We start from the raw sequence: 57,671 nt of genomic DNA on the forward strand, positions 1-57,671 counted from the left end.
AGAAACGGGATGCTGTCGCCCGTCGACTTTGAAGACAGACAGCGAAATAACAACCAAGAAGGTGTCTAGGAAACTAGGGGCTATTCAGTTTGCCTTGCCGCTACACCGCGGGGCAGGAAACGCGAGGCGTAATACTCATTGAAAAGCTAGGTGGCGGTAAAACAACCGCGGTGCGAACCATGCTTCAGGAAGCACAATTTTTGGCACATAATCCTGATACGGGTGCGCCACGATACCTTGAAATTCAGGTGCCGAGCCCCGCGACATTGAAAAGCGTTGGCTTGGCGATCCTCGCCGCTTTGGGCGTGGACACTGTTACGCAAAACGCGAATTATGGTTCATCTGGAAGACGGTTAGTCAGCGACTGAGTGTTGCCGGGATTCGTGTCCTTTGGTTAGATGAAGCACAGGATCTCATCATGGCGCGTTCTGCCAATGATACTGAAACCTCTTTGCGGATGATCAAATCCCTTATGCAGGGCGAACATGCGGTCATTCCCATTTTGAGTGGGACAGAACGCTTGGCAGAAGTAGCCGCATTAGATCCCCAGGTTTCGCGACGATTTACAAAGATAGTGCCTTCTAACCTTCAGCATGGCGTTGACGAAGTTGGTTTGATCTCTCTGGTTGAGTACTACTGCGAAGAGGTCTCAATCAAGGCTCGCGTCAATGCCGATGTTATGGCGCGCTTGATTACCGCAAGCCGTCAGAAACGCAAATCTTGAGATGTGGTACCCAGAAAGCTGGCGAACGACTATTGACCTACAACGGTGAAATCTTCGGTTCCACATTCATTACCCGCGGCTTCACAACTTATTGCCCTGCGTGCTTACTTGATGATGCTACAGAGGAGGCACATGGCGACAGGGTAGGGCGCCTTTCTTGGATGTTGGATCCTGTCCGCATGTGTCCACGCCATGGTATTTACCTCACCGGCGCAAGAACCTTGGGTACTTTGAGAGATTCCAGAACATGGATAAGGTCGCGCCATCAGATCAGGAACTTTCTGATCAAGTTGCCGTCGCGGAGGCCGCAAGCGTTTCGCCGCTTCAGACGTATGTGGTGGGCAGATTGTCTGGCGCAGAAGGTCCCGTATGGATGGACGCGCAACCTATAGATCAAGCGGCGCATGTTTGCAAAACGATTGGAATTTGCCGCATCCACGGTGCACATTCGGGTATCAAAGGTTTGACGGTCAAGCAACTACATGAAGCAGGCGCCGTTGGTATGGAAGCCGCATCCCTGGGGCGTGAGGGCATATTCGCCATCTTGGAAGAAATCGCGCAGAAGGAGAGCATCAAGCGGCATTCGGGGCGCGCACCCTCAGCTTTGGGGCGCATTTATGATTGGCTTCAGTTCGATAACGACCAAGACGATGCGGGGCCCATCAAAGATGTCGTGCGGGATTTCATCATCGATCACATGCCAGTCGAGCCAGGTATGGTTCTGTTTGGGAGCTCTGTGCTAAAACGGAAACGGCATACGGTGGCTACGTTATCCAAGGTGAGCGGGGTTCACCGGAAGACACTCATAGAGCTTTGGTTCTTACGGGGCTGCTTGCGGGAGGGAACCCTGATGAGTTCGAAAGCAGACGAACTATCAACGCTGATGACGGCGAGGCGCTTGCGCGTAAGATTAAAAATTCAACTCCCATCAAACAGATACCAGATTACCTGAACTGCAACCGCACGCAGGCACAAATGATGGTCAGAAACGGAATACTTAACAAAGTCGGGAACGACCCGTCGATAACAGGCGGCTTATTGTCGAATGTCGCGAATGATGATCTTGACGATTTTCTTGCTCGGTTCAGGCGCGCGGGGCAACCTGTGGCCTCAGCAGGCGATGGTATGGCTGACGTTATTGCTGCGTCTGAAATCGCCCGTGTGCCTGTCGCGGATATCGTTGCTCTTGTGCTCGCAGGGCGACTGCATCGGGTCGAGACCGGAGCGGAAGAACTGCGGTTTAAGTCAGTCTTTGTTGATCCTGAAAATGTGCGGAGGGTGTCTGAAGCAGAAGTGGCTGGACATGGGCTGTCGCCAAAAAACGTGTCTGATCTAATTGGCCTGAAGCTTCTGGCAATTGATCTCCTTCGTGTAAACCGTGACACGGACGGGGAGCTGTTCCTCAATGCTTCCACCATTACCAACGCGCGTGGCACGGTCCGGCATTGTTACGCCAAAGAAGAGGTGGAACGGTTTCGCGAGAAATACGTCAAGCTTCAGGATCTCGCTGCCGAACATGGCATTGTTACGAGAACAATGGGCCTGAAGTTGAGCAAGGCGGGTATTGAACCGTTCATGGAGTTTAAGTCGCTCCAAGCAAAAGTCTTCCGACGAAAAGATCTTTAAGCCAAGCCAATATCGAAAAACTCAGGCCGCCCTTCGGGGCGGTCTTTTTTTGTGCTCATTATGGCAAAACTTACCCCGATTTCCGGCGCAAAACTATACCCGCACCCTTTGCAAAAGTGGCTGTGCATTTGACACGTTCTTATTTGGGGGTGTCTTCAACTTATTGATTTTGAACGTATGTTTTTGATTTCGAAAATCTGTTTGGCATAACTATACCCGCGTCGACACACTTTTCGCAACCGCCCACCAGTTCACAAATGACACGTTTCAATGGCCACTTCGCAAGTGCGGGGTGGCCATTGGTTTGTGTGGGTTGGGCCTGTTGGAATGACATGATCCTTCCTTGCGGCGGGCTGGTTACTTTTTCGTGCGAAAGGCTTTGTGGCAGGTGCCGCAGGTTTGGCCGATCAGGGTGAACACGGCGTTAGGGGGCATTTGGGCGAGTTCTTTCAGGCTCCGTTTTTTTTGTGTTTTGAGGGCTGTGCCTGAAAGCGGGTTTCCTGCGGCCAGTGCCAACCCTTGGGCTTGCAGGTCAAGGCGGTTTGCAAGGGCGGTGAAGCGGTCCCAGTCTTGCCATATTTCGGCGCGGGCCTCGGTCGGGGGGGACAGTGATCCTTCGGGGAAGTCCTTGGTCAGATTGCCCGCTGCATGTGCGCGCAGTGCTGTTGCGGCGGCTTGGATCGCTGCTGGATCGGGGGAAGGGGATTTTAATTGCCCCGCGATGGATTTCATTGAATCTGCCAGAACCCCCATGGCATCCATCCGCTGTTTTACCACGCCTGTGGCCTTGTCATGGGCCTGCGCCCCAAGTGTGGCTGACAATAACAGCAGTGTTGCCAGTCGAAAAATTGCCATCTCTTTTCCCCCTTTTTACCCTTGACAAGGTGGCGTAGCGCCAGATTGGTCAAGGGAAAATGCAGCAGGGCAACACAGCTGCAAAAAAACGGCCATTCCTGTTTTGCGGCTACTACAGGGCTGTAAATCCTTTTAGGGTCGGAAAAAACAAAAGAGCAGAGACGATATTATGCGGGTGGCAATTCTTGCAGCACTGGGTGTTATGCACGCCGGTCTGGCGCAGGCCGAAGGGTTTGCTTGGCCAAAACTAGATACAATTGTGGGCGTGTCACGCCTGTTTAACAATGACTTTCTGGGCGATGGAAATGACCGTTGGCGCACTGGATCGTATGAAGTGTCGGTCACTTTTGGCGAGCAGGTTCTTGACGGCCTGCCCACAACGGCTTTTGAGCTGATGCAATACCGTCTGCGCAGTGAAATTCTGGCCCCTGCCGATCTGTCACTGGCCACCGCTTTTCCGGATCGACCCTATGCGGGTGTGATCGGGCTTGGTGCGTTTACCCATTTTGCAAAAGGCGCATATAACGTGTCTTACGGTGGCGAGTTGGTCTTTGTTGGCCCCTCGACCGGTCTCGGGCGGTTCCAGAAATGGGCCCATAAACAGATTGGCGCGCAGGCACCGATGATGCTGGCGGATCAGTTGCCGGATCATATCTATCCCACCGTGCAGGGTGAAATTTCCCGTAATATGCGGGCGGGCGATACACTGTTCCGTCCTTTTGCAGAGGCGCAGGTCGGCGTGGAAAGCTATGCGCGGGTGGGGATTGATGCGATTTTCGGTAAGAACCTGTCGCGCAACTTTTTTGTGCGCGAACCGATTACGGGTCATCTGGTGTCAAACGTGCGCAGCAGTGATGATCGCAGCTTCGGTTTTATGATGGGCGGCGATGTGGCCTATGTGGGCGACAGCAAACTGCTGCCCGAAAGCCGTGGCTATACGGTTGAAACCATGCGGCCAAGGGCGCGGGCGGGTTTTGTCTATGAAGGCGAAAACGCGGGTTTGTTTTACGGGCTGACATGGCTTGGAAAAGAATTTGAAGGCCAAAAAGAAAGCCAGGTCACTGGGTCTTTGAACGTGAAGTTCAATTTCTAGGGATTTGATCCCGTGCGGCTGTTGACTCCCCCCGTACAAGGCTTATAAGCCGCCCATCCGCGTCAGCGGGAATTGGTGTTGGTGGACCCCGCAAGGGGAACCCTGTCGGGCTTCGGGAAACCGTTTCAGACCAAAGGACAACGCCCTTCGAAACATATATGAAGGAGAACAGCCGTGACCAAACGTACAGCTGCCAAATACAAACTTGATCGTCGCATGGGCGAAAACATCTGGGGTCGTCCTAAGTCCCCTGTAAATCGTCGTGAATATGGACCCGGTGTCCACGGTCAACGCCGCAAACAAAAACTGTCCGATTTCGGTATCCAGCTGCGCGCCAAGCAAAAGCTTAAAGGGTATTACGGCGATCTGACAGAAAAACAGTTCCGTCGCATCTATGCCGAAGCTGTTCGTGTAAACGGCGACACAGGTGAAAACCTGATCGGTCTGCTGGAGCGTCGTCTGGACGCTGTTGTATACCGTGCGAAATTCGTTCCGACTGTCTTTGCTGCCCGTCAATTCGTGAACCACGGTCACGTGACTGTAAACGGCAAGAAGGTTAATATCCCGTCTTACCGCGTTCAAGAAGGCGACGTTATCGAAGTGCGCGAAAGCTCCAAGCAAATGGCGCTGGTGATGGAAGCCCTGTCCAGTGCAGAGCGTGACTTTGCCGACTACCTGACTGTAGACGCTGGCAAAATGCGTGCCGAGTTTGTTCGCACACCAAGCCTGGCCGACGTGCCATACCCGGTGATGATGGAACCAAACCTGGTGGTGGAATTCTACGCGAAGAACTAATCTTCGCCGACACCTACAAGATTTCAAGGCCGTTCCAGTGGAGCGGCCTTTTTCTTTGCGCGGTGTCTGTGTGCCATGTTCTGGATTACGCGCGTTTTTTCAACCGCGTTATGTGTGCGGTGTTTGGGGTGTTCGGACGGTTCGGGGCAGGGGGCCTAAAGGCCGAGTGGTTCAGTCGTCGCCACAAATGGATTGCAGGGCAATCCAGTCCGCATCGGTCAGTTGGGGCTGGTAGCCTTCTTTGAACGGATCAAGTGCGATCAGGGCAGCAGTGGATTTTCCCGTTGTATCAAGCGCATAGGCAAAAGGGGCAGAGGTCAGTTTGGCCTCTTTAAAGGCGTCGAGCAGGTTCGCGTCGTCAGGGCGGACCATCGGCGCGGTCAGCACAGTGCGGGCATATCCCGCCAAGGCCTCGTCGGGCAGGACCCCATTGGCAATAAAGGTCAGGGTGCGCAGACTGCCGATTTCGCGGAACATGCGGGTCATCGGTTTTTCCTGTTCCCCGTTGGCCCGTTCCATCAACACAAAACCGGCGGCTATTTCGGGGCCTGCGTTTTCTTCGACCAGCACACGGTTCAACAGGATATTGCCAGCGGGCAAATGGGCTGCAAACCGCGCGCCCATATCGACGATGTGGATTTCCCCGCCATCTGGCAGCAGCCAGTCTTCGAATTTTTCAAGCGCGGCCACGCCTGCCGGATCGTTACAGGCGGTGCCCGTCATCAAATCGGTTTGCTTCAGGATTTTCTGGCCGATTTGAATGGCCTTGGCATTGGGCAAAATCCGCGTGGCATAATCTGCCGAAATAGAGGGCAGCCAGAACAGGCCAAACCCTAGGGCAACCGCAAGGAACAGTGCGGTCAGCACCCAGCGCAACCGCCCCGGATGGGGGCCGGTGCGCCGAATAGCCTTGCGCACCACCTGGATCGCGTCAACCATAGTCGGGTCGTCGATTTCCAAGGTCTCGGATGTGCTGCGATCAGGGCTATACAGGGTCGGTGTCTCGCCCTCGTTCAGGGTGCGAATTGCGGCCATGGACCAATGGGTCAGCGGTTTGCCATTGGCGTCAGACAACACCAGAGTGGATGCCCCAAAAGACACGATAACCTCGCGTCTTTGATCCGCATCGGACTCCCTCCAAAGCCCGATTGCCTCGAGCCGGTCATATTTTTTAAGCGCTGTCACTGCGTGCCCATATCGGCCTTAGGCCTGTTTTCCTATCAGCATACACGCTCTGGTCGTCCCTGTGTAGACGATTTTGCACCCTTCAGAGCATTCCGTAAAAGAAGCCATACTAAGGGGATGATTTCACTGGGATCAGGCCAGTGTAAATTTTTTGCATGACCAGTGTAAAACTATTACCATAGGGTAATTGCATTGATGGTCCAACAGGCGTAGGGGCTGTAGCAATCCCAATTTATGACCATTGAACGCTCGGAAGTCGTTATGCGTTACTCAGAGTATTTTCCACCTTTAGACTGGTATACCCGCGTCAACCGCAAGACGGTGACAGCGGACGCTTATGCAGGTTTGATTAATGCCGCCATGGTGTTGCCCCAAGGGGTTGCCTTTGCCACCATTGCAGGGCTGCCGCCGGAATATGGGCTGTATACGGCGATGATCACGGCTGTGATTGCGGCGATGTTTGGGACCTCGATGATCATGATCTCGGGGCCAGCTACGGCGATTTCGGCGGTGTTGTTCACCACATTGTCGGATTTTGCCGAACCAGGCACAATACATTACATCGAAATGGCGCTGACGCTGACGATTATGGTGGGGCTGTTCCAGATCGCGGGGGGATTCGCGCGCCTTGGGGGGCTTGTGTCCTTTGTGTCCCATTCGGTGATGACTGCCTTTACGATGGCGGCGGCTTTGTTGATTGCGGTCAGCCAGTTAGCGGGGGTGACAGGCATTGTGGTCGAACGGGGCGGCAATATCGCTGAACGCCTGATGCGGCTGTCCCAGCACCTGCCCGAGGTGAACCCCTACGCTTTGCTGATTTCCGGTTTCACGCTGGCTTTGGCATTCTTGATGCAAAAATTCACCCCGCGTTTGCCGGGGTTCCTGATTGCCTTGCTTGCGGGATCTGCATTGGCATGGGGCATAGATGCGGCCAGTTACGGGGTGGAAATGGTCGGGGCTTTGCCCAATATGCTGCCACAACTGGCGCCACCGTCCCCGTCGATCCGCGATGTGGCCGAATTGGCGCCGGGCGCTGCCGCGATTGCGGTTGTTGGCGCGCTAGAGGCGATTTCCATTGGCCGCGCCTTTGCGGTGCGCCGCAAGGAAGCCTTTGATTCCAGTCAGGAAATGGTGGCCCAAGGCCTGTCCAACGTGGTTGGCGGGTTCTTCCAGTGTTATGTGGGGTCAGGGTCTTTTACCCGCAGTGGCGTGAATGCAACCGCAGGGGCAGAAACGCCGTTGTCGGGGATTTTCGCCAGTATCTTCCTGCTGCTGATCCTGTTCTTTATCGCCCCTTGGGTGGCCTATATTCCCAAACCTGCCATGGCGGGTTTGATCCTGTTGGTGGCCTATCGCTTGATCGAATTTTCCGAACTGCGCCACATCATCAAAAGCAGCGGCCCTGAAACCGTGATCCTTGTGATGACGCTGGCAGCGGGTCTGTTTATCGAGCTGGATTTCGCGATTTATGTGGGCGTGATCGCGTCGCTGTGTGTGTTCATCTACGAAAGCTCGCACCCTGAATTGCCTGTCACAGCGCCTGTGTTGCAAACCGATGGCACCCGAAAATTCCGCAATGTGGAACATAAAGGTGTGACGGAATGCCCGCAGTTGCTGATCTTTCGCCTTGATGGGCCGCTATATTTTGGCAGCGTGGAAAACGTGGCCAAAACCTATAAAAAAATCTGCGCCCGAGATCCGCGCCAGATTCATAAGATCATGTATATGAAAGGGGTCGGCAAGACCGATCTGGCGGGGGCGGATTTCCTGATTCAAGCCATTCGTGATGCCAAAGCCGAGGGCGGTTCCTTTCGCATCGTTGCCCTGTTCCCGCCATTGGTGAACAGTTTGCACCGCTTCCATGTGATCGACGAATTGGGCGAGGAAAACCTGCACACCAATAAAAACGACGCGGTCAGCGACGCCATGAACGACCTTAGCCGCAACATCTGTGAAGGCTGCCTGCGCGATGTGTTCTGGGAATGTGACAACGTGATGCGCAAAGAAGACTAAGCCCGTCCGCGCCCGCTAAAGCGCCTTGGCCACCACGCGCAGTTCGAATTTTTGAATTTTGCCCGTGCTGGTCTTGGGCAGTTCCTGAAACAACACCGTTTTGGGGCATTTGAACCCAGACAGATGGGCGCGGGTGTGGGCGATGATTTCTTCGGGCGTGGGTTGGTCCACGCCGTCTTTCAGTTCGATAAAGGCGCAAGGGGTTTCGCCCCATTGTTCATCCGGTCGCGCCACAACCGCACATAAAGACACGGCAGGGTGGGACATCAGGGTGTTTTCCACCTCGACCGATGAAATGTTTTCTCCGCCTGAAATGATGATGTCCTTCATGCGGTCGGTAATCTGGATATAGCCGTCAGGATGGCGCACGGCGATATCGCCAGATCGAAATGCGCCGCCTGCAAATGCTTCGGCTGTGGCGGTGGGGTTCTTGTAATAGCCTTTCATCACCGCATTGCCGCGAATGACGATTTCACCGATGGTTTTGCCGTCACGGGGCACGGGTTTGCGGCTGTCCTGATCCACCACGTCGATGTCTTCCATCATCGGGTATTGCACGCCGACGCGGGCCATTTTGGCGTAGCGTTCTTCGGCGGGCAGGGCGGCCCAATCGTCGGGTTCCACACATTCGGTGACATGGCCATAGGTTTCGGTCAGCCCGTAAACCTGCATGATCTTGAACCCCAGCGTTTCCGCACCTTTGATCGTGGCAGGCGAAGGCGGCGCGCCTGCGGTCAGCACATTGACGGTGTGATCAAAGGCGGCACGGTCTTCGGGTTTGGCGTTGATCAGCGTATTTAGAATGATCGGTGCGCCACCGAAATGGGTGATCCGCTCGGCCGCAATGGCCCCGAAGATGGCTTTTGCGGTCATGTCGCGGCAAAAGGTGATTTGCCCGCCAAGCGAGGGCATCATCCATGTGTGGTTCCAGCCGTTGCAGTGGAACAGGGGCACGATGGTCAGGTATTTCGGGTAGAGCCCGATTTCCCAGCTAAGCGCCGTGCCCATGGTCATCAAATACGCGCCGCGGTGATGGCAGACCACGCCTTTGGGGCGGCCTGTAGTGCCTGATGTGTAATTCAGCGAAATTGCGTCCCATTCATCATCAGGCAGATGCCAGTCGAAGGCGGGATCGCCAGCGGCGATGAAGTCTTCATATTCGGTGAAATCCCCAGTGGCGGGAAACCCTGCAAGCGGGTCGGCGACCTCAATTATTTCAGGGGCTTTGCTGTCCATAAGGGCGATAGCTTGTAGGGCTACGGGCAGGAACTGGCTGTCTGCAAGGACGATTTTGGATTCGGAATGGGCAAAGATGTAAGCGATGGTGTCTGGGTCTAGCCGCGTGTTGATAGTGTTCAGTACTGCGCCGCACAGGGGCACGCCGAAATGAGCCTCGGCAATGGCGGGGATGTTGGGGCAGAGTGTGGAAACCACATCGCCGGGCTTGATACCTTTGGCCGCCAGTGCCGCGCCCAATCGGGTGCAGCGGTCATGGAGTTGCGCATAGGAGTGGCGGCGGTCATGATAGACCATGGCCGTGCGGGTCGCAAACACGTCCCGCGCGCGTTTCAGATGGCTGAGCGGGGTCAGCGGCACGTAATTAGCTGGTGTTTTGCCCAAGCCTGTTTCATCTGCCATTTGTGCCATATTCAGGCCTCCCGCTGTGCATAACTGACGCATACGATGCCCCGTGTTTTTCGGTTTTTCAATCGGCTTTTGTGTTTCAAGGCGCAAACTTAACTGACGATCCAGCCAGGGCCGATAGGCGTTGCCCATGTCTTGGCGCTGTGCCTAAGTACGCTAAGAGATTTTGACAGGCGCATCCCGATGACACCCACAGTTTCCAACACCACTAAAGGGGCCGCGATGATGGTGGCCTGTATGGCGATTATCGGGTTGGTGGATAATTACGTGGTGCTGATCGCCAAAGAGGCGGGGCTTTGGCAGTTTCATCTGTGTCGCTCGGCACTGGTTTGCGGGGCTTTGGCGCTGATGGCTTGGGGGATGGGCTGGCGGATAAAACCGCGGCGCTGGCAGGGGGTTGCAATCCGCGCCTGCTGCGGTGCCGTGTCCATGGCGGTCTATTTCGGGGCTTTGGCCGTGCTGCCTGTGGCGCAGGTAGGCGCGGGGCTGTTCACCGCGCCGATTTTTGTGCTGCTGTTCTCGGTTCTGGTGTTTCGCACCCCGATTGGTCTGTGGCGTGTTTTGGCGGCGGTGGTCGGTTTTGCGGGCGTCCTGCTGATGCTGCGCCCTGATTTCACGGCGCTGAACCTTATCACAATCCTGCCCATGCTGGCGGGTGTGACATGGGCACTGACCGCCCTAAGCACGCGCTATCTGTGCGAGGGCGAGGATACAGTGACCCTGCTATTCTGGTTTTTCGCGGCCCTAGGTGCTATCGGCGCTGCGGGTTTGCTGGTGATGCAGGTCAGTGATCTGGGAGATGGCACCAGCTTTTTCGGGCGCGGTTGGGTGACACCGACGCCCGTTTTTTGGGGCTGGACGCTGGTGCAGGCGGTGGGGTCTGTGTTGGCGGTGGGCATGCTGACGCGGGCCTATCAGATCGGCGAGACCAGCTATATCGCGGTGTTTGAATATGCCTTCCTGATCTTTGCCAGCTTCTGGGGCTGGGTGCTGTGGGGGGATCAACTTGATCTGCTGGGGGGCGTAGGTATGGCGATGATTATTCTATCGGGCGGGGTGATTGCCTTGCGCACTGCAGATGCGTAGCCTGTTGCCATGATTATTTCCCATGGGCGGCGTTATATTTTTGTGCATATCCCGAAAACGGGCGGCACCTCGCTGGCTTTGGCACTGGAAGCCAAGGCGATGAAAGATGACATTCTGATCGGTGACACCCCCAAGGCGCAGCGGCGGCGCAAGCGGGTGAAGGATTTGCAGACCAGCGGGCGGCTGTGGAAACATTCAAAGCTGGTGGATATTTACGGCGCGGTGGATCAGACGCAGATCGAGCAGTATTTCGTCTTTACCTTGGTGCGCAATCCTTGGGATCGGATGGTCAGCTATTACCACTGGCTGCGCGGGCAGGGGTTTGACCACCCCGCTGTGCATATGGCCAAAGCCAGCGATTTCACCACGTTTCTGAACGATGCGTCCACCCGCGCCACCCTGCGCCATGACGGGGCGGCACGTTATGTCAGTGACAGGGACGGGGTGGATCGCTGCAATCTATACCTGCGCTTGGAGCATCTGAACGCGGATATGGCGCGGCTGGAAGACGGGATAGGGGTGCGGTTTCCGGTGCCGCCCCATGAAAACAAATCCACGCGCGGGGCCTATCAGGGATATTATTCCGCTGCGGATCAAGCGCTGGTCGGGGAGTTGTTTGCCGAAGATGTGGAGCGCTTCGGCTATCACTTCGACGGCTAGGTCTGGTGCGTGGTCCCCACGCACCAACAGGATCAATCGCCGAGTTTGGCGTGGATTTCATCCAGATCAGGTTCTGACAGCGGTTCCTTGCGGCTGGGGTCGGTGGCGTCATATTTGAACAGTACAAAATCCCGTTTGTAGATTTCATAAACCAGATGCATGGACAGATCGTCGAAGTAGTCTTCAACCGGATGGGCGCGTTTCGGGCCGTGGCCTTCGCTTTCGTTGAAACGAGGCATGGAGTCGATATCAAGGGTGTGTTTCACCTCGATATTCTTCATTACGTCTTTCATGCCCTCTTTGAAATTCTCGGTGGTGATCACCTTGTCGTAGCGCCCGCCGTTTACAATCAGCGTCGAGGCATGGCCCGCGACGGCAGACCAGTGGATGTCCGGGTCCATCGGGCGGCGGTATTTGATGGTGTCCCGTGCAAATAGCAAAAAACGGCGGAAGGACTTGATTTGATCGAAGTCGCCTTCAACCTCGACCCCGTATTTGCGGATGATATTGGGCACCAGATTGCCGCGATAGCGTTTGCCATTGCGCTGAATACCGCAAATTTTATCGAAATAGGCCGACAGGATGCGGGTGTAAGGATTGCGCACACAGGTAAAGGTATAGGTTTTCTGTTCGGTCACCCGATCGGTGATCGGTTGCTGGGAAAATTCCTGGCTCCATTTGTGCAGCCCTTCGGTGCTGTCGTGGATATCCCCTTCAAAAAACCGGCCATGATCAGAGTAATACATGATCTGCCCGATGGTCGAACAGGCGCATTTGGGGATAACGCGATAGACCAAATTTTCGCTTTCGGTCATCCAGGTTCCTGGAAAGCCCATATCAATTCATCTCCTGCTCTTGCACTTATTGTGCAGGCCTTTACGGTTTATTCGTTGTGTCTGATCTACCTTTTAGGCGGAAGGTTGCCAAGAAAAAGTGTTTATTGAGGCGATTTTTAAAGATAAACCAGCGAGTGAGGTAGCATGACAACAAACGGGCGACGTATCTGATGGCGAAAATTGCCTATATTCTTCTATGCCATAAAGACCCAGAGGCGATCATCCAACAGGCAGAGGGGTTGACCTCGGCGGGGGATTGCATTGCGATCCATTTTGACGCCAGCGCCAGCGCGACCGACTACAAAACCATCACAGAGAGTCTGGCGGACAATCCTAATGTGGCTTTTGCCAAACGGGTGAAATGCGGCTGGGGGGAATGGTCTTTGGTGCAAGGTTCGCTAAATGCGATGATTGCAGCGGATGCGGCTTTTCCGGATGCGACGCATTTTTATATGGTGTCGGGGGATTGCATGGCGATCAAACCCGCCACCTATGCACGGCGTTTTTTAGATGAAAACGATGTGGATTTTATCGAAAACAACGACTTTTTCGAAAGCGACTGGATCAAAACAGGCATGAAAGAGGACCGGTTGTATTACCGTCACTTTTTCAACGAACGGGCGCATAAGACGCTTTTTTACAACGCCTATCGGTTGCAAAAAAGGCTGGGGTTGAAGCGGGATATACCCAAAGGCATCGAAATTAAAATCGGCTCACAGTGGTGGTGTTTGCGCCGCCGCACGGTCGAGTCTGTGTTGCGCTTTGTGCAGGATCGCAAAGACGTTGTGCGGTTTTTCAAAACCACGTGGATTCCGGATGAAACCTTCTTCCAGACCCTCGTTTTACATCTGGTTCCCAAGGATGAAGTGGTTAATCGTACGCTGACCTTCCTGATGTTTTCCGACTATGGGATGCCTGTAACATTCTTTAACGACCAATACGAATTTCTGCTGTCCCAAGATTCGCTGTTCGCCCGCAAAATCTCGCCCGATGCGAGCCAGCTTAAGGAAAAGCTGGGGTTATTGTATTCGGGCGGCGATGTGCCTTTGAACATCACCAATGAGGGGCGCTCCCTGTATAAATTCCTGACCACACGCGGGCGCGAAGGGCGGCGCTTTGCCCCCCGATTCTGGGAAAGGGAAAGCACCATCGGACGCGAGAGGGAGTTGCTGGTGGTGGTGTGCAAGAAATGGCATGTGGCCAAACGTCTGCTGGCTGCGGCGCAAACGGTGGCTGGCGTGCGCGGGTTTGCCTATTTGTTTGATGAACAGGATACGGCGCTGCCTGAATTGGGTGGCATTGAACGGACGCTAGATAAGCGGGCACGCCATCGTCGCGCGGTCATGCGCCTGTTGTTTGAACAGACCCATACCGATCGCCTGATGATCTGTGCCGATCCTGTGAATATCGACCTTTTGGATGATTTTTATTCAGACCGCTGCACCACGCGGGTTCTGGAAATCGCCTGCAACTTCGACGAGGAATATCTGCGCGGTCATGCCATTCGAACCGGACTGGCCGCCCCCAGCAGTTCAGAAGATACGCTTAGGCGGATCATCCCCACCATCCGCATGGATTTTTCCCATGAAAGCAATGCGGTGCGGGATCGGAATTTTCCAAACTTCTATTCCATTTCGGATCGCAATGACCCCGAAGAAAACATCATGCAAATCTCTGCGTTTATGGATATCACCGAAGACAAAGCGCGTGAAATCGCGCATACGCCCTATTTGTTTGCAGACTAAGGAACACCCTGATGGCCTATACCTATGACGACCAGAATATTTTTGCCAAAATCCTGCGCGGCGAAATCCCCAATACAACTGTGCTGGAAACCGACCATAGTCTTGCGTTCCGCGATATTCAGGCACAAGCGCCTGAACATGTTCTGGTGATCCCGAAGGGGCCGTATGTGACCTATGATCATTTCGCCAACACCGCCAGCGATGCAGAGATTGTGGATTATACCCGCGCCATTGGTAAAATCTGCGATATGTTGGGCGTCAGTGCCGATGACGGGGCGGGATACCGGATGATTTCCAACGCAGGGGAACACGGTGTGCAAGAAGTGCCCCATCTGCACGTACACATTCTGGCGGGGCGCAACATCGGCCGTATGATCGCGCGCGCCGCAGATTAAGCCGCCTTTCGGCCCGTTTCTGCGTCAAACAAGGCGCGGGGGCGGGCTAAAATCCGCTTTTCCTTCGGGCGGATTGACAGTATTTGAGGGGAAACGCCAATTTGCAGGGACCACAGACATGACCACTGATGCACCGGAAGTGAAAGAAGTAGACAGCTACCGCGTGGCCTGTGATGGCGGCGAGGGGGGGCATCCTCGGGTTTGGTTGCAGATACCCCATGACACGGGTTTTGTGGAATGTCCCTATTGCGATTGCAAATATGTGGTCAAAGACGGCGCAGATACAGGCCACTAATCCGAACATTACAGGGTTTCAAGCGCAGCGCGGGCGATTGTTCGCGCCCTGAGTGGATGGTTATTCCGCGGCAGGGGTTGCGGCGCCTGCTTGAGGTCTTTGGGTGGCAATCGCGTGATCGGGTAACTCGATCCAGCGTGCGCCACATTGAAAGCCCGGGTGTTTGCCATCCGGAAACTTTACCTTCAGATAGCCCGCAAGGTCTTCACCCGCCCAAGTGATCATGTGGCGGCCTTTGTCTGATATGGCGACCCCTGAAATCACGTTGAAATCCTTGCCACGCGGGAAATATTTAAACGTTGCCTGTTCCGGCCCGCAGGTGATTGTCCCTTCGCCGCGGCTTTTGTTGGCTTCGTTTTGCCATGTACCAAAGCAGCTTTCGCCCTCGCTGGTGCGCCCTGTGACTGTGCCGGATTGCAAACCAACAGAGGTGCCGTAGAAATATTCGCCTTCGCCATCAATACATCCCACCAGATGAACACAGCTTTGCGGCGACTCCGGATCAAAAATGCATGCATCTGATGTGGCTTGGGCAAAGGCAGAAGGTGCCGCGAGAAGCAAAATCGCTATCGCTTTGACGGGGAGGTTCATCTAATCTGGTCACTGACTGTTTGGTTCATAAAAAGGTAGGGTCGTGGGTAGCATCGGTAAAGGGCATCATCTTCATTTAATTGACGGGTCTGGGTTTATTTTCAGGGCCTATCACGCGCTTCCGCCCCTTACACGTAAGTCGGACGGACTTCCCGTCGGCGCGGTGAGCGGGTTTTGTAATATGTTGTTCAAATTTGTCGAGGATAATAAGGGCCATGATGCGCCCACTCACTGTGCTGTGATCTTTGATGCCAAAGGCAAGACATTCCGCAGTGATATTTACCCCGCTTATAAAGCAAACCGCCCCCCCGCACCCGAAGATCTGGTGCCCCAATTCCCGCTGACCCGCGATGCAACCCGCGCGTTCAATCTGGCCTGTATCGAGGCCGAAGGCTTTGAGGCCGACGACATTATCGCCACTTTGGCGGTACAGGCGCGCGATGCAGGGGCACGGGTGACGATTATTTCGTCTGATAAGGATTTGATGCAGCTGGTGGGCGGCGGCGTTGAAATGCTTGACGCGATGAAAAACAAGCGGATCGGCATTGAACAGGTTGAAGAAAAATTCGGCGTTGGGCCAGACCGGGTGATTGATGTGCAATCCCTTGCGGGGGATTCGGTGGATAACGTGCCGGGCGCGCCGGGGATCGGGATCAAGACAGCGGCGCTGTTGATCAATGAATATGGCGATCTGGATACGCTTTTGGATCGGGCGGGTGAGATTAAACAGCCCAAACGCCGCCAGACGCTAATTGATTTCGCCGATCAAATTCGCATCAGCCGCGATTTGGTGACGTTAAAACAAGACATGGATATGGATTTCGATTTTGCGGAAATGGAAGTCCGCGATCCTGAGCCTGAAACCTGTCTTGGGTTTTTGACCTTGATGGAATTTCGCACATTGGCTGCGCGGATTGCGGGCAAGCTGGGCGTTGAACCGCCAGTCGTGGCCGCGCCCGAGGTTTTGGGCGCAGCCCCTGTGCCAGCTTCGGCGGCGAAGGGCTTTGATGCGGATAAGTACGAATGTGTGCGCGATATGGCGGCGTTGCAGGTCTGGATTGACCGGATCAAGGATCGGGGCTGGGTTGCGGTGGATACCGAAACCACGGGTCTGAATGAAATGGTGGTCGATCTGGTGGGCATTTGTCTGTGTGTGGATGCAGGCGAGGCTTGTTACATTCCGCTTACCCATAAAGACGGCGAAGGTGATCTGTTCGGCGGAGCGGCCTTGGCCGAAGGCCAGATGGATGCTGCCGAAGTTCTGGCCGCGTTGAAGCCTGTTCTGGAAGACCCAGCGATTCTGAAGATCGGCCAGAACATGAAGTATGATCTGAAAATCCTGCGCCGTCAGGGAATTGAAATCGCACCGATAGATGACACCATGTTGCTGTCTTATGCACTGCATGGGGGCTTGCACAATCACGGCATGGATGCCCTGTCAGAACGCTATCTGGATCATAAACCTATCAGTATTAAAACATTATTGGGCACTGGCAAATCCGCCAAGACCTTTGACATGGTCCCCATAGACGAGGCGGTGAAATACGCCGCCGAAGACGCCGATGTGACCCTGCGTCTGTGGCAGATGTTCAAACCCCAGTTGCACGCCAGCAAAGTGACCACGGTTTATGAAACGCTGGAGCGTCCTTTGGTGCCGGTTCTTGCAGCGATGGAAATGAACGGGATCAAGGTGGACCGTGATCATCTGAGCCGCATGTCCAACAATTTTGCCCAGAAAATGGCCGCGCTAGAGGATGAAATTCACGGGCTGGCGGGGCGGTCTTTTAATGTCGGTTCCCCCAAACAGCTGGGTGAAATCCTGTTTGATGAAATGGGACTGACGGGCGGTAAAAAGGGGAAGACCGGGGCTTATGCCACGGGTGTGGACGTGCTCGAAGATCTCGCTGCCGAAGGGCATGACCTGCCTGCACGGGTGCTGGATTGGCGGCAGATGTCCAAGCTGAAATCCACCTACACCGATGCGTTACAGACCCATATCAACGCCGAAACAGGGCGGGTTCACACCAGTTATTCCATTGCGGGGGCCAGCACGGGGCGGTTGGCCTCGACCGATCCGAACTTGCAAAATATTCCCGTGCGCACCGAAGCAGGCCGCCGCATCCGAGAGGCTTTTGTACCTGATGAGGGCAATGTTCTGCTATCGCTCGACTATTCCCAGATTGAATTGCGAATTCTGGCGCATATTGCCAAAATTCCCGAATTGCAGCAGGCCTTTGCCGATGGGATCGACATTCACGCGCTGACTGCATCGGAAATGTTCGGGGTTCCACTGGATGAAATGACACCCGAAGTGCGCCGTCAGGCCAAGGGCATCAACTTTGGGGTGATCTATGGGATCAGCGGCTTTGGGCTGGCGCGTAACCTGCGAATTCCACGAAAAGAGGCGCAGGGGTTTATTGACCGCTATTTTGAACGCTTCCCCGGAATTCGTAATTATATGGACGATACGGTGGCTTTCGCCAAGGAACACGGCTTTGTACAGACCTTGTTCGGGCGTAAAATCCATACGCCTGAAATCAATGCCAAAGGGCCTCAGGCCGGATTTTCCAAACGGGCGGCGATCAATGCGCCGATCCAGGGCACCGCAGCGGATGTGATCCGCCGCGCCATGATCCGTATGCCCGCCGCCATCGCCCATTTGCCCGCGCGGATGCTTTTGCAGGTCCATGATGAACTGCTGTTTGAGGTGCCAAAAGATGCCGTTGATGAAACCATCGACGTGGTGCGCGGCATCATGGAAGGCGCGGCCATGCCTGCGGTGCAAATCGACGTGCCGTTGATTGTGGATGCAGGACAGGGCGCCAATTGGGCCGAGGCCCATTAAGCCAAGCCCCAAAAGGCTAAGATACTGAATACGCCGCCGCCCAATCCTATGGGCGGCGGGGGCCAATCATTAGGTTTTGTGATGATCCAGATCCAGCCCGATGGCCCGCATATTACGGTGAAATGTGTCGGTGATGATCTGATCCAACTCGGTATGATCCATCCGCGCCCCGGATTGGGCCAAATCCGCCGCGCCGTGAATGGCGGACCAGATATAACGGTTGTCTGCCACATCCGGTTGGCGTGTGGTCAGCCCGTTGCGGTGTAAATCGCGGCACAGCTCCATCCCGATATCAAAGGGGGTATATCGGGCCAAATCCGGGTTTTTGATCATTTCTTCCCGACAGATCATGCCTATACGCCCGAACATCATGTGCCATAGTGCGTTGTTTTCATAAGCAAATGTGATGTAGGTGCGCACAAAATCATGACACCGGTCGATGGCCTGTTGTGGCGTTTTGGCAATCGCGCCTTCGGGGCGGATCGCAATAAATTTACCACGCAACACGCAATGACCTATCTTGACGATCTCGGCCAGCAGGGTGTCTTTATCGGCAAAATGGCGATAGACTGCCCCCGACGAAACCCCCAGATCACGGGCCGCTTGGCGCAGGGACATGACCTCTATGTGGCCGTCCCGTGTGGCCTGAAGTGCGTATTCGACCAGCGCGTCGCGCAGATCACCGCGTTTAAGTTTATGTGCCTCGCCCATGCTTTGTATGTAAGCACTGGTAACTTTGCGGTCAATCCTTGCTTGGAGGTGCGGGCTGTTTTGCGCTGGACAACCGTGGCTTGATTTCATTGGATCAGGGCAGACATGGCAAGGAGACAGGGTATGGCGCATATTGGATTGGTAGGGATCGGGGTGATGGGCCGCGAATTTGCACTGAATTTGGCAGAGAAGGGCCATACTGTCAGCCTGTTGGACCGCAGTCTTGAAAAATCCACCGAAGTGGTGACCGCAGGGGCCGCGCTGAAGGGCACGTTGATCGCCTGCGCGGATGCTGAAAGCTTTGTGTCCGGCATGGCCGCGCCACGTTCCGTGCTGGTACTGGTGCCTTCGGGCGGGCCACTGGACAGTGTGATCGACAGCCTGTCGCCGCTGTTGGACAAGGGCGATTTGATCGCCGATCTGGGCAATTCCTATTACAAAGACACCGAACGCCGTGTTGGGGACTGTGAAGCCAAGGGGCTGTTGTTTCTGGGTATGGGCATTTCTGGCGGGGCCGAGGGCGCGCGACATGGGCCGTCGATCATGGCAGGTGGGTCACAGGAAAGCTGGGCGCGGGTCAAAGGGCCGTTGCAGGATGCAGCGGCGAAATTTGAGGGTGATCCATGTTGTGACTGGTTTGGGCCCGGTGGTTCGGGGCATTTTATTAAAATGCTGCATAACGGCATTGAATACGCCGATATGCAGATGATTGCTGAAGCTTACGGCGTGATGCGCGATGGTTGGGGCATGGGCGCGGGGGCTATCGGCGATGTGTTTGCAGGCTGGATGGACGGGCCGCTGAATTCCTATCTGGTGGAAATCGCCGCCGAGGTCTGCCGCGCAGACGATCCGCAGACAGGTAAACCCATGCTCGACATGATTTTGGACCGTGCAGGGCAAAAAGGCACTGGACGTTGGTCGGTAATTGAGGCGCTGCATCTGGGCGCCCCTGCCAGTATGATGCAAGCAGCGGTCGAGGCGCGTAATATTTCGGCCGATCTGGAAGGCCGCGTTGCGGGGGCCGCCCTGTTTGGCGCTGTCGCGCGCGCGGATGCGGGGGCGCAGGGTGCTGGGATAAAAGCCCTTGAAGGCGCGATGATCGCCGCCAAAACCTGCGCCTATACCCAAGGGTTTGAGGTGTTGCGACGTGCATCAGATGCGTTTGACTGGTCCCTTGATCTGGCCGCTATTGCACGGGTTTGGCGGGCAGGCTGTATCATCCGCTCGGTGTTGCTGGATGATATTTCCGAGGCTTTTGAACAGGATGGCACCCGCCGCCTGTCCCATGCGCCGAAATTCACCGCTTTGATGCAGGCTAATGCTGGTGCATTGCAAACAGTGGTCGCACAGGCGGTTGCATCAGGGCTGGAAACACCCGCGCTTTATGCGGCGCTGAGTTATCACAATGCCAGTCGCACCGAAGGATCGACCGCCAATATGATCCAAGGGCTGCGGGACCGGTTCGGGGCGCATACTTTTGAACGGGTGGATGGGCTTGGGGAAAAGGTAAACGGGCCTTGGCATGACTGAGCAGGCAAACCCTTTCGCGGAAAGGGTGCCTGCGGCGCGGATATTTTTAGAAAATGGAAAGAGGGCGCGGGTCTAGGGCTGGTGGGTTTTGCAAGGCTGGTGGGTTTTGATTGTGAAGCCTTCATCGGCTGTGGGACGGGTGAAATGGGCGGAAATCAGATCGAATTGACGCTCTGTGACGCTAAAGGCGTGGGTGCCTTGGGCGTTGCGCTGTGCCAGACGGTGTTTACAGACCTCCGCTGGAACATCCAGAAGATGGAGCGTGTGGGGGATGCCTGTACTGTCTATCAAGCCGCGAAACCAGGCCCGTTGGGACAGGGTGTTGGCTGGAAAATCCAGCACCACGTTGATATGGGCACCCAGCAGGTGTTGAATATGCGGGGTGAGTATGGTTTGCAGGCGCTGGGAATAGGTCACATAATCCGCGATGGTTTCCATTTCAGGGCCGTAAAGGGCTGAAAGCCATGAATCCTCGCTGATCAACACTGTGTCTGGCTGTTCAGACAGGCTGGCGCATAAGGTTGATTTGCCCGCGCAGATCAGACCGCAGACCATGTGTAGATGGGCCATTTCAGGTTAGTCCAGTTGATCGGACGGGATGATCGGGAAAAACGCCCCGTTCGAGCGGATGCCGAACCAGCTTTTCCCGTCTTTTTCCTGATGCACGCCAAGGTCCACCAATCGATAGAAACTTTTGCGGTCGATCAGGGCCTCTAGGTTGGTGCGGATCAGGATATAGGGGCTCGGCTCGCCTGTTTTAGGGTCCCGTTCCACACGGATCGGGTGGTCAGGGCCGGCGGTTGCTTCATCGTCCACTTGGGTCAGGAAGGTAAGGCGCTGGTCAGGCCCCGGGTTTTCCACGTCAAAGTCGATGGCCACAAAAGGCGCGTCCTCTACGGTGATTCCGACTTTTTCCACCGGCGTCACAAGGAAGTAGTCGTCGCCATCCTTGCGGATAATGCCCGAGAACAGTTTGACCAGCGGTTTGCGGCCTATGGGAGTGCCAAGATAAAACCACGTTCCATCCCGTGCGATGCGCATATCCAGATCGCCGCAAAACGGGGGATTCCACAAATGCACAGGGGCAGGCCCCTTTTTCGATGCAGCTGAGGCGGACTGCGCTATGCTGTCCGCACTCGGTTTAGGGATTATTTCGGGCTCTTTCGGATTTGTCATTTGTCCTTGCCGCGTTATTTGGTCTTTAATAGGGCCAATGGTTTCTGGCTTCCCTAGAAAGGTATGTGACATGTCCGCGAATGCAAGCGAATTAGAGAGTTTAGCGCAAGAGGTTGAAAAAGCCTCGGTGCTTTTAGCACAGGCGAAGGCGGGTATCGCGGCGCGGATCATCGGACAGGAACTGGTGGTGGAACAGGCTTTGGTGGCGCTGTTGTGTGGCGGTCATGCGCTGTTGGTGGGCGCGCCGGGGTTGGCGAAAACACGTTTGGTGGACACGCTGGGCATTGTGTTCGGGTTGCACACCAATCGGGTGCAATTTACCCCTGATTTGATGCCAGCGGATATTCTGGGGTCAGAGGTTCTGGAAACCGCAGATGACGGGGCGCGGGCGTTCCGGTTTTTGAAAGGCCCTGTGTTCAGCCAGTTGCTGATGGCGGATGAAATCAACCGTGCCAGCCCGCGCACACAGTCCGCGCTGTTGCAGGCGATGCAGGAACGGCAGGTGACGATTGCGGGGCAAGAATACGATCTGCCCGCGCCGTTCCACGTTCTGGCAACTCAAAACCCGATTGAACAAGAAGGAACCTATCCGCTGCCAGAAGCGCAATTGGACCGCTTTATTTTGCAGATTGATGTGGGATTCCCAAGCCGTGACACAGAACGGGATATCCTGCTGGCCACAACAGGGGCCGAGGACGCGGTGGCGACACAAGTGTTCACCCCTGAAACCCTGATGGCGGCACAGGATGCGGTGCGCCGCATGCCTGTCGGGGACGGGGTTGTGGAAGCAATCCTTGATCTGGTACGTGCCGCACGGCCCGAAGATGAAACCGCCCCTGATTTCGTGCGCGAATCTGTCAGTTGGGGGCCGGGGCCACGGGCGGCGCAGGCTTTGATGTTGGCGACACGGGCGCGGGCCTTGGTGCAGGGGCGGTTGGCCCCTTCGGTAGATGATGTTGCAGCTTTGGCCCATCCGGTGTTGATCCACCGCATGGCGCTAGGTTTCGCTGCACGGGCGCGGGGCGAAAAGCTGGCCGATCTGATAACAAGGTTAACCGCGCGCAGCACCGGAACCGAGGCGGCTGCATAACGTGACCTTGCCCGAACAGATCACTCCGGAACAGTTGCGCCATGACGCCGAGGAAATCGCCGCTGGCTTTCCTGCCTTAATGGCGGCAGCGGACCAATTGGCAGCGACCATAAGTCTAGGGGCCCATGGCCGCAGACGGGCGGGGCCCGGGGATGAGTTCTGGCAATACCGTCCTGCGGGGGCGGGGGATCCGTTGCGGGAAATCGACTGGCGTCGGTCCGCCCGTGCGGACACACAGTTTGTGCGACAGATGGAATGGCAGAACCTGCAGGCGGTGCATCTCTGGGTGGATCGCTCTGCCGCGATGGCGTACCGTGGGCAGGATAACTTGCCACAAAAGGGCGAGCGGGCGCGGGTTTTAGGGTTGGCGGCGTCAATTTTGCTGGCCAAAGCGGGCGAAAGTGTCGGGCTGATGGAAGACCCGCAGCCCCCCAAACACGGGCGCGGGCAGATCACCAAAATGGCCATGCGTCTGGCAACAGATTCAAAAGGCGCAGATTACGGCGTGCCGCCAAGCAAGGAAATGGGACGGGGCAATCGCGCCCTGTTGATCAGTGATTTTCTGGGCGATTGGGAGCAAGTGATCGCGGCCCTGTCACGCGCCGCTGACCAGCGCGTTCAGGGGTGCTTGGTGCAGGTTCTGGACCCGACCGAGGAGAGTTTCCCCTTTGACGGGCGCACGATTTTCCAAAGTATGAGCGGGGCGATCAATTTTGAAACCCGGCGGGCCAAGGCGCTGCGGGATGATTATCTGGCACGGCTGGCAGAACGCAAAGACAAGCTGGACGCCTTGGCGCGGCGCACGGGCTGGCAGTACATGTGCCACCACACCGATCAACCTGCGCAAGCCGCTTTGATGTGGATTCACAACGCAATTTCAGGACCAGCCAGATGATCGCACTTGGAACTCTGGGCTTTTTGGCCCCTTGGTTGTTGCTGGGTCTGCTTGGTTTGCCGATCCTGTGGTGGCTGCTGCGTGCGGTGCCACCTGCACCGTTGAAACGGCGGTTTCCGGCGGTGACCCTGTTGCTGGGGTTGGAAGATCGGGAAACCACACCCGATCGCACCCCTTGGTGGCTTTTGCTGCTGCGTATGGCGGCGATTGCGGCGGCTATTCTGGCGTTTGCGCAGCCTGTGTTAAACCCGTCCGACCGGATCGCGGGGCGGGCGCCTTTGCTGATTGCGCTGGATGGCAGTTGGGCCAGTGCGCAAAGCTGGGGGGCGCGTCAGGATAAACTGGACGAAATCCTGCAATTTGCGGTGCAAGACGGACGCCCTGTGGCGGTGGTTACGCTTAGCGACGGGCCGAAGGGCGACAAACCTTTCGGCTTCAATTCCGCTGACAATTGGAGCGCGCTGGTCAAAGGCCTGCAACCCAATGCCTGGGAACCCGACTATGCCCTTTGGATTGAAGCGGTGACGCAAGAGGATGCCTTTGAAACCATCTGGATGTCTGACGGTTTGGCCCGCGACGGGCGTGCCGGTTTGCTGGCGGCATTGGCGGAAAAAGGCGATGTCAGCGTGGTGGAATCGGGGGGCAACCTGTTGGCCTTGCGCGGCATTGGCATTGAAAGTGGCGCTTTGACCACCACGGCGTTGCGGCTGGATAACACCGACGCGGCGGCGTTTTCGATCAAGGCCGAGGGCCCTGATCCGGCGGGCATCACCCGCAGTCTTGCCAGTGTAAACGGAGCGTTTGAACAGGGTTTGACCGAGTCTGTGGCCAGTATCGAATTGCCCTCTGAACTGCGCAATCGCGTGCGGCGCGTGGCGCTGGACGGGGTGCGATCGGCAGGGGCGGTTGTGGTGACGGATGACAGTATCCAGCGGCGCAAAGTGGCGTTGATCGGGGGTGGCAGCGAACAGGAAGGCGCGGTTCTGGTATCGCCGTTGCATTTCCTGCGCAAAGCCTTGGTGCCCACCGCCGATGTAATCGAGGCCGATCTGGCCGACAGCCTGCAAGCCACGCCCGATGTGCTGATTTTGGCCGATGTTGGTGATTTGACCGCTGCGGAAACCCAATCGATTCTGGATTGGGTGGAAAAGGGTGGCTTGCTGGTGCGCTTTGCGGGGCCTCGGATGGCCAGCAGCGGGTTGGGGCAAACCGATGAACACCCGCTTTTGCCCGTGCGGTTGCGGGCGGGCGGTCGCACGGTGGGCGGCGCAATGAGCTGGGGCGCACCCAAAGCGCTCGAAGATTTTCCCGAGGGCAGCCCGTTCTTCGGTCTGGAAATTCCCGATGATGTGCTGGTGGAAAGTCAGGTCATGGCCCAGCCCGATCCCAATCTGGCAGAGCGGGTTTTGGCCAGCCTACAGGACGGCACCCCGCTGGTGACGGCCAAGGATCAGGGCGCGGGGCGGGTGGTATTGTTCCATGTGACCGCCAATGCGGAATGGTCGACACTGCCCCTGTCTGGCCTGTTTGTGCAACTGCTGGAACGGCTGGCGATTTCAGCGCGTTCCGGTGTTTTGGACAGCGCAGATCTGGAGGGCACCGTTTGGGTGCCTGAACAGGTTCTGGATGGATTTGGCCTGTTGCGCGACGCCCCAGCTTTGGCAGGTGTGGACGGAGCGCGGCTGGCGGCGGGTGTGTTTTCCGCTGAAATGCCGCCCGGTGTCTATAAAAGTGGTGATCTTCAGGGTGATGGACGCCGTGTGGCGCTGAATGCAGTGGCAGCGGATCGCCAGTTGGTGGCAGAAACCTGGCCGCTTGGGACCAATTTCCTGACCTTGACCCGATCCGAAGAACGCCCCCTACAAGCACTGCTTTTGATGGCCGCTTTGGCCTTCCTTTGTGCAGATGTTTTGGCGACCCTGTGGGTGGGCGGACGGTTGTGGCTGCGCAGCGGTGTGGCGGCAGGGCTGGTTCTGTTGGCATGGCCCATTGATCCCGCGCAAGCTCAGTCCCAGCCGCAAGATGATACAGCGTTGATACAGGCGGCCAATAACACGGTTCTGGCCTATGTGGACACGGGCAATGCGCGGCTGGATGATGTGTCTCGGGCTGGGCTGTTGGGCCTGTCAACCGAACTGTTCCGCCGCACCAGCGTGGAGCCTGTAGAACCTGTCGGGGTTAATCTGGAAACCGATGAGCTGTCGCTTTATCCTTTCTTGTACTGGCCTGTGACCGACACGCTGCGCATGCCATCCAGTGCAGCGTTTGAAAAGGTGAACAGTTTCCTGCGGGGCGGCGGCTTGATCCTGTTTGATACCAAAGATTCCAACATCGGGCGCGGGCTGAGCGGGGGCACGCCCAACGGCAAGATGTTGCAGCAATTGGCGCGCAATCTGGATATTCCCCCGCTGGAGCCCATCCCCGAAGACCATGTACTGACCCGCGCCTTTTATCTGTTGCAGGATTTTCCGGGCCGCTATGCCAATGCAAATGTCTGGGTTGAAGCTGCGCCGCCTGATGCGGAATTGGTCGAGGGCATGCCCTTTCGTAACCTGAACGACGGGGTAACTCCTGTGGTGATTGGCGGCAATGACTGGGCCAGTGCTTGGGCGATCACCGAAAACGGGCGGTTTGCCTATCCTGTGGGGCGTGGCGTGTCTGGTGAACGCCAACGGGAAATCGCGATCCGCTTCGGGGTTAATTTGATCATGCATGTGCTGACGGGCAATTATAAATCGGATCAGGTGCATGTGCCTGCGCTGTTAGATCGGTTGGGGCAGTGATGTTGGACTTTGAATTCGCCTTTACCCCGCTGATCCCGCAACAGATTTTATCTGTCTTCGCGCTGATCTGTCTGATCTTTGTGGCTTTGGCCGCTTGGCGTCGTTTGCCGGGTTGGTGGCTGCGCGCGCTGGGGCTGGTGATTGTGCTCGGCGCATTGGCGCAGCCTGTGATCCGTCAGGAAGAGCGGGAAAACCTGTCGAATATCGTCTTTGTGGTGGTGGATAACACCGAAAGCCAGTCTGTGGATGTGCGGCCCGAACAAATTGCCCAAGGGGTTGAAGCCTTGCGGGCAGAAATCGGCACGCTTGAGGATTTTGAGACCCGCATCATTGAGGTGGAAAACGACCCGCGTGCGGCAGACGACGGGTCAATGGTGCTGACCGCACTGGCCAAGGCGGCGTCTGAAGTGGCGTCAAACCGCATCGCGGGGGCGCTGCTGGTGACGGATGGGCAAATCCATGACGCGCAGGTTCTCGACAGTTTTCCAGCCCCTGTTCATGTGGTTTTGACAGGGCAGGACAACGACTGGGATCGCCGTTTGGTCATCACCAACGCCCCCGCATTTGCCATCGTCGGGGAACCCGTCACCCTGCAAGTACGGGTCGAGGATCAAGGCGCTGTTCCCGAAGCTGTGCGGGGCCGAGCCCATTTGCAGATTTCCGTGGACGGGGAAACCCCGCAGGATTTTGAGGTAGAGGTCGGGCGCCAGTTCGAACTGCCTCTGACGTTGCCCCACGGTGGCATCAATGTGCTGCAATTCAACGTCACCCCCGAAGACGGCGAATTGACGGATCGCAACAATGCCGCGGTTCTGTCGATCAACGGCGTGCGCGACCGGTTGCGGGTTTTGCTGGTGTCAGGCGAACCCCACGCGGGGGAACGGACATGGCGCAATCTGCTGAAATCCGACAGCGCAGTGGATCTGGTGCATTTTACCATCCTGCGCAGCCCTGACAAACAGGACGGCGTCCCAGTGCGCGAACTGTCTTTGATCGCCTTTCCCACGCGGGAATTGTTTCTGGAAAAGATCGACGAATTTGACCTGATCATCTTTGACCGCTATCGCCGCCGCGGTATCCTGCCCAATCGTTATATGCAAAATGTGGCGGATTATGTGCGGCGCGGCGGGGCGGTGCTGGTGGCATCTGGGCCGGCGTTTGGCGGGCCGGAAAGCATCGCGCGCACGCCGCTGAACAGTGTTTTGCCAGCCCAGCCCACAGCGCGGATTATCGAAAAAGGCTTTGTGCCGAAAATATCCGAATTGGGGCAGCGCCATCCCGTGACCGAAGGGCTGGATGATTTTGCGCCGCGCCCCACTGCCGAGGATGGCACGCCGGGCTGGGGCCGCTGGTTCCGCTTGATCGAAACCGTCCCGACCCAAGGGCAGACCGTGATGACCGGCGCGGATGAAAAGCCGCTGCTGGTTCTGGACCGTGTGGATGAAGGCCGCATTGCCATGTTGATGTCCGATCACGCCTGGCTGTGGTCGCGCGGATTTGAAGGCGGCGGGCCACAATTGGAACTGCTGCGCCGCTTGGCCCATTGGACCATGAAAGAACCCGAACTAGAGGAAGAGCGCATTTCCGGCACGGTGCAGGGCAATCGGGTGACGGTGACGCGGCGTTCCCTGACCGAGGATCGCGGGCCCATCACCGTGACAGGGCCGGATGGAACAGAAACGGTTCTGGACACCCAAGAAGTGACACCCGGCCGCTGGGTTGGCACTTTTCAGGGGGAAGAAAACGGGTTGTATCGTCTGAATGACGGGGACTTGAAAGCCGTTGTGGCTATTGGCCCTACCGCCCCGCGTGAATTTGAACAGACCATGGCAGATGCCACGGCCTTGCAGCCGATCATGGCCGCAACAGGGGGCGGGGTATTACGGTTAGAGGAGTATGCCAATCCGCAGTTGCGCACTGTGCGGGAAGGACGCACTGCGGCGGGGCGCGGTTGGCTGGGGCTTACGCCGCGCAATGCCTATCTGGCGACTGATATTCGCCAAACTCCGCTGCTGCCTGCTTGGGTGCTGCTGCTGTTGGTGGCGGGTTTGATGGTGGCCGCTTGGCGGCGTGAAGGGCGTTGAACCCGCAGGTTTCCTGAGTATTTGGGGAACATTGAAGCTAGTTCGCCAAAGCCTCGCGGGTGCGGGAGTTGAATTCGCGCCGGTACAGCAGGATCGCGGTTGTTAGTGTGGCAAGGATCAGGGGCACGGCGCCGATCAGCCATGTGAGTGCGGCAATGGTGAAATAGACCGAGCGCAGGCCTCGGTTAAAGCTGCGGGCGGCGTGGTTGGAAATATCGGCGGCTTTGCGCGCGGTGGGGCTGGCGGTGGGATCGTCGGGGTCATTTGGCACAGAGGCCATAACGATTGCGCAATAGCCAAACAGCCGCACGGACCAGACGAATTTTAGAAACCCGTTGGCAAGCAGACCCATCAGGGCGAGGATTTTCACCTCCCAGACGATTTTGGGCACAACCAGCGCATCAGAGAGATCCGAAGCGATCACGGTGAGTTGCTCTGCGCCGCCCAAAAGCGCCACACAGCCGCCGATAGCTATCATGCAGGAGCTGGAAAAGAACGTGGCCCCGTTGCGCATGATGCCAAGGATTGCGCTGTCAAAGATGCGGGGTTGGCGGGTGACCATTTGTTCCATCCAGCGGATACGGTAGGCCTCCATCAGCATATGGGTGGAGGGTTTTGCGCTGTCTTTTCGTTCTATCGTAAAGGAGCAAAACAGCCATGCGGCGACAAAAAATGCGATGGCAATCCCGTCGATCAGGGTGAAATGGAAGAGAAGTTCAGGCAAGCTGTAGGTCATTCTTTGTCTTTAGCCTAGCTTGAGGGCGAGTGGAATGATGATTTGCGGGCGACTAAAGGCTTGCAATTCGGTTAATTGGTCATATTAAGTTACCAAATATGCGAAATGGAGACGTGCCATGGAAATGCCTACCCCGAACGAATCTATTCTGGCCCGTAAAGCCGAGATTGTTGCGCGGTTGCAAGCTGTGCTGCCGCTCGATGCGGTGATCCATGAGGAGCGGGAAACGCGGGTTTATGAATGCGATGCGCTGACGGCTTATAAATGTGCGCCTTTGGCAGCGGTTTTACCGTCAAACACCGCAGAAGTGGCGGCGGTTCTGAAGGTCTGTCATGAACTGGGCGTGCCTGTGGTTCCGCGCGGATCGGGGACGTCACTGGCGGGGGGGGCATTGCCCACTGCGGATGCGGTGATCCTTGGGGTTGCGCGGATGAACGGGGTGATCGAGACCAATTATCCCGACCGGTATATTCGGGTACAGACGGGGCGCACCAACCTAAGCGTGACAGGCGCGGTTGAAGAAGAAGACTTCTTTTATGCGCCAGACCCGTCCAGCCAGTTGGCCTGTGCCATCGCCGGTAATATCGCGATGAATTCAGGCGGGGCGCATTGTTTGAAATATGGGGTGACCACCAACAATCTGCTGGGGGTTACCATGGTGTTGATGGATGGCACCGTTGTTGAAATCGGTGGCGCGTATCTGGATGCAGGTGGTTTGGACTTGCTGGGGGTGATTTGCGGGTCCGAGGGACAGTTGGGCGTCGTGACAGAGGCGACATTGCGGATTTTGCGCAAACCAGAGGGCGCGCGCCCTGTACTGATCGGGTTTGATACTAACGAGGTGGCGGGCGAATGTGTCTCTGACATCATCAAAGCGGGTGTTTTGCCTGTGGCGATCGAATTCATGGATCGTCCCTGCATCGAGGCAACCGAGGCTTTTGCCCATGCGGGATACCCTATGTGCGAGGCTTTGTTGATTGTCGAGGTTGAAGGATCCGACGCGGAAATCGACATGCAGTTGGGGGTGATCAGTGACATTGCCCGCAAGCATAATCCGGTGGAATTGCGCGAGAGCAAGTCAGCCGAGGAAAGTGCCGCAATCTGGTTGGGGCGCAAATCGGCCTTTGGCGCCATGGGGCAGATTAACGATTACATGTGTCTGGACGGGACAATTCCTGTGTCGTCTTTGCCTGCCGTACTGAAACGGATTGGCGAGCTGTCTCAGGAATATGGATTGGGGGTGGGCAATGTGTTTCACGCAGGCGACGGAAATATGCATCCGCTGATCCTGTTTGACGCCAATAAACCGGGTGATCTGGAGCTGTGCGAACAGATGGGCGCGGATATTCTGAAGCTCTGTGTTGAAGTCGGCGGCTGTCTGACAGGAGAACACGGGGTTGGTGTGGAAAAGCGCGATCTGATGCATGCGCAGTTTAATCCGGTCGATCTTGAGGCGCAGTTGCGGGTGAAGGATGTGTTTGATCCGCAGTGGTTGTTGAACCCGTCAAAGGTGTTCCCTTTGGCTGTGACACAGACGCGGCGGAAGGTGGCTGCGGCCTAGCTGGGGGTTTCCCCCAGACCCCCAGGATATTTGTAGAAAGAAGAAGATGATCAGGCCAGAGAGTGAAGCAGAGTTGAGTGCTGCAATTGCACAGGCGGCGGGGCCGTTGCGGATTGTTGGCGGGGGAACGCGGCCCGTGGGGCGGGCGACGGGGCAGGTTCTGTCTACGGCGGGTCTGTCGGGAATTTCGCTGTATGAACCGGGGGCTTTGACGATTGTGGCGGGTGCGGGAACGCCGCTGGCAGAGGTGGAAGCGGCTTTGGCGGCAGAAAACCAGCGCTTGCCGTTTGAACCGATGTTGGCCGGCGCACTGTTGGGTGTCGAGGGCAACTCGACCATTGGCGGGGTTGTGGCGGCCAATGCATCTGGCCCGCGGCGGATACAGGCGGGGGCTTGTCGGGACAGTCTGATCGGAGTGCGTTTTGTGGACGGGCGCGGCGATATCATCAAAAACGGCGGTCGGGTGATGAAGAATGTCACCGGTTATGATCTTGTGAAGCTGCTGGCGGGGTCTTGGGGGACGCTGGGTGTTCTGAGCGAAGTTGCCTTTAAGGTGCTGCCAGGGGTTGAAGCGGTTGTGACGCTTGAGGTTTCAGGGGTGGATGACGTGGCTGCTATTGGGGCAATGTCCGCCGCGCTGGGGTCGCCCTATGAGGTGTCGGGGGCGGCCTATGATCCTGGGGGGCAGGTTGTGATGTTGCGGCTTGAGGGGTTTTCAGACTCGCTGACCTATCGCACTGAGAAATTGCAGGCGGTGTTGGCGTCCTTTGGCGACGTTTCGGTGAATCCGGATGCGGATTGGATTGCGGTGCGGGATGCCAGTGCGTTTGCAGGGGGCAGCGGCGATCTGTGGCGGATTTCGGTGAAGCCTTCGGACGGGCCGCGTGTGGGGGCGGCCTTGGAGGGGGCCAAGCTGTTATATGATTGGGGCGGTGGTTTGATCTGGGCCGAGGTGGTGCAGGGCTTTGATCTGCGCGGTGCGCTGGGCGGCATTGCGGGGCATGCAACCTTGATGCGCGGAACGGGATGCGGGCCGGTGTTTCACCCCGAACCGACGCCGCTGGCTGCTATTTCGGCAGGGCTGCGGGCGCAGTTTGATCCGCGCGGGATTTTGAATAATGGGCTGATGGGCTGATGGAAATTATCGTCGTTCTTTTCGGGCCGATGGTGTTGGTCTGGCTGGCTCTGGCGGCGATGCCGCGCGGGGTGCCGTTTCTTATCGCCTTTGGTGTTGCGCTGGCCCTGTTGATTGCGGGCGCTCTGGCCCCTTTGCCCCCGTCCAACGGGCCGGATGACTGGTTTCGCGGCATCGGTCGGGCGGGTGCGATACTGGGACTGGTTGCAGCGGGTGCTGTGTTACCAGCACAGGGTTTGCGTTGGTGGCGCGGGCTTGGCGGAGGCGCGTATTTCCTAACTTTGCTAGGCTGCGCTTTGGTGGCGTTTGTTCTTATGACTTCATTCGGGGCTTTTTGAAATGCAGACGACATTTACACCTGAACAATTGGCGGATCCGTCTACAGCCCGCTGTAACGAGATTTTAAGATCCTGTGTGCATTGTGGATTTTGCACCGCAACCTGCCCGACCTATCAAGTTCTGGGTGATGAATTAGACAGCCCGCGCGGGCGGATCTATTTGATAAAAGATATGCTGGAGGCTGGACGGCCTGCGGATGAAAAGACTGTGAAGCACATTGATCGCTGCCTGTCCTGTCTGGCGTGTATGACCACCTGTCCAAGTGGGGTGCATTACATGCATCTGGTGGATCATGCGCGGGCACATATAGAGGAGACGTATAAAAGGCCCTTGATGGATCGGGTTTTGCGTTGGACGCTGGCCAAAATCCTGCCGTATCCAAAACGGTTTCGGGTGGCGTTGCTCGGCGCCAAGATCGGGCGGCCTTTGGCACGATTCATGCCTGATCCGCGCCTAAAGGCCATGTTGGAAATGGCGCCGAAACATATTCCGCCTGTCAGTCGGAATGATGATGCGCAGGTGTTTCCTGCAATTGGTCCGCGTAAAATGCGTGTGGCGCTGATGACGGGTTGTGCGCAACGGGCGCTGAATACAGATATTAATGACGCAACCATCCGGTTGTTACGGCGGCTTGGCTGTGACGTTGTGATTGCCAAGGGGCAGGGCTGTTGCGGGGCGCTGACCCATCACATGGGGAAACTGGGTGAAAGCCATTCTGCGGCAGCTAAAAACATCGCTGTTTGGGCGGCTGAAATGGACGGAGATGGACTGGACGCTGTTGTGATAAATACATCAGGCTGCGGCACGACAGTGAAAGATTACGGCCATATGTTCCGCAACGAGACTTTGGCCAAAGATGCGGCGCGGGTGTCTGCTGTGGCGATGGATGTATCCGAAGTCCTGATGAAGCTGGACCTGCCTGAAGGTGCAGCCAAAGGACTGCGTGTCGCCTATCACGCAGCCTGTTCATTGCAACACGGGCAGCAAATCAAAACCCATCCGAAAACACTTTTGAAACGGGCAGGGTTTGAGGTGGTTGAACCAAGTGACAGCCATTTGTGCTGTGGATCGGCGGGGACATATAATCTGATGCAGCCGGAAATCTCGGGGCAGTTGAAAGCGCGAAAGGTGAAAACCCTGGAAGCAAAGACGCCCGATGTGATTTCAGCCGGGAACATCGGTTGTATGATGCAAATAGGCAGCGCAACTAAGGTACCTGTGGTGCATACGGTCGAATTGCTCGATTGGGCGACGGGTGGGCCAAAGCCGGCGGCGTTGGATGTGTAAAAGGGTGGGCGTTTAAGGCGAATTTTCCAGACTGCCGCAACCTTGACATAATCTTTGGTTGTTCTGGTCATGATTTGGACCAAGTGTTTTTGCAAAACACAACTGTGAAACAACAGGTAGCTGTCATGATCGCTCGAATTTTAACTGTATTTGCTTTGATCCTTGCTACGGGCGCATCTGCCCAGAATCAGGACCCGTTGCGCAAATTGATGACGGCGGATGAGGCGCGTGCCTGGCAGGCTGTCGGGCGGGTGAATACGGCGGATGGCGGTTTTTGCACCGGTGCGTTGATTGCGCCAAATCTGGTTTTGACTGCGGCACACTGTGTTTTTGATCCGCGTACAAATGCCCCGCTTGATCCGGGCCAGATTACTTTTGCCGCAGGCTGGCGTCAGGGCCGTGCGTCTGCACTTGGGGTGGGGCGGCGCATTGTTGTGCATCCTTCCTATGTGCATCAAGGGACGGCAGAATTTAACAATGTTGGCCATGATATTTCGATCATCGAACTGCAACACCCGATCCGCAATACGGCAATTATGCCGTTTGATCGTGCGCCGCGCCCGACGATTGGGACTTCGGTTAAAGTGGTATCTTACGGGCGGGATCGTGATGATTGGCCATCTATTGAGGAACCTTGCGAAATATTGGGCAAAAGCCTTTCGGTGTTGGTTTTGTCGTGCCACGCCACATTCGGGGCTTCGGGGTCGCCTATTTTTGTGATGGAAAACGGTTATCCAAAGATCGCTTCGGTGATTTCGGCTAAAGCCACTTGGAACAACCAAGATGTGGCGCTTGGCACCTCGCTCGGTCGGCCACTGGAAGAGCTGATGGGAGAGTTGGAATCAGACAATGGCGTGTTCAAATCCAAGCGCCCGTCGAGTAAATCTTTGAGCGAACAACTGGGGCGCACGACGCAGACAAGTTTTTTGAAAAACTGATCTTGAAAGGGCCAATCCCCGATCCTAAATTGTTTTTTACCGGATGCCCAAAACGGGGTCTGGTATCAGAACAAGGCCTGTCCATGATGGAAGGCCAGACCTGAAGTATCGCTTCTTAAGGAGGATGTTTCCCTATGCGAACCTATGATTTTGCACCCCTTTACCGTTCCACTGTTGGTTTTGACCGTCTTGCATCCATGTTGGATCGCGCCATGACTGTAGATGTAAATACAAACGGTTACCCCCCCTATAACATCGAAAAAACCGACGAAAACGCCTATCGGATTTCCGTGGCCGTTGCCGGATTTTCCGATGATGAATTGTCCATTGAAATGCGCGACGGGCAATTGGTGATTTCTGCCAAAAAGGCAGATGCCGAAACTGTTCAGGACGTGACGTATCTGCACCGTGGCATTGCTTCGCGGGCGTTTGAAAAACGCTTCCATATGGCGGATCATGTTCGCGCTGTTGGGGCGAAAACCGAAAACGGAATCCTGCATGTGGATTTGGTGCGTGAAGTGCCCGAAGCCTTAAAGCCTCGGCGTATTGAAATCGCCAGCCCGAGCAAGACCATCGATTCTAAAGCCGGTAAAAAGGTCGCGAATAGCGAAACCGTTTAACCTGTTTTAGCACATCCAGTTCTGGCGCCTCTTTTCCTCCCCGTTGTAGAGGCGCCGGTTTCCAGCCTGTCTCCCTGATGGCTGGCCGAGCCGCCGCAGCGCAACACTGTCCCTTTGATGCGCGCGGCCTGTCAAACTGCAGACCCCCCGTTGCAAATTGCAGCGGGGGGTGGCGTTTGTGGGGGCAGGATGCCTCCGGCGGGGATATTTCACGAAAATGGAACGGGTTAATCGCGGATTTTGGCGAGCTTCATCAGACGGATTGCTTCGGCACGGTAGCCGAAGGGGTCGGGTCCTTTGTTGGCTGTGGCCAGAGTGATCGCGTCATCATAAGACCAGTTTTTGATGTAGGCCGAGTGTTTTAAAACTTGGCCGAACCCTGCAATGGCGGCGGCGAACCCTGCGTCGGGCAGATCGCCATTTGTGCGGATCGGGGTGGTGACCAATTGGCTGTCCGCTGCGCCCGGTTTTTTGTAGCGCAGTTTGAAATAACCCAGTTCGCCGTTGCTGTGGCTGGCAGCCTGTTCTGTATAGCGCAATGGGTCATTCAAGATCGCGGGCGATCCGACGGGGGTGATTTCGTAAAGCGCTGTGACCTGATGGCCTGCGCCGATTTCTCCTGCATCAACGGTGTCATTGTTAAAATCTTCACGGTTCAGCGTGCGGGTTTCATAGCCGATCAGGCGGTATTCGGCCACTTCGGCAGGGTTGAATTCCACCTGAATCTTGACGTCATTTGCGATTGGAAACAGCGCGCCGGAGAGTTGATCAACAAGCACTTTCTGGGCTTCGGCCAATGTATCAATATAGGCGGCGGTTCCGTTGCCGTTTTGTGCCAGCACCTGCATCATGTCGTCGCGGTAATTGCCACGGCCAAAGCCGAGCACCGATAGATAGGTGCCGCTGTCACGGTTTTCTTGGATAAAGGTTTTCATCTGGTCGGGGTTGTTGATCCCTACGTTGAAATCCCCGTCCGTGGCCAACAAAACACGCGAAACATCGCCGACTTGGGTCATCTGACCTGCCAGCGCATAGGCTTGGCGCAAACCGGCCTGACCTGCGGTGCTTCCGCCTGCGGTTAGTCTGTCAAGCGCGCCAAGGATCGTTGCGGTTTCCGAGGCGTTGGTGGGGGCCAAGGCGGTGCCGGCGCTGCCTGCATAAGTGACGATGGCCACTTGATCGGTCGGGCGTAATTCGCCCAACATCAAGGCGAAAGATTGTTTCAGTAGAGGCAGTTTATTCGCGTTTTGCATGGACCCTGATGTGTCGATCAGGAACACAAGGTTCAGCGGTGGGCGGTTTTCGATTGCGGGTTTCATCCCTTGGATGCCGATTTGCACCAGTTGGGTTTCTGGGTTCCACGGTGTTTTTGTGACACTGATTTGGGTGGAAAACGGTTGGTCAGGATCGCTGGGGGCGGGGTAGTCATAGGTGAAATAGTTGATCATTTCCTCGATGCGGATGGCGTCGGGGTTTAGCGGGCCGCCGTTCAAAAGGCTTGCGCGCACATAGGCATATGATGCTGTGTCTACGTCGATGGAAAAGGTCGAAACGGGGTCTTGCGCTGTGATTTTGAGCGGGTTTTCAGATGCGCCTGTGAATTGGTCTGCGTTGCCCTGTAAGGGGTGCGTGATGGTATCACCGCTTGGTGCGTCGAGGCCTGCCATCGCGCCCAAAGCACTATAGGTCTTTTGCTTTTGGTGCGGGGCGATACTGTCGGACTCTTGGGAATGAGCGAGGGGCGCAGCGGCCGATTGTGCGGCGGCCTGTTTCTGCGGGGCAGGTTTTGGGGCGAGTGTTGGGGGGGCTTGCGGTGGCTTTTGGAGGGATTCTTCCGGTGCGGCGGCCAATTGGGTTGCGCGACCCGCATCTTGTAATTCGGGCAGGGTTTCCGACCACGGCTGATAGCTGGTGTAGGCAACGCCTGCGATCACTAGGCAGGTGCTGGCGTAAAGGGCGGGGCGTAGGGTTGAACGATTAAACATGTCGGCAAGTCCTTTCCAGAGGGGCCCCTTTGCGGGGGCTTCGGGAATAGGACGGGCTTGGGCGCCCTGTTCTTGGAGACGGGCGAAATTTTCTGTGGCAGCGCGCAAGGCAGCAGCTTTGGCATCTGCATTCGGGGCAGGTGTGTCGCGCAGCAGGGACTGGAGTTTTTCAAGCTCGTTCATTTGATCAGCTCCTCTGATTGGGCCTGCGCGCGCAGGTGTTTTTTCACTTCGGACATGCGCCAACTAACGGTTCCTTGGGGGATATTCAGCGCCTCGGCGGCGGCGGCGTGGGTCATATCCTCGCCCAGAACCAGTGCTACGGTTTCACGCAGATCATCGGGAAGGGTTTGCATGGCCTGTTGTAACCAATCCAGTTGCGCACGGTTTTCGGCATCAGCAGCGCGGCTGTTCACTTCATATGCGCCCCAGTTTTCCTGCGCTTTTTGGCGGGTGGTGCGCTTGCGCAGCCGATCACGGGCGGCATTAATGGCCACGCGGTAAAGCCATGTGGTGAACTTTGCATCGCCGCGAAATGAGGCGATTTTTGCGCCAAGCGCGATACAAAGGTCTTGTGTCATGTCCTGTGCTTCGGTCTGTGATCCAAGTATGCGATAGCCGATCCGGTGCATCAGATCATAGTGACGGGAAATCAACGCCGAAAACGCCGCCGCGTCCCCAGATTGGGCTAGGTTAACCAGATTCTCGTCGCTCGTTTCCATCCGCATAATGTGGTTTGACGGATGGCGCGGGTCAATCCTTGGCAGGGGCGGGACTTTTTTGTTCTGAAGGCGTTTTTGTGATCAGCCAATAAAAAAAACCGCGCCGGTTTGGCGCGGTTTTTCAAAATTGTGGGTGTGATCTTTTAGGATCAGATCGACGTACAGATGTATTTCATTTCCAGATAATCCTCGGTGCCGTGGCTGGAGCCTTCGCGCCCGATACCAGATTGTTTGATGCCGCCAAAGGGGGCGACCTCGGTGGAAATAAGACCAGTGTTCACGCCGACCATGCCGTATTCCAGCGCTTCCTGAACGCGGTGAACGCGGGACAGGTCGTTGGAATAGAAGTAGGAGGCGAGGCCGAAGATGGTGTCGTTTGCAGCCGCAACGACTTCTTCTTCGGTGTCGAATTTGAACAGGGGCGCCACGGGGCCGAAAGTTTCGTCGTTGGTGACCATCATGTCCGAAGTCACGCCTGTCAGGATGGTGGGTTCAAAGAAGGTTCCGCCCAATGCGTGACGTTTGCCGCCGGCTGCGACTGTGGCACCTTTGGCTGTGGCGTCCGCGATGTGCTCTTCGACTTTTTCAACCGCATCCATAGAAATCAGTGGGCCAACGGTGACGCCGTCGTCCAGACCATCGCCGATTTTCATTGCAGATACGGCAGCCGCCAGTTTCTTGGCGAATGCGTCGTAAACACCAGCCTGCACATAAATGCGGTTGGCGCAGACGCAGGTTTGGCCGTTGTTGCGGTATTTGGAAATCATCGCTCCTTCAACGGCTTTGTCGAGGTTGGCGTCGTCAAACACGATAAACGGAGCATTCCCGCCCAGTTCCATGGATGTTTTCATGATCTGCCCTGCGGCCTGTTCCATCAGGATGCGGCCTACTTCGGTTGATCCGGTAAAGGTCAGTTTGCGCACGATCGGGTTGTCACAGAATTCTTTGCCGACGATCGAGGCGCGGGTGTTGGTGACTACGGAGAACACGCCCGCAGGCACGCCAGCCCGTTCCGCCAGCAAGGCCATAGCCAATGCAGACAGCGGGGTTTCTTTGGCGGGGCGGGCCACAAAGGTACAGCCCACGGCCAATGCGGGGGCAACCTTGCGGGCGATCATTGCGTTGGGGAAGTTCCAGGGCGTGATCGAGGCCACAACGCCAACGGGCTGTTTGATTACGGTGATACGTTTGTCAGGCATGTGGCCTGGAATGGTTTCGCCGTAAATGCGTTTTGCTTCTTCTGCAAACCATTCGATGAAAGAGGCACCATACAGGATTTCACCGCGACCTTCGGTAAATGGCTTGCCCATTTCAGCGGTCAGGATCAGGCCCAGATCATCGGCGTTTTCGATCATCAGATCGTTCCATTTGCGCAGGATGGCGGCGCGGTCTTTGCCAGTTCGCGCGGCCCATGCCTTTTGCGAAGCCTCTGCTGCGTCGATTGCGCGTTTTACCTCGGCAATACCCAGATCGGGCAGAGTGGTCAGAACATCGCCACGGGCGGGGTTCTTAACTTCAAATGTGGCGCCATCATCGGCGTCGATCCATTCGCCAGCCACCAGTGCCTTAGAGCACAAAAGCGAGGGGTCTTTTAGCAGGTTTTTGAGATCAGTTGTGGTCAGCATTTTGTGCTCCTTAGATAACAGGTTAACTATTTCCGGTGACGTGACATGATTCTTGTCCAAAGGGCAAGGTCGGAAACAGGGTTGTGCGTAGCAATACAGCAGGTCAGCCCCCGTATGAAGGGGCAATTATTCAGGCGCGCGTCTGGCGGGACGCGGGAAATACCCGATCGTAAATCCAGGTGAAGATGAAGGTGTAAATCATAAAGAACATGGCAAAGGACATATCATAGGCGAGTGCAGGCAGCAGGGTCAGTTCCAGCCACCACATCATAAAGGGCAGCATCAACAGCAGCATCGTTGCTTCAAACCCGACGGCATGAACCACGCGGGCGGGCAGGGATTTATCGGTGCTGTTGGTAAGCCGCAGCAAGGTCAAATCGAACCCCAGATTATAGGCATAGTTCCAGCCCGTGGCCACCAACGAGCCGACGATTGCCACCACGCCGATGTCTTTGAAGGTGAATCCCAAAAACAGCAGGCCAGTGGTGACCAGCAGGAAAAATGCAATAGCTTCAAACAGGATGGCCTGTCGTATTCGATCAAAAGGGGTGCGCATCGGGTTGCCCTTACAGATAAAAGGGTCGTCCCTTGTTGTACCTTGCAAAAGCAAGCCCGAAAGCGGGAGAGGTCGTCCTCTGGGTACGGATATAATCAGGTTGGCATCCTAGGGCAAGTCTGCGAAAAATGCGGGATCAGACGGTGGAAACGCTCGACAAGATCAAAAAACCGCCGCAAAACTATTATAATTGGCACTGGCATTGCTTAGGTGATGGGCGACAGTGATTTTAATTGAAAGGGTTGGATATGGCCGATTTTGACGCGCAGATCAGGGAATCTCAGGCACAGGTGGAGGCGGCGCAGTCCAAAATATCAGAGCTTTCGTCCAAACTGGCGGTTGCTCAGGACAAGATGAAAACAGGCTCGGATATTTCGATTGATATCGAAAATGCCACTTTGGATGATGTACACGCCCATTCCGATGCAATGAACGCGAATATTGCGGAATTGATCATGGGGCTGGATGATGTGACATCGGCGTTTTCGCAGGATTTTGACGCGATGCGGTCAAAAACCGGCTGGGAAACCTTTGTGGGCGTGTTTTCCAAGGGGCGGTCTGAAAGCCTGCGTCAGGAACGGATGCGCACGGCCAGTATCGACGATAAATTGCAGGATCTGATTGCCAAATCGGATGTGATTGTGAACCTGCTGCAGGGCCAGTTGGCGGTATTGAACGAGCATAAAACGCGGGTCGAAGGCAATTTGCAAGAAACCCTGTCCGAGCGCGAAGCAGTTGTTGGCGAGTTGGAACAGATCAAAGCGGATTTGCTGGCGATGGACCCGACAATCATTGAGCTGGAAAACAAAATCTCGGTGGAACAAGACGCGGCTGCCCGCACCAAGCTGGAAAGCGAACTGGCGGCGCTGAACGGTAAATACAACGAACTTGCGCAGGCCGAACAGGTGAAACTGGCTAACAGCCAGACGCTAGAACGCTATATTGAAAAGGGAAAATCCTGGGTGGATAGTCTGCAAAATCAGGCAGCGACCCAGATGGTTTTGATCAATAAGCTGCAAACAGACACCAAGCAGCGGGTGGTTCTGTATGATGCACTGACCAAATCTTTAAAGACGGCGCAGCAACAGGATGTGGCCCATAAAATCAACGAAATTGGCGTGCAAACCGACCAAGAGGCCCAAACAGCCATGGCGGCCATTGGGTCTGCCACCAACCAGCGCATGGCCGAGATGATGGAAAAGCACGAAGATCATATGGTGTTCGCCCGCAAGGTTCTGGAGGAAAAAGCCAAGTCGGACGAACGCTTTGCACGGCGCTTTGAAAAGATTGTCGAAAAGCACGACAAGAACCTGTATGGCGCTTGATTTTGGGGCATCTGGCATCCTGTATCTGGCATCGTGCGGCGGCTGTGGTAGGGCGAAATGACAACTGACCTGACGCTCGACCATCAATACCTTGAAGGCGCCGCCAAAACGCGGCGCTATTTCGCTAAATTTGAACGGATCATCGGGCATCTTGATGATGTAACCGAACTGACCATAGAAGACGGTCAAATCGGGCGTACGGAATCCAAAATCATCAAGACCTATTTGGGCCAGCTGAACCGCACGTTTACGGCCCTGTCCTATAAATACCTGATGACATGGCGGGTGTCAGGCGCGTTGCCAAATGGCATGGCGGTTGATCGCCAAGACAGCGGCTTTCCTGTGTTTCAGGAACTGCTGCAAATGGCCAATGACGCGTTGAATGTGGATCATCACCTCAAAACCTCATTGTCACCGGATGAAATTAAAAAGGCGATGGTCAAACACATTCTGAACGACCATTCCGACCCAACGGCCCTGCAGTATGCGTTGTCGCAACGACTGTATTATGAATGGCTGGCGGATCGGGATTTGTTCTTTGCGGGCAATGACCCACAGGCCATCTGGCGGGGCAATATTAATGATGACCGGCGGCGTTATCTGGTGCATTGGGCCAGTTATGACAGCCAGACCAACCTGCCTGCGATCTATCTGCTAGAGCTAGAGGATTCTGGCCGCACAGCGCTTGTGCAGGATGATCGGCGCTGGCCGCAAGTGCAGGCCCATCTGATGGCGCAGGCCGTATCGGGGCTGAAACTGGTGACAATCGGTGCCGGGTTTGATCAGGATTTCGACGACCTGCACCCCAAAAAACTGCGCCGCGTCCATATTGGCCCGATGTATTCCCACGCCTATACGGAACAAACCGGCCCTTTGCGTGAAATTCTGGCCGAAGCCTCGGGCGAGGAAGGGGTGGATTGGGCGCTGTCCTGGACGGTGGAAACCCTGTGGTCGAAAAAAGTCGGCGAAGAAAAAACCGGTTGGTTTTCTACCGCCGAGCGAGAGATTTTTAATCTGGATGATCGCGGCGAAGTGACGGGCGCAACCGATCAAACCCGCGCGCTGATCCTGCCCCAACGGGCCTATCAGGTGCTGAAAGACCGCGATCCTGTGGGCATGAAAAACATACGTAAATACGTTGTGGGCAAGAACGGGCGCGTGGCCAGTTACGTTTGATTAAAAAGGATATTTTAGATGGGTAAAACCGGCGATTTGATGGAATTGAAAGAGGAATTGATCCTCGGGAAATATAGCGCGGCGGTTGCCATGCTGGACGGGTTCGATCACACGCCCCGACTGGCCGCAAAACGGGAAACGGACGCGCCGCAGGAACGGTCCAGCGGCATCGGCACGCGGCGGCGGTTTCGTTCCACTACGCCGGGGCTGGTGACGCGCAGCACTGCGCGGCCCGAAGGCGTGCATCTGATCGACCGGATTGAGGGCGCGGATGAAAGCGATCCGTTAACGTCCCCAGTGCAGGCCAACGTGCTGCAATCCCTACGCCGCGCGCTGGCGGTGGCCTTTGTTGTGTCCGAACAATTTGCCGATCAGACGGGGTTGTCCGGGCTGCTAAAGGACAATCTGGCAGGGGGGCTGGCGTCTGCGAAAAAGACCGAATTCGGGGAATTGCTGGCAGCATCCGCCGCGATCAGCCTGCATGTTTTTGCCAATATGGCTGGCACTTTGGTAGCGTCATCAGCAGCGGCCGAAGGCGAAAGCACGGTTGAAATCGGCGAGGTTGAGGAAATCCTGACCGACAATCCGCAACTGGCCCTGCACGGCGCATTATGGGAGTTGGATCAAGACCTTGCGCTGTTTGCCAAGGATGAAGCAGGCGTTGTGCATGTGGTGCAGGCCTTTTGTGAAAAGCTGATGGAAAAGGTCGCGCTGCGGGCTGGCACGTTGCCACGGCTTGGCGCTTTTGAGTCCGTCAGCTACCGCGTTGAGGCCGATGATTTTGAAATCAACGGGTTCAGCGCCAGCCACAAGGCGAAATCCAGCAAGCTGACCATGACGTTCAAAAAACCGAACGAAGTGGTGGGCAATCATATCGCCAAATACCAGTCGATGAAGCTGGCAAAAATGCTGATGGCTTATGATTTTGATCGCAAGCTGAACCCTTTTGCGGAACTGGGCGGGTTTATCTTTACCTTTATGGGGGACGGCAAGCCCGGCACGGGGAAAACCACACTGATCCAGATGATGGCGGGGCTTATTAACGATTATTGCACCAATGCGGGCTATGCCTTTCGCTATCAGAATCTGTCGACCGATAGCATTGACAGTTATCAGGGAAAATCTGCGCAGAACGCAAAGGCGTTTATCAATAACGTGATCGACCAGAATGTGATCGGGTTCGGGACGATTGACGATATTGACCAACTGGCGGGTAAGCGGGGGGATCGGCAATCCTCTGCTGGGCAGTTGGAAATTACGGCTGTTCTGATGGAAAGCTTTGCGGGTGCCAATACGGTGGTGCGCGGGAATTGTACCTTTGGCATGTTTTCGAACTACCCCGAAAACGTGGACGATGCCCTGCGCCAGCGGGCTGGTGCGCGCTTTCTGGTAGACGGGCCACAGACGCAGGAAGATTATATCGACATTTTGCATCTGTTGATGGGCAAGAACCATAGCATCCCCACAGGCGACCACGAACTGTTCGCCGCCCAGCAGATCAAAAAAGCCGTGGCGGCAAGCTATGACAGCCATTCAAAACCCCATGAAGCGGGGCTGTTGAATGTGTTTGATAGGGTCAGCGCAGACATCGGCCGGCTGGATACTATCGCCAAAATGGGGGCCTATCTGAAAGGCATCCAAGAGGCGGATGAACGGTTCACAGGCCGCGCCATCAAGAACATCACTGACGCGGTCAAAGTGCGGGCGATGGATTTTGAACTGCCCGATGAATGGATGGAAAACACCGACCTGTTCATCACCAAAGATTACGACACCAAAAAGGCGATGATTTCCGAACTGGCCCAGCCGATCACCGTGGAAATGGTGATCCAGGAAATCAACCGCTACGCCGATAGCGAATTCCGCTACGCCGATAAATCCGATGAGATCGCAATCGTGAACATGGTGCGGGACTTTGGGCGGAATGAAGAGGCGAAGAAGCGGTATTTGGAGGGGCGGGGGTGAGTGCTACAATACCAATGTGGGCAACAGGACCCGCTGAAATTTTGCAACAGGCTTTAAACTTGATGGAGGAAAATACAGACGCCTCACGTAGAATTGCCATGATCCTAGTGGACAACGCAGTTGAACTCACATTGCACACTTACTTGACTTTACCAGAACGTGTAACGGCAGTTAAACTCACCAGAAGGCAGCGCGACGAGTATTGTAACAGTTTTCCGAACCTATTGGAGGGAATTGAGGCAGTTGCTAGTTCAAAAGTTGTTGGCTTGAATTTAGGAGAATTTGAGTGGTTTCACCGATTGCGTAACCGTCTGTATCACGAGGGAAACGGCCTAACGATCGAGAAACGGAAGGTCGAAGTGTACGCGGAGCTTTCTTTGACTTTGTTCAAAGCGCTGTTTGATTGCGAACTCGAACTTCTGACGTCTGAAAACAGTAGTGCCGCTTTGGTTGGTGAGTTTTTTGCGGATTGGATTTCTGTTGAACGTAATATTATTGAGGCGGCTGGTGGAGGAGAGAGAATTCCTCTTTCACAGGCTGTTGCAATACTCCGTAAAAGAGGTGAACTCACAGAGGCTGACTACTTGGCTTTGAAACAAGTACAGACAATTCGAAATGAGTTGGTTCATGGTGAGGCAGAGCCTGAAGAAATGCTACGACCTTCAAATATGAGTAAAGTAAAGAGCCTCGCCCTGTCTGTTGGAGAAGTTCTTGCTGGCATGCGTGTGGGTGTACCATGATGATCTATCGCTCGAACTTTCACATTCTTACGAGGGGTGTTCTGCGAACGAAGGAACGGCGGACGGCGCGTGGGAACCACGCACCCTACGGGGATGTGATTAAATGGGCCCAATGATCTTCGCCTTCTCCGTCATCTTCGGCGTCCTCTCCGGCTGGACGGGCGCGGTCATAGCCGCTCGACTGCGCGGCCGGCTGGCGGCCTTGCTCGGCCTTATGGTATCAGCAACCGCAATGGCTGTGTTTATCGCGATCCAGCTGGGGCTTTTGAACTTTCTGGGCGGCGAAAATGGTCTGGACCAGCTATTGGTCACGGGCGCGATCCTTGTCGCTGTGTTAAGCTGGATTTGGGGCCCTGCGTTCGGGCTGTTTTATTGGCGCATGGTGCGGGGGCGGGATTTGTGATGTTTGTATGGTGGAGTAGCCTGCGATGATGCGACTTGTGCGCCGTGGTTTGATGTATGGCAACTTGTTCGAGGTGCGTTCGGCCACGTTGGTGGAACGATATAACCGTGCGCTTGAACATCTGACGGGGCGGCGCACGGCGTTGACGGATTTTCATCTGGATATTTCGGGCTATTCGCCTGAAATCGGCGATGAACTGGGCGATGATCTGTATCTGAACCCCAACGGCTGTAATCGCCAGTTTATCCTGCTGTCCACCGACCAGAAAACCGCGCCTTTGCTGAATGCCAAGTTTTCCACCTCGCGCAGTATTTTGCGCCGTTGGATGGATGAAAACGAGGCGCAGTTGTTTGCCCTGACTGCCAAAGATGCGGTGGCGGGGGAGTTGGTGAACTCGGTCTTTGCGGTGGACACGCCCAATGATCTGCTGGCCATTCGACGGATAGAGGTGGAAGCCGACACCACACAATCCACCGTTGAGGATGGCAAAATCCTGCGGGGTAAGATTGAACGTTTCATCACTGAAGAGGACGCGTGGTGGGATGACGTGCTGATCGCCGAAATGATCGAAATAGGCAAGCGCACGGGTGACATCACGCGCAATCCTGTGGTGTTTACCCATAACAGTTTTGAGCAGAAAAACTTCTATACCTCACATTTTGGTGGGCTTTATGTGTTCCGTGATCTGTCAGAAGCGGCGGTAATTTCTACCCGTGAAATGGACGACGTGGATGATTGGGATGTTGAATATGTGATGGATTTCAGTCAGCGCAACGATATTGCCACCTTCCTTGCGGCCAATAATCTGGTGGAGCCGATTACATCGGCGCGGGGGCGCGATGTGGCGGCGATCTTGCAGCAAAAGCTGGATTTCATCGTGGTGGATACCGCAGCTGAACTGGGTGAAAGTTTCGACAAACCGGATCGACGCGCCTTGCGGCAGCTGGCACGGCGCAATCTGAAACATCTGCCCAAGGAATACGAAGGCCTGTATCGTCTGTGGCAATGGTCGCGCGGGCAGGGGGAGTGGCCGCGCATCACGTCCGAACATCCGGCGTATTTTTATACGCTGCGGTCGGGCAATCACGCGGATAAAGATCTGGTGAATATGCTGTTGGCGGAACTGGCGCCATTGGATGTGCGCCAATTGTTCATCTGCCATAAAGAGGCGTTCTACACTGCCTATCGCGGTTGGTCGGATGCCAAGAAAGAGTATGTGGCGGATTATCTTGCCAGTGAATATATGGTAGATAAGGCGGGCGCGCGCGAAGAACTGTTCGGGTTCGAACCCGGGATGGAAGAGCCCGCTTTGCGCCCGGAACAGAACAAACGCAAGCCCGTTGGCCAACCTTGGGGGCGCAGCAGAACTGAAGACGATGATGATGATGATCTGGTGCGGCGGGTCGGCCCTTGGGGGGCCATAAAGCAAAGGTAGAACAATGTTCGGATGGGTAAGATTGAGCGTGATCGGGTTGTTTTTCCTGACCATCGTCTACATCTGTTTGTCATGGTATTCCCGTTCCGTTCGGCGCGAGAGACTGGAAAAGCAGTTCGACGAAGGCTCGGAACATCCAGGGCCCCGCGAACAGTTTATCGAAGACGGGCTGAAAGCCTATGAGGGGTCATTGCGGCGCAAGTTGATTTGGGGTGTTTATGTCATTCCGGTTATTCTGGTGGTTGTTATGATCTATGTGACCAATTTTATGTAAGGACGACGGTATGCGCTGGTTCAAATGGGGTTTCTGGGTAGTTCTGATCGCACTGGTCTTTGCCTTTTGTCATTACACGTTGCCGCAACGGGATATCGTGCGGGTGACGGGCACGGAAATCATCCGGCAGGATTTTTCGAAATGGAACCGGATTTTCTATGCCCAGACAGATAGTGGCAACAACGAGGGCGTGAATCGCGATTTGCGGTTGATTAACACGTCTTATCCCGATGGCAGTGTCATGGTGTTTCGCAATGAAGACACGGGTTTTGGCTGGCCTTGGTATTTCAAGCTGGACAGTTCCAATCTGCAGGCCGAAGCGGCTGACAAGATTTCAACCCGCGCAGCACCGGAATGGGTGGCGATCAAACACTATGGTTGGCGCAATGAATTCTTGTCGATCTATCCCAACGCGGTGACAATCTGGGATGTGTCGGGGCCAGACGCCAGAATTATCCCTTGGTCGAATATCATAATCTATATTGTACTGGCGTTAATAATGCTGGGATTTTATCGGCTGGTCCAGCGGTTCAAACGGCGCAAGATTGATCCGGCTATTGCCCAGATGGAACAGAAATGGGACGCAGTCGAGGCCCGCGCCGCTGAAGCAGGGGATGAAATGGACCGCGCCCGTGGGGGTGTTCTGGCGTGGTTTAAAAAATGGTTTGGCGCATCCAAGTAACAACAGGGCCAAGTAACACCGCATCCAAACAACAAGGAGACAGCCATGCATCTGGATAAACTGACAGGGTTAATGGGGGCGGAAATATCCGGCATTGATCTGAAAAACCCGATTTCAGACAGTGATGCCAGCCAGTTACGCGCTGCACTGGACGCCCACCAGATGATCGTTCTGCGCGGACAGTTCCTGTCTATTGCCGACCAGAAACGCCTTAACGCCGTGTTTGGTCCGCTGATGCAACTGCCTTACGTAACGCCTATGGCCGACGATCCGGATGTGATCGCTGTGCTCAAAGAAGCAGATGAACAAAACACAGGCGTTTTTGGCGGGGAGTGGCATTCCGATTTCAGTTTCTTGGAAAACCCGCCTGCAGGATCCGTGCTGAACGCCGTTGAAATCCCCGATGTGGGGGGAGATACGGTCTGGTCCTCTCAAGTGGCCGCCTATGCCTCTTTGCCTGCCGATCTAAAGGCAATCATCGACGGGCGCAAAGCCGTGCATGTGGGGAAACCTTATGGCGTGAAACACGCGCCCCCGAAGGAGTCCCGCTCGGGTGCGTCCATCCAGATGGTGCGCGGTGATCCCAAAGCCGACGCCGAGACCTTTCACCCCGCCGTTGTAACAGGGGCCGACGGGCGCAAAGCCCTGTTCGTCAACCCGATCTACACCACCCGACTGGACGGCATGACAGTTTCCGAAAGCACCCCGATCCTAGAAGCACTTTACAAACACGCCGCGCGTCCCGATTTTTCCTGCCGCCTGAAATGGCAGGCAGGAGATGTGGCCGTCTGGGACAACCGGATGAGCCTGCATTACGCCACCAATGATTATGATGGCGTGCGCCGGTTGCTTTACCGCACCACCTATGCTGGCACCCGTCCAGTCTGACGCATTGTGGCGCTTTGAGTATTTAGGGAACATTGAAGCCATGAGAGAGCTGTTACGGCTTTTTTGTTTGTTCAATATCCCCGCCGGAGGCATTTGAAATTCCCCTGCGCTATAACAGACCGTGGGGCTGGCAATTCTTCACGCCATAGGGCAAAACGTGATGGAAAAACAGATTTCCTGCGAGGGCTTACCTATGATTCCATATCGTTCAAGAACTTCTACCCATGGCCGTAATATGGCAGGCGCCCGTGGCCTGTGGCGCGCTACAGGCATGACTGACAGCGATTTTGGAAAGCCGATTATTGCTGTGGTGAACTCATTCACCCAGTTTGTTCCGGGCCACGTACACCTTAAAGATTTGGGCGGTTTGGTTGCCAGCGAGATTGAAGCCGCGGGTGGTGTTGCCAAAGAATTCAACACCATCGCCGTGGATGACGGCATTGCTATGGGCCATGACGGGATGCTCTATTCCCTCCCTAGCCGCGAAGTGATTGCCGATAGTGTGGAATATATGGTCAACGCCCATTGCGCCGATGCCATGGTCTGTATTTCCAACTGTGACAAGATCACGCCCGGCATGATGATGGCGGCGTTGCGGCTGGATATTCCGGTTGTGTTTGTTTCTGGCGGGCCGATGGAGGCTGGTAAAGTCGATATCGACGGGGAATTGCAGGCGATTGATCTGGTGGATGCCATGATGCAAGCGGCAAATCCTGATCGCACAGACGAAGAAGTGCTGGCTATCGAAGAAAGCGCCTGCCCGACCTGCGGATCCTGTTCTGGTATGTTCACGGCGAACTCCATGAACTGCTTGGCCGAAGCCTTGGGCCTGGCCCTGCCTGGCAACGGTTCGACACTGGCGACCCACTCGGATCGGGAAATGCTGTTCCGCAAGGCGGGGCGTTTGATTGTTGATCTGACCAAAGATTACTACGTCAACGGCAACAAAGCAGTTTCGGCCCGTGGCATTGCGACCAAAGCCGCTTTCGAAAATGCGATGCGTATGGACATCACTATGGGCGGGTCGACAAATACGATCCTGCACCTTTTGGCGATGGCGCAAGAGGCCGAAGTGGACTTCACCGTCGATGACATTGACCGGCTCAGCCGCAACACACCGTGTTTGTGCAAAGTTGCCCCTGCCGTGGCCAATGTTCACATGGAAGACGTACACCGTGCTGGCGGGATTTTTGCCCTGCTGGGTGAGATGAACCGCGCAGGGTTGCTCGATACATCGGCGGCCACAATCCACGCGCCTACTCTTGGGGATGCAATTGCCAAATGGGATGTTCGCACATCAAACGACGAAGACGTGCACAGCTTGTTTCTGGCGGCACCCGGGGGCGTTCGCACAACACAGGCCTTCAGCCAGTCCCGCCGCTATAAAGAGCTGGATTTGGACCGTGAAAACGGTGTGATCCGCGAAATGAAACATGCCCATTCTACCGAGGGTGGCTTGGCGGTTCTGTTTGGCAACATCAGCCAGGAAGGCTGTGTGGTTAAAACAGCTGGCGTGGATGACAGCATCCTGAAATTCAATGGCCGCGCGGTCATTTGTGAAAGTCAGGAAGAGGCCGTGAACCGCATTCTGGGCAAAGAAGTCAAAGAAGGTGACGTGGTTGTGATCCGCTACGAGGGGCCTCGGGGCGGGCCGGGAATGCAGGAAATGCTCTATCCGACCACCTATCTGAAATCCATGAAACTGGGCAAAGCCTGTGCATTGATCACGGATGGGCGTTTTTCCGGCGGCACATCGGGCCTGTCCATCGGTCACGTTAGCCCCGAAGCGGCTGAGGGTGGTAACATCGGTCTGATCGAAGAAGGCGATATCATCGAGATTGATATCCCGAACCGCACAATGAATGTGAAATTGACAGATGAAGTTCTGGCAGAACGTCGCGCGGCGATGGATGCACGGGAAAACCCTTGGGCGCCTGCTGAACCGCGCAAACGCAAAGTCAGCCGTGCGCTGCGGGTTTATGCGGCCAATGTGGGTAACGCCAGTCAGGGCGCTGTGCGTCTGGAACCTTAATTTTCCGAGTATTTTTAGAACATTGAAGGCCCGCAGGATTATCACTCCCTGCGGGCCTTCTTCTTTCCTGAAATATCCCCGCCGGAGGCCGTTAAGGCTGCGGCGGGGATTTTCTGTGCAGGTTATGCGGCAGGCATGCCCTGTTCGATGATGTTCGCCCAAAGGGAGCAGCCGGTTGGGATTGCGTCATCGTTGAAGTTGTATTCGGGGTGATGCACCATAGCGCCGTCGCCGTTACCGCATAGAATATAGGCTCCGGGGCGGGATTCTAGCATGAAAGCGAAATCCTCGCCGCCCATGGTGGGTTCCATGTTGGTGTTTACGTTGTGATCACCGACCACGGATTTTGCCACATCTCCCATAAAGACAGTTTGGTCTTCATGGTTGACCATCACGGGGTAGTTGCGCTCGTAGGTCACTTGGGCGGTTGCGCCAAAGGCGGCGGCGGTGTTTTCGGCGATGCGCTTGATCTGCTCTTCGGCCATGTCACGCACGGCAGGGGACAGGGTGCGCACAGTGCCTTTCAGTTCCACCCGTTCAGGGATCACGTTGAAGGCTTTGCTTTCGGTTTCAAAGCTGGTGACGGATACAACTACGGATTCCAGCGGGTCAGCCACCCGTGAAGCGATGGTTTGCAATGCGATGACGATGTGAGAGGCCACGACAGTGGTGTCGATCCCGTCATGGGGTTTGGCGGCATGGGCACCTTTGCCTGTAACGTCGATTTTTATCAGATCAGCGGCGGCAAAAAACGAGCCCGGGCGGATGCCGAACTGGCCTACAGGGACGCCCGGCCAATTGTGCATGCCATAGACTTCCTGAATGCCAAAATCGTCCATCATGCCTTCATCGACCATTTCACGACCACCGCCGCCGCCTTCTTCGGCTGGCTGAAAGATCACCACCGCGGTGCCGTCAAAGTTGCGGGTTTCGCACAGGTATTGCGCAGCGCCCAGCAGCATGGCGGTATGGCCGTCATGGCCGCAGGCGTGCATCTTGCCTTCGGACTTTGACGCATATTCAAGGCCGGTTGCTTCATAGATCGGCAGGGCGTCCATATCTGCGCGCAGCCCGATAACCTTGCCGGATGTGTTTTGTTTGCCTTTGATCACCGCCACAACGCCGGTTTGGCCGATGCCGGTTTTCACCTCGTCACAGCCCCATTCGCGCAGTTTGTCGGCGACGATACCTGCGGTGCGGTGGCAGTCGAATTGCAGTTCCGGATTTTCGTGCAGATCACGGCGAATGGCGGTGAGTTCGGCGTGGGTTTCGGCGAAACGGTTGATCAGGGGCATGGAGAGGGTCCTTATGAAAGTGCTGAAATCAGGTCGCGCATGAAAACGCCGCCCCGATTATATTGCTCGATGGTGATGTATTCGTCCGCTTGATGGGCTTGCTCGATAGAGCCCGGGCCGCAGATGACGGTCGAAATCTGCTCGGTCTGGAAATGGCCTGCTTCGGTGCCATAGCTGACCACGTTGATGGAATTATCCCCGGTCAGGCGACGGACCAGCGACTCGGCGGCACCATCGTCTTCGGGTTTCAGACCCGGCACGTCAAAACGTTGGGTGACCTTTATACCTGCTTCGGGACGGATGGCTTTGATTTTGGCGTCCAGTTCGGCGGCGAATGCCAGATATTCGGCGGCAGCTTGCTGGGAATCCTCATTGGGCAGCAGGCGAAAATCATTAATGAAGGTGCAGGATTTTGCGGTGATGTTGCTGGCCGTGCCCCCTTGGATCGTGCCCACATGGTAGGTCGAGAAAGGGGGATCAAAGGTGCAGTCGGGGTCTTGGGCCGCGACCGCTTGTGCGTTTTTGTGATTGTGCCATTCCACCAATGTGGCAGCGGTCATCACCGCAGATACGCCTGTATGGGCCAATGAGGAATGGACCTCATAGCCCGTGACTTCATTATCAAACCCGATCCCGCCTTTATGCCCTGTGACCGCTTTCATCATTGACGGTTCGCCAACGATACACAGTGCGGCTTTGGGCATTTTACCGGCCAGTTCCTTAACCATAGGAATGACGCCTTCGCAGCCCACTTCTTCGTCAAAGCTCAGGGCCAGTTGGATCGGGGTTTTCAGATTTGCGGCAAGCATGTGGGGGACATGGGCTAGTGCGATAGCAAGGAAACCTTTCATATCGCAGGTGCCGCGCCCGTAATATTTGCCGTCTTTTTCCACCACAGTGAAGGGATCGCTGGACCAGTTTTGTCCGACAACAGGTACCACATCTGTGTGGCCTGACAGAATCACCCCCCCTGTAACCATCGGGCCGATATGGGCGTAAAGACTGGCTTTATCCCCGTCGTCATTGGGAACCAGCGTGCTGTCCACCCCGTGGGAGGTCAGATAATCCTGAACAAACTGGATCAATGGCAGGTTAGAGCGGTGTGAAACCGTGTCAAACCCGACCAGTTTTTCGAGCATCTCCAGCGGCGTATAGGTGTCAGCCATGTCTTGTCCGTTCATTGGTAGCCAAGCGGTAAGGGGGTGATGATCGGCGGAGTTTGGGAAGCTGCGGGCAAGGCGTCAAGCGCAAAACATTTGGATGTGCTGCAGGCCCGCGCAGAAGAGTCGTAAAATTAGGCACTTGGGGAGCCGAAAGAAAAAACGTTGTGAAATAAGAATTTATCGGTTTAGTCTCTGGGATGGTCTGCGTTTTCGGAATCGGTTTCGGGAACAATACGTGTCAGGAGAAACTGTTGCCAAACCCAAGCGTGATTTGCACAAGTCGGTTTAGACGACCAAATCAGCGGCAGGTTTTTGCCAAAACAGTCCTTGCTCTGGCGGTTCATTCTGCCGGTTGCACGCAAAAAACGCATCGTATCCGGGCCTAAAACACAACAATTGGGAGTTAACGAACTATGAAATTCAAATCATTGACTGTTGGGAGTGTGCTTGCACTGTCGATGGCGACCATGGGTCAAGCAGAGCGCGGCTCTGACGGGCATGTGAACGTTATCTATTGGCAAGCTCCGTCGATTTTGAACCCGTTCCTGTCGGGCGGCACCAAAGACGTGGAATCCTCGTCGCTGGTGATTGAACCGCTGGGCCGCTATGACCAAGATGGCGCTTTGGTACCTTATCTGGCGCAGGAAATTCCGACCGTTGCCAATGGCGGCGTAAGCGAAGACCTGACCTCGATCACATGGAAGCTGAAAGAAGGCTTGATGTGGTCTGACGGAACACCTGTCACGTCGGCGGATGTTAAGTTCACTGCTGAATATTGTATGCACCCCGAAGGCGGTTGCGCGCAGGCCACGTTCTTTGACGGTGTTGTATCTGTCGAAGCTGTGGACGAACTGACCACAAAGGTGACGTTTAACCAGCCCAAGCCAAACCCGTATGGCCCGTTCATGGGCGGCCAATCCCCGATCATTCAAGCGGCGCAATTTGCCGATTGTCTGGGGGCCAAAGCGCCTGAATGTACCGAAGCAAACTTCAGCCCAATCGGAACTGGTCCTTTCCGTGTTGTGGATTTCCGTCCAAATGACGTGATCCAGATGGAAGCAAACCCCCATTACCGTGACGCGGCCAAACCAGCGTTTGCGACATTGACCCTGAAAGGCGGCGGCGATGCTGCGGCTGCGGGGCGTGCGGTTATGGAAACAGGCGAATTTGATTATGCTTGGAACCTGCAACTGGCACCTGATGTGATTGCCAAAATGGCCGAAGGTGGCAAGGGTAAACCAATCGCTGCATTCGGGTCCTTGGTTGAACGGATCGAAATGAACCTGACCGACCCATCCCCAGAACTGGATGCGGACACACGCTCTACCCGTAAGGCGCCACACCCGATCCTGTCAGACGTAAACGTGCGCAAAGCGCTGTCCATGGCCATTGACCGTGAATTGCTGGTCGAAGTGGGCTACGGCCAAGCGGGTCGTCCGACCTGTAACCTTGTGCCTGCACCCAAAGTCTTTGCGTCCCCGAACACGGATTGTATGACACAAGACATCGAAGGGGCCAAAGCCCTGCTCGAAGGCGCAGGCTGGACAGATACCGATGGCGACGGCGTACGGGATCGGGACGGCAAGAAACTTGCGATCCTGTTCCAGTCTTCGACAAATGCTGTACGTCAGGATTTCCAAGCGCTGATCAAACAGTGGTGGTCTGAAATCGGTGTTGAAACCGAATTGCGCAACGTGGATTCATCCGTGTTCTTTGGCGGTGATCCGGGTTCCCCTGACACATTCCAAAAGTTCTATGCGGACGTGGAAATGTACGCGAACAACTTTAACGGCACAGACCCGCAGCAATATCTGGCGGCCTATCGGTGTAACGGCGAACCGCGCCCCGAAAGCCAGTGGCAGGGTGAAAACATCAACCGCTTCTGTGATCCGGCCTATGATGCGCTGATCGACAAACTGGCCAATACCGGTGATCTGAACGAGCGTGGCAAAATCGGCATTCAAATGAATGAAATGCTGACCAAAGACACTTACACCATCGTTCCTTTGGTGGATCGTGGCCGTGTATCTGCCCATTCCAATACTTTGGGCGGCGTTGTGCTGAACACATGGGACAGCGAGCTGTGGAATGCAGCTGACTGGTTCCGCGTCAAGTAAACCTCTAGACCCCGCGCGCCCTGGATCTGATCTGGGGCGCGCGTGCGGCTCTTTGGTTCGACACTCGAAGATCTAAACCGAGGCGTTCATGCTTACATATACGATCCGTCGTTTGCTTTTTTCGATCCCGACTCTTCTGTTTATCTCTTTGATTATCTTTCTTTTGTTGGAACTGGCGCCCGGAGACCCGATGGCGCAGGTTCCGCTGACCGTTCCCCCTGAAGTGAAACAAAAAATGCGTGAAGCCCTTGGCTTGGGCGAACCGATTCACGTGCGCTATGTCAAATGGCTGATCCAGTTTTTCTGGGTGGAACCGCAGGTGTTCATAGACTGGTTGACGCGGGATACGTGGATGTTCGGCTGGCTGCCAGACACCCATTTTGCTGCGGATAAGCTGCGGGTGATCAGCTGGCAGACACGTTCGCCCGTGATGGATATTGTGATCCAGCGCATCCCGCAAACCCTGTGGGTGGTGGGGCTGGCTTATGTGGTTGGTATCCTGATTGCGCTGCCCATCGGCATCTATTCCGCCTACCGTCAGTATTCTGTGTTTGATCAGGCGGGTACTTTTGTGACGATGATCGGCTTTTCCATACCGCCGTTTTTCACAGGACCGCTGTTGATTGTGGTGTTTGCTGTGGGGCTGGGCTGGTTCCCGTCGATCTATGATACCACTTTGGTGGTGAATGACTGGGCGTCATTCAAGATACAACTGCAACAGATGATCATGCCGGTGATGGTGCTGGCGCTGCAAACCACGGCGCAGATCAGCCGGTTTATGCGCTCTTCCATGTTGGATAACCTTAATCAGGACTACGTTCGCACCGCGCGGGCCAAGGGGCTTAAGGAAAGCGTGGTGGTTATGGTGCATGTGCTGCGCAACTCGATGATCCCTGTGGTCACGGTGATAGCACTGGGGATTCCGGCGATCTTTGGCGGCGCGATCATCACCGAAAATGTGTTCAAAGTGAACGGGGTCGGGCAGTTGTTGCTAACAGCGCTATTCGCCAATGATCTACCTATGGTGCAAACCCTGACCTTCATCTTTGCGCTGCTGATTGTGGTGTTCAACCTGATCGCAGATGTTCTTTACGGCCTGCTAGACCCGAGGATCCGCTATGACTGATCAATCCACGACCCCTGCGTCCTTCGAGCCAATCCCCACCGCTCCGCCGCGCAGCCAATGGGCTGACGTGTGGCGCCAATTCCGCCGCCACAAAGGCGCGTTGTTTGGTGGCGGTTTTTTGTTGTTCATCACACTGGCCGTGCTGCTGGGCCCCTATATCTGGACAGTGGATCCGCAAAAATTGAACATCCGTTTTAAGGATATTCGCCCGATCTACACCGCCCTTTGGGACGGGGATGCCAAGGTGAATTGGACCTTCCCATTGGGATCAGACAATTTGGGCCGCGATATTCTGGCCAATATGCTGTCAGGCGGGCGGGCCTCTATGGCGGTGGGCTGGGCAGCTATGCTGATTTCGGTGGTGATTGGCACGGTGATCGGTGTGGTTGCAGGCTATTTCAAAAAAGTAGACGGTCTGTTCATGCGGTTCACTGATCTGGTCTTGTCCCTGCCCATCTTGCCCTTGCTGCTGGTGGCCGTGACCCTGTTTCGCCAACCCCTGCGTAAAAACTTCGGGCCGGAAACTGGCATGTTCATCCTGATCGTTGCCATCATCGGTATCACCAGCTGGATGCAAACCGCCCGTATTGTGCGCGGTGAAGTGCTGGCTCTGAAAGAACGCGAGTTCATTCTGGCCGCCCGTTCCATCGGCACCAAACCCTTGCAGATCATCACCCGCCACCTTTTGCCCAACGTCCTGTCGCCGATCATGGTCTCGGCTACATTGGGGCTGGCCACTGCCATCATCACAGAAAGTGCCTTGTCTTTCTTAGGGGTCGGATTTCCGTCTGATTTCCCCACATGGGGCAAATTGTTGTCGGATGCTGTCCCGCGCATGGAACAATTCCCCGAGCGGGTTGTTCTGCCGGGATTGATGATTTCGCTGACC

The 57,671-nt window shown here is 55.7% G+C and carries 51 protein-coding genes and 1 pseudogene (1 of these 52 running past the window's edge); 37 read left to right on the forward strand and 15 right to left on the reverse strand.

The annotated features are described in order from the left end of the window. Positions 1-340: 340 nt before the first annotated feature. The 4 genes and pseudogenes from GGE09_RS16780 (at position 341) to GGE09_RS16790 (ending at position 2,350) form a co-directional block, all read left to right on the forward strand. Positions 341-724, forward strand: coding sequence for a TniB family NTP-binding protein (locus GGE09_RS16780; protein ID WP_309747503.1), 384 nt, complete (start codon positions 341-343; stop codon positions 722-724). Then, a pseudogene (locus GGE09_RS23450) lies at positions 721-918 on the forward strand (TniQ family protein); the annotation flags it as partial. The gene GGE09_RS16780 and the pseudogene GGE09_RS23450, both read left to right, overlap by 4 nt. Before the next feature lie 53 nt (positions 919-971). Then, positions 972-1,676, forward strand: coding sequence for a hypothetical protein (locus GGE09_RS16785; RefSeq protein WP_309747322.1), 705 nt, complete (start codon positions 972-974; stop codon positions 1,674-1,676). Between the two features lie 173 nt (positions 1,677-1,849). Then, positions 1,850-2,350, forward strand: coding sequence for a hypothetical protein (locus GGE09_RS16790; protein WP_309747323.1), 501 nt, complete (start codon positions 1,850-1,852; stop codon positions 2,348-2,350). Positions 2,351-2,707: 357 nt separating this feature from the next. On the opposite strand, the gene GGE09_RS16795 is transcribed toward GGE09_RS16790, so the two are convergent. After that, positions 2,708-3,205: a cytochrome c gene (locus tag GGE09_RS16795; RefSeq protein ID WP_309747324.1), complete on the reverse strand. Its 498-nt coding sequence runs from the start codon at positions 3,203-3,205 to the stop codon at positions 2,708-2,710. 169 nt (positions 3,206-3,374) lie between these two features. Between GGE09_RS16795 and GGE09_RS16800 the strand changes: the two genes are divergently transcribed. After that, positions 3,375-4,298 (forward strand): lipid A-modifier LpxR family protein, encoded by a 924-nt coding sequence (locus GGE09_RS16800; protein ID WP_309747325.1) that lies wholly within the window; start codon positions 3,375-3,377, stop codon positions 4,296-4,298. Positions 4,299-4,472: 174 nt separating this feature from the next. Continuing rightward, entirely contained in the window at positions 4,473-5,093 is a 621-nt protein-coding gene (gene rpsD / locus GGE09_RS16805; protein WP_309747326.1) for a 30S ribosomal protein S4, read from the forward strand. Between the two features lie 171 nt (positions 5,094-5,264). On the opposite strand, the gene GGE09_RS16810 is transcribed toward rpsD, so the two are convergent. Further along, positions 5,265-6,278 carry a hypothetical protein gene (locus GGE09_RS16810; RefSeq protein ID WP_309747327.1) on the reverse strand — a complete coding sequence of 338 codons (1,014 nt, stop codon included), beginning with the start codon at positions 6,276-6,278 and terminating at the stop codon, positions 5,265-5,267. A gap of 261 nt (positions 6,279-6,539) precedes the next feature. Between GGE09_RS16810 and GGE09_RS16815 the strand changes: the two genes are divergently transcribed. Beyond that, positions 6,540-8,291: a SulP family inorganic anion transporter gene (locus GGE09_RS16815; protein WP_309747328.1), complete on the forward strand. Its 1,752-nt coding sequence runs from the start codon at positions 6,540-6,542 to the stop codon at positions 8,289-8,291. 15 nt (positions 8,292-8,306) lie between these two features. Here the strand turns inward: GGE09_RS16815 and GGE09_RS16820 are convergent, their stop codons facing one another. Next, positions 8,307-9,938: an AMP-binding protein gene (locus GGE09_RS16820; protein WP_309747504.1), complete on the reverse strand. Its 1,632-nt coding sequence runs from the start codon at positions 9,936-9,938 to the stop codon at positions 8,307-8,309. Positions 9,939-10,118: 180 nt separating this feature from the next. Here GGE09_RS16820 and GGE09_RS16825 point away from each other — a divergent pair, with 180 nt between their 5' ends. Together GGE09_RS16825 and GGE09_RS16830 are read left to right on the forward strand one after the other, a co-directional pair. Further along, positions 10,119-11,021 (forward strand): DMT family transporter, encoded by a 903-nt coding sequence (locus tag GGE09_RS16825; RefSeq protein WP_309747329.1) that lies wholly within the window; start codon positions 10,119-10,121, stop codon positions 11,019-11,021. A 9-nt stretch (positions 11,022-11,030) separates the two neighbouring features. Continuing rightward, entirely contained in the window at positions 11,031-11,681 is a 651-nt protein-coding gene (locus tag GGE09_RS16830; protein ID WP_309747330.1) for a sulfotransferase family 2 domain-containing protein, read from the forward strand. A gap of 32 nt (positions 11,682-11,713) precedes the next feature. On the opposite strand, the gene GGE09_RS16835 is transcribed toward GGE09_RS16830, so the two are convergent. Then, positions 11,714-12,517: a sulfotransferase family protein gene (locus GGE09_RS16835; RefSeq protein ID WP_309747331.1), complete on the reverse strand. Its 804-nt coding sequence runs from the start codon at positions 12,515-12,517 to the stop codon at positions 11,714-11,716. Between the two features lie 170 nt (positions 12,518-12,687). Between GGE09_RS16835 and GGE09_RS16840 the strand changes: the two genes are divergently transcribed. The 3 genes from GGE09_RS16840 to GGE09_RS16850 all read left to right on the forward strand — a co-directional run bounded on the left by GGE09_RS16840 (position 12,688) and on the right by GGE09_RS16850 (position 14,952). Next, positions 12,688-14,262: a DUF5928 domain-containing protein gene (locus GGE09_RS16840; protein ID WP_309747332.1), complete on the forward strand. Its 1,575-nt coding sequence runs from the start codon at positions 12,688-12,690 to the stop codon at positions 14,260-14,262. 11 nt (positions 14,263-14,273) lie between these two features. Beyond that, positions 14,274-14,657, forward strand: coding sequence for an HIT domain-containing protein (locus GGE09_RS16845; RefSeq protein WP_309747333.1), 384 nt, complete (start codon positions 14,274-14,276; stop codon positions 14,655-14,657). A 118-nt stretch (positions 14,658-14,775) separates the two neighbouring features. Then, positions 14,776-14,952 (forward strand): zinc-finger domain-containing protein, encoded by a 177-nt coding sequence (locus GGE09_RS16850; RefSeq protein WP_309747334.1) that lies wholly within the window; start codon positions 14,776-14,778, stop codon positions 14,950-14,952. A gap of 60 nt (positions 14,953-15,012) precedes the next feature. On the opposite strand, the gene GGE09_RS16855 is transcribed toward GGE09_RS16850, so the two are convergent. Beyond that, entirely contained in the window at positions 15,013-15,543 is a 531-nt protein-coding gene (locus tag GGE09_RS16855; RefSeq protein ID WP_309747335.1) for a hypothetical protein, read from the reverse strand. 43 nt (positions 15,544-15,586) lie between these two features. Here GGE09_RS16855 and polA point away from each other — a divergent pair, with 43 nt between their 5' ends. Continuing rightward, positions 15,587-18,388 (forward strand): DNA polymerase I, encoded by a 2,802-nt coding sequence (gene polA, locus GGE09_RS16860; protein ID WP_309747336.1) that lies wholly within the window; start codon positions 15,587-15,589, stop codon positions 18,386-18,388. A gap of 69 nt (positions 18,389-18,457) precedes the next feature. On the opposite strand, the gene GGE09_RS16865 is transcribed toward polA, so the two are convergent. Continuing rightward, a complete protein-coding gene (locus GGE09_RS16865; protein ID WP_309747337.1) occupies positions 18,458-19,099 on the reverse strand; it encodes a TetR/AcrR family transcriptional regulator in 642 nt (213 codons plus the stop codon). Positions 19,100-19,222: 123 nt separating this feature from the next. Between GGE09_RS16865 and gndA the strand changes: the two genes are divergently transcribed. Continuing rightward, the gene (gene gndA / locus GGE09_RS16870) at positions 19,223-20,629 is read left to right on the forward strand and encodes an NADP-dependent phosphogluconate dehydrogenase (RefSeq protein WP_309747339.1); all 1,407 of its coding nucleotides are present in this window, start codon (positions 19,223-19,225) and stop codon (positions 20,627-20,629) included. Between the two features lie 72 nt (positions 20,630-20,701). Here the strand turns inward: gndA and GGE09_RS16875 are convergent, their stop codons facing one another. Then, entirely contained in the window at positions 20,702-21,199 is a 498-nt protein-coding gene (locus GGE09_RS16875) for an ATP-binding protein (protein WP_309747340.1), read from the reverse strand. Between the two features lie 6 nt (positions 21,200-21,205). Then, positions 21,206-21,805 carry a DUF1285 domain-containing protein gene (locus GGE09_RS16880; RefSeq protein ID WP_309747341.1) on the reverse strand — a complete coding sequence of 200 codons (600 nt, stop codon included), beginning with the start codon at positions 21,803-21,805 and terminating at the stop codon, positions 21,206-21,208. 70 nt (positions 21,806-21,875) lie between these two features. Between GGE09_RS16880 and GGE09_RS16885 the strand changes: the two genes are divergently transcribed. The 4 genes from GGE09_RS16885 to GGE09_RS16900 are packed head-to-tail and all read left to right on the forward strand — an operon-like array spanning position 21,876 to position 28,657. Then, complete coding sequence (locus tag GGE09_RS16885) at positions 21,876-22,895, forward strand: MoxR family ATPase (RefSeq protein WP_309747342.1); 1,020 nt, start codon at positions 21,876-21,878, stop codon at positions 22,893-22,895. A 1-nt stretch (position 22,896) separates the two neighbouring features. Next, a complete protein-coding gene (locus tag GGE09_RS16890) occupies positions 22,897-23,790 on the forward strand; it encodes a DUF58 domain-containing protein (RefSeq protein WP_309747343.1) in 894 nt (297 codons plus the stop codon). Further along, positions 23,787-26,573 (forward strand): DUF4159 domain-containing protein, encoded by a 2,787-nt coding sequence (locus GGE09_RS16895; protein ID WP_309747344.1) that lies wholly within the window; start codon positions 23,787-23,789, stop codon positions 26,571-26,573. Before GGE09_RS16890 ends, GGE09_RS16895 begins: the two co-directional genes overlap by 4 nt. Further along, entirely contained in the window at positions 26,573-28,657 is a 2,085-nt protein-coding gene (locus tag GGE09_RS16900; RefSeq protein WP_309747345.1) for a hypothetical protein, read from the forward strand. Before GGE09_RS16895 ends, GGE09_RS16900 begins: the two co-directional genes overlap by 1 nt. Positions 28,658-28,694: 37 nt before the next feature. On the opposite strand, the gene GGE09_RS16905 is transcribed toward GGE09_RS16900, so the two are convergent. Then, a complete protein-coding gene (locus tag GGE09_RS16905) occupies positions 28,695-29,393 on the reverse strand; it encodes a DUF599 domain-containing protein (protein ID WP_309747346.1) in 699 nt (232 codons plus the stop codon). Between the two features lie 118 nt (positions 29,394-29,511). Here GGE09_RS16905 and GGE09_RS16910 point away from each other — a divergent pair, with 118 nt between their 5' ends. The 6 genes from GGE09_RS16910 (at position 29,512) to GGE09_RS16935 (ending at position 35,273) form a co-directional block, all read left to right on the forward strand. Then, positions 29,512-30,954, forward strand: a complete 1,443-nt coding sequence (locus GGE09_RS16910; protein ID WP_309747347.1) for an FAD-linked oxidase C-terminal domain-containing protein — start codon at positions 29,512-29,514, stop codon at positions 30,952-30,954. Between the two features lie 49 nt (positions 30,955-31,003). Further along, positions 31,004-32,089 carry an FAD-binding protein gene (locus GGE09_RS16915; protein ID WP_309747505.1) on the forward strand — a complete coding sequence of 362 codons (1,086 nt, stop codon included), beginning with the start codon at positions 31,004-31,006 and terminating at the stop codon, positions 32,087-32,089. Then, positions 32,089-32,427: a hypothetical protein gene (locus GGE09_RS16920; RefSeq protein ID WP_309747348.1), complete on the forward strand. Its 339-nt coding sequence runs from the start codon at positions 32,089-32,091 to the stop codon at positions 32,425-32,427. The genes GGE09_RS16915 and GGE09_RS16920 overlap by 1 nt, the downstream gene beginning before the upstream one ends. A 1-nt stretch (position 32,428) precedes the next feature. Then, positions 32,429-33,715, forward strand: a complete 1,287-nt coding sequence (gene glcF, locus GGE09_RS16925; RefSeq protein WP_309747349.1) for a glycolate oxidase subunit GlcF — start codon at positions 32,429-32,431, stop codon at positions 33,713-33,715. Between the two features lie 125 nt (positions 33,716-33,840). After that, entirely contained in the window at positions 33,841-34,653 is an 813-nt protein-coding gene (locus GGE09_RS16930; RefSeq protein ID WP_309747350.1) for a trypsin-like serine protease, read from the forward strand. Between the two features lie 134 nt (positions 34,654-34,787). Then, positions 34,788-35,273, forward strand: a complete 486-nt coding sequence (locus tag GGE09_RS16935; protein ID WP_309747351.1) for an Hsp20 family protein — start codon at positions 34,788-34,790, stop codon at positions 35,271-35,273. A 227-nt stretch (positions 35,274-35,500) separates the two neighbouring features. Here GGE09_RS16935 and GGE09_RS16940 read toward each other — a convergent pair whose 3' ends face one another. The 4 genes from GGE09_RS16940 to GGE09_RS16955 all read right to left on the reverse strand — a co-directional run bounded on the left by GGE09_RS16940 (position 35,501) and on the right by GGE09_RS16955 (position 40,161). Next, positions 35,501-37,441, reverse strand: coding sequence for a VWA domain-containing protein (locus GGE09_RS16940; RefSeq protein WP_309747352.1), 1,941 nt, complete (start codon positions 37,439-37,441; stop codon positions 35,501-35,503). Then, positions 37,438-37,986, reverse strand: coding sequence for an RNA polymerase sigma factor (locus GGE09_RS16945; RefSeq protein ID WP_309747353.1), 549 nt, complete (start codon positions 37,984-37,986; stop codon positions 37,438-37,440). Before GGE09_RS16945 ends, GGE09_RS16940 begins: the two co-directional genes overlap by 4 nt. A gap of 143 nt (positions 37,987-38,129) precedes the next feature. Next, complete coding sequence (locus GGE09_RS16950) at positions 38,130-39,605, reverse strand: NAD-dependent succinate-semialdehyde dehydrogenase (protein ID WP_309747354.1); 1,476 nt, start codon at positions 39,603-39,605, stop codon at positions 38,130-38,132. Positions 39,606-39,735: 130 nt separating this feature from the next. Further along, positions 39,736-40,161, reverse strand: a complete 426-nt coding sequence (locus tag GGE09_RS16955) for a PACE efflux transporter (protein ID WP_309747355.1) — start codon at positions 40,159-40,161, stop codon at positions 39,736-39,738. 248 nt (positions 40,162-40,409) lie between these two features. On the opposite strand from GGE09_RS16955, the gene GGE09_RS16960 reads away from it, so the two are divergent. The 10 genes from GGE09_RS16960 (at position 40,410) to ilvD (ending at position 51,081) form a co-directional block, all read left to right on the forward strand. Next, positions 40,410-41,486, forward strand: a complete 1,077-nt coding sequence (locus GGE09_RS16960; protein WP_309747356.1) for a hypothetical protein — start codon at positions 40,410-40,412, stop codon at positions 41,484-41,486. Between the two features lie 57 nt (positions 41,487-41,543). Further along, a complete protein-coding gene (locus tag GGE09_RS16965) occupies positions 41,544-42,662 on the forward strand; it encodes a hypothetical protein (protein WP_309747357.1) in 1,119 nt (372 codons plus the stop codon). An 18-nt stretch (positions 42,663-42,680) separates the two neighbouring features. Beyond that, positions 42,681-44,627: an ATP-binding protein gene (locus GGE09_RS16970; RefSeq protein ID WP_309747358.1), complete on the forward strand. Its 1,947-nt coding sequence runs from the start codon at positions 42,681-42,683 to the stop codon at positions 44,625-44,627. Continuing rightward, the gene (locus tag GGE09_RS16975) at positions 44,624-45,367 is read left to right on the forward strand and encodes a hypothetical protein (protein ID WP_309747359.1); all 744 of its coding nucleotides are present in this window, start codon (positions 44,624-44,626) and stop codon (positions 45,365-45,367) included. The genes GGE09_RS16970 and GGE09_RS16975 overlap by 4 nt, the downstream gene beginning before the upstream one ends. A gap of 103 nt (positions 45,368-45,470) precedes the next feature. After that, entirely contained in the window at positions 45,471-45,770 is a 300-nt protein-coding gene (locus GGE09_RS16980; RefSeq protein WP_309747360.1) for a hypothetical protein, read from the forward strand. A gap of 25 nt (positions 45,771-45,795) precedes the next feature. Further along, positions 45,796-47,205, forward strand: a complete 1,410-nt coding sequence (locus GGE09_RS16985) for a DUF6638 family protein (protein ID WP_309747361.1) — start codon at positions 45,796-45,798, stop codon at positions 47,203-47,205. 4 nt (positions 47,206-47,209) lie between these two features. Further along, on the forward strand, positions 47,210-47,479 hold the full coding sequence (locus GGE09_RS16990) for a hypothetical protein (protein WP_309747362.1): 270 nt from the start codon (positions 47,210-47,212) through the stop codon (positions 47,477-47,479). Between the two features lie 10 nt (positions 47,480-47,489). After that, positions 47,490-48,161 carry a DUF1523 family protein gene (locus tag GGE09_RS16995; protein ID WP_309747363.1) on the forward strand — a complete coding sequence of 224 codons (672 nt, stop codon included), beginning with the start codon at positions 47,490-47,492 and terminating at the stop codon, positions 48,159-48,161. 45 nt (positions 48,162-48,206) lie between these two features. Further along, positions 48,207-49,049: a TauD/TfdA family dioxygenase gene (locus GGE09_RS17000; RefSeq protein ID WP_309747364.1), complete on the forward strand. Its 843-nt coding sequence runs from the start codon at positions 48,207-48,209 to the stop codon at positions 49,047-49,049. A gap of 193 nt (positions 49,050-49,242) precedes the next feature. After that, a complete protein-coding gene (gene ilvD / locus GGE09_RS17005; RefSeq protein WP_309747365.1) occupies positions 49,243-51,081 on the forward strand; it encodes a dihydroxy-acid dehydratase in 1,839 nt (612 codons plus the stop codon). Positions 51,082-51,203: 122 nt separating this feature from the next. Here ilvD and GGE09_RS17010 read toward each other — a convergent pair whose 3' ends face one another. Continuing rightward, a complete protein-coding gene (locus GGE09_RS17010; protein WP_309747366.1) occupies positions 51,204-52,376 on the reverse strand; it encodes a M20 aminoacylase family protein in 1,173 nt (390 codons plus the stop codon). Positions 52,377-52,387: 11 nt separating this feature from the next. Then, a complete protein-coding gene (argE, locus tag GGE09_RS17015; protein ID WP_309747367.1) occupies positions 52,388-53,542 on the reverse strand; it encodes an acetylornithine deacetylase in 1,155 nt (384 codons plus the stop codon). A gap of 410 nt (positions 53,543-53,952) precedes the next feature. On the opposite strand from argE, the gene GGE09_RS17020 reads away from it, so the two are divergent. From GGE09_RS17020 to GGE09_RS17030, 3 genes are all read left to right on the forward strand, one after another. After that, positions 53,953-55,656, forward strand: a complete 1,704-nt coding sequence (locus tag GGE09_RS17020; RefSeq protein ID WP_309747368.1) for a peptide ABC transporter substrate-binding protein — start codon at positions 53,953-53,955, stop codon at positions 55,654-55,656. 88 nt (positions 55,657-55,744) lie between these two features. After that, entirely contained in the window at positions 55,745-56,782 is a 1,038-nt protein-coding gene (locus GGE09_RS17025; protein ID WP_309747369.1) for an ABC transporter permease, read from the forward strand. Then, positions 56,775-57,671, forward strand: the 5' portion of a protein-coding gene (locus GGE09_RS17030) for an ABC transporter permease (protein WP_309747370.1). The gene runs 69 nt beyond the window's last position; 897 of the gene's 966 nt are visible here — the first part of the coding sequence; the start codon lies at positions 56,775-56,777; its stop codon lies beyond the right edge, outside the window. Before GGE09_RS17025 ends, GGE09_RS17030 begins: the two co-directional genes overlap by 8 nt.

The organism is Roseobacter sp. N2S (assembly GCF_031454055.1).
Lineage (GTDB): Bacteria > Pseudomonadota > Alphaproteobacteria > Rhodobacterales > Rhodobacteraceae > Amylibacter.

Excerpts from the sequence above, each read along its gene's own strand:
- GGE09_RS16785 (WP_309747322.1), top strand. The coding sequence starts at position 972 with ATGGATAAGGTCGCGCCATCAGATCAGGAACTTTCTGATCAAGTTGCC.
- GGE09_RS16790 (WP_309747323.1), top strand. The coding sequence starts at position 1,850 with ATGGCTGACGTTATTGCTGCGTCTGAAATCGCCCGTGTGCCTGTCGCG.
- GGE09_RS16795 (WP_309747324.1), bottom strand. The coding sequence starts at position 3,205 with ATGGCAATTTTTCGACTGGCAACACTGCTGTTATTGTCAGCCACACTT.
- GGE09_RS16800 (WP_309747325.1), top strand. The coding sequence starts at position 3,375 with ATGCGGGTGGCAATTCTTGCAGCACTGGGTGTTATGCACGCCGGTCTG.
- GGE09_RS16815 (WP_309747328.1), top strand. The coding sequence starts at position 6,540 with ATGCGTTACTCAGAGTATTTTCCACCTTTAGACTGGTATACCCGCGTC.
- GGE09_RS16820 (WP_309747504.1), bottom strand. The coding sequence starts at position 9,938 with ATGGCACAAATGGCAGATGAAACAGGCTTGGGCAAAACACCAGCTAAT.
- GGE09_RS16825 (WP_309747329.1), top strand. The coding sequence starts at position 10,119 with ATGACACCCACAGTTTCCAACACCACTAAAGGGGCCGCGATGATGGTG.
- GGE09_RS16830 (WP_309747330.1), top strand. The coding sequence starts at position 11,031 with ATGATTATTTCCCATGGGCGGCGTTATATTTTTGTGCATATCCCGAAA.
- GGE09_RS16835 (WP_309747331.1), bottom strand. The coding sequence starts at position 12,517 with ATGGGCTTTCCAGGAACCTGGATGACCGAAAGCGAAAATTTGGTCTAT.
- GGE09_RS16840 (WP_309747332.1), top strand. The coding sequence starts at position 12,688 with ATGGCGAAAATTGCCTATATTCTTCTATGCCATAAAGACCCAGAGGCG.
- GGE09_RS16845 (WP_309747333.1), top strand. The coding sequence starts at position 14,274 with ATGGCCTATACCTATGACGACCAGAATATTTTTGCCAAAATCCTGCGC.
- GGE09_RS16850 (WP_309747334.1), top strand. The coding sequence starts at position 14,776 with ATGACCACTGATGCACCGGAAGTGAAAGAAGTAGACAGCTACCGCGTG.
- GGE09_RS16855 (WP_309747335.1), bottom strand. The coding sequence starts at position 15,543 with ATGAACCTCCCCGTCAAAGCGATAGCGATTTTGCTTCTCGCGGCACCT.
- GGE09_RS16865 (WP_309747337.1), bottom strand. The coding sequence starts at position 19,099 with ATGGGCGAGGCACATAAACTTAAACGCGGTGATCTGCGCGACGCGCTG.
- gndA (WP_309747339.1), top strand. The coding sequence starts at position 19,223 with ATGGCGCATATTGGATTGGTAGGGATCGGGGTGATGGGCCGCGAATTT.
- GGE09_RS16875 (WP_309747340.1), bottom strand. The coding sequence starts at position 21,199 with ATGGCCCATCTACACATGGTCTGCGGTCTGATCTGCGCGGGCAAATCA.
- GGE09_RS16880 (WP_309747341.1), bottom strand. The coding sequence starts at position 21,805 with ATGACAAATCCGAAAGAGCCCGAAATAATCCCTAAACCGAGTGCGGAC.
- GGE09_RS16885 (WP_309747342.1), top strand. The coding sequence starts at position 21,876 with ATGTCCGCGAATGCAAGCGAATTAGAGAGTTTAGCGCAAGAGGTTGAA.
- GGE09_RS16895 (WP_309747344.1), top strand. The coding sequence starts at position 23,787 with ATGATCGCACTTGGAACTCTGGGCTTTTTGGCCCCTTGGTTGTTGCTG.
- GGE09_RS16900 (WP_309747345.1), top strand. The coding sequence starts at position 26,573 with ATGTTGGACTTTGAATTCGCCTTTACCCCGCTGATCCCGCAACAGATT.
- GGE09_RS16905 (WP_309747346.1), bottom strand. The coding sequence starts at position 29,393 with ATGACCTACAGCTTGCCTGAACTTCTCTTCCATTTCACCCTGATCGAC.
- GGE09_RS16910 (WP_309747347.1), top strand. The coding sequence starts at position 29,512 with ATGGAAATGCCTACCCCGAACGAATCTATTCTGGCCCGTAAAGCCGAG.
- GGE09_RS16920 (WP_309747348.1), top strand. The coding sequence starts at position 32,089 with ATGGAAATTATCGTCGTTCTTTTCGGGCCGATGGTGTTGGTCTGGCTG.
- glcF (WP_309747349.1), top strand. The coding sequence starts at position 32,429 with ATGCAGACGACATTTACACCTGAACAATTGGCGGATCCGTCTACAGCC.
- GGE09_RS16930 (WP_309747350.1), top strand. The coding sequence starts at position 33,841 with ATGATCGCTCGAATTTTAACTGTATTTGCTTTGATCCTTGCTACGGGC.
- GGE09_RS16935 (WP_309747351.1), top strand. The coding sequence starts at position 34,788 with ATGCGAACCTATGATTTTGCACCCCTTTACCGTTCCACTGTTGGTTTT.
- GGE09_RS16940 (WP_309747352.1), bottom strand. The coding sequence starts at position 37,441 with ATGAACGAGCTTGAAAAACTCCAGTCCCTGCTGCGCGACACACCTGCC.
- GGE09_RS16945 (WP_309747353.1), bottom strand. The coding sequence starts at position 37,986 with ATGCGGATGGAAACGAGCGACGAGAATCTGGTTAACCTAGCCCAATCT.
- GGE09_RS16950 (WP_309747354.1), bottom strand. The coding sequence starts at position 39,605 with ATGCTGACCACAACTGATCTCAAAAACCTGCTAAAAGACCCCTCGCTT.
- GGE09_RS16955 (WP_309747355.1), bottom strand. The coding sequence starts at position 40,161 with ATGCGCACCCCTTTTGATCGAATACGACAGGCCATCCTGTTTGAAGCT.
- GGE09_RS16960 (WP_309747356.1), top strand. The coding sequence starts at position 40,410 with ATGGCCGATTTTGACGCGCAGATCAGGGAATCTCAGGCACAGGTGGAG.
- GGE09_RS16965 (WP_309747357.1), top strand. The coding sequence starts at position 41,544 with ATGACAACTGACCTGACGCTCGACCATCAATACCTTGAAGGCGCCGCC.
- GGE09_RS16970 (WP_309747358.1), top strand. The coding sequence starts at position 42,681 with ATGGGTAAAACCGGCGATTTGATGGAATTGAAAGAGGAATTGATCCTC.
- GGE09_RS16980 (WP_309747360.1), top strand. The coding sequence starts at position 45,471 with ATGGGCCCAATGATCTTCGCCTTCTCCGTCATCTTCGGCGTCCTCTCC.
- GGE09_RS16985 (WP_309747361.1), top strand. The coding sequence starts at position 45,796 with ATGATGCGACTTGTGCGCCGTGGTTTGATGTATGGCAACTTGTTCGAG.
- GGE09_RS16990 (WP_309747362.1), top strand. The coding sequence starts at position 47,210 with ATGTTCGGATGGGTAAGATTGAGCGTGATCGGGTTGTTTTTCCTGACC.
- GGE09_RS16995 (WP_309747363.1), top strand. The coding sequence starts at position 47,490 with ATGCGCTGGTTCAAATGGGGTTTCTGGGTAGTTCTGATCGCACTGGTC.
- GGE09_RS17000 (WP_309747364.1), top strand. The coding sequence starts at position 48,207 with ATGCATCTGGATAAACTGACAGGGTTAATGGGGGCGGAAATATCCGGC.
- ilvD (WP_309747365.1), top strand. The coding sequence starts at position 49,243 with ATGATTCCATATCGTTCAAGAACTTCTACCCATGGCCGTAATATGGCA.
- GGE09_RS17010 (WP_309747366.1), bottom strand. The coding sequence starts at position 52,376 with ATGCCCCTGATCAACCGTTTCGCCGAAACCCACGCCGAACTCACCGCC.
- argE (WP_309747367.1), bottom strand. The coding sequence starts at position 53,542 with ATGGCTGACACCTATACGCCGCTGGAGATGCTCGAAAAACTGGTCGGG.
- GGE09_RS17020 (WP_309747368.1), top strand. The coding sequence starts at position 53,953 with ATGAAATTCAAATCATTGACTGTTGGGAGTGTGCTTGCACTGTCGATG.
- GGE09_RS17025 (WP_309747369.1), top strand. The coding sequence starts at position 55,745 with ATGCTTACATATACGATCCGTCGTTTGCTTTTTTCGATCCCGACTCTT.